54 protein-coding genes (1 of these 54 only partly in view) are annotated in these 54,703 nt (G+C 72.6%); 28 read left to right on the forward strand and 26 right to left on the reverse strand.

Annotated features, from left to right (window positions below; translation table 11 throughout):
- The 3 genes in view from AB0M93_RS33275 to AB0M93_RS33285 are tightly spaced (at most 25 nt apart) and all read left to right on the forward strand, a layout consistent with a single transcriptional unit that may run on beyond the window.
- A protein-coding gene (locus tag AB0M93_RS33275; protein WP_364280899.1) for a hypothetical protein crosses the window boundary here: on the forward strand, positions 1–513 show its 3' portion. It extends 9 nt beyond the left edge of the window; the window shows 513 of its 522 coding nt (coding positions 10–522); its start codon lies beyond the left edge, outside the window; it ends in the stop codon at positions 511–513.
- A gap of 25 nt (positions 514–538) precedes the next feature.
- On the forward strand, positions 539–919 hold the full coding sequence (locus tag AB0M93_RS33280) for a DUF2203 domain-containing protein (RefSeq protein WP_364280901.1): 381 nt from the start codon (positions 539–541) through the stop codon (positions 917–919).
- Positions 920–928: 9 nt separating this feature from the next.
- A complete protein-coding gene (locus AB0M93_RS33285; RefSeq protein WP_364280904.1) occupies positions 929–1,540 on the forward strand; it encodes a class I SAM-dependent methyltransferase in 612 nt (203 codons plus the stop codon).
- A 3-nt stretch (positions 1,541–1,543) separates the two neighbouring features.
- Here AB0M93_RS33285 and AB0M93_RS33290 read toward each other — a convergent pair whose 3' ends face one another.
- A complete protein-coding gene (locus AB0M93_RS33290; RefSeq protein ID WP_364280906.1) occupies positions 1,544–1,957 on the reverse strand; it encodes a DUF2000 domain-containing protein in 414 nt (137 codons plus the stop codon).
- Between the two features lie 50 nt (positions 1,958–2,007).
- Between AB0M93_RS33290 and AB0M93_RS33295 the strand changes: the two genes are divergently transcribed.
- From AB0M93_RS33295 to AB0M93_RS33305, 3 genes are read left to right on the forward strand one after another with little or no spacing between them, the layout of a single operon-like run.
- Complete coding sequence (locus AB0M93_RS33295; RefSeq protein ID WP_364280909.1) at positions 2,008–2,784, forward strand: AraC family transcriptional regulator; 777 nt, start codon at positions 2,008–2,010, stop codon at positions 2,782–2,784.
- Between the two features lie 21 nt (positions 2,785–2,805).
- On the forward strand, positions 2,806–3,300 hold the full coding sequence (locus AB0M93_RS33300; protein WP_364280912.1) for a DUF2165 domain-containing protein: 495 nt from the start codon (positions 2,806–2,808) through the stop codon (positions 3,298–3,300).
- A gap of 30 nt (positions 3,301–3,330) precedes the next feature.
- Complete coding sequence (locus AB0M93_RS33305; protein ID WP_364280914.1) at positions 3,331–3,912, forward strand: HhH-GPD-type base excision DNA repair protein; 582 nt, start codon at positions 3,331–3,333, stop codon at positions 3,910–3,912.
- Here the strand turns inward: AB0M93_RS33305 and AB0M93_RS33310 are convergent.
- Complete coding sequence (locus tag AB0M93_RS33310; protein ID WP_364280916.1) at positions 3,909–4,469, reverse strand: hypothetical protein; 561 nt, start codon at positions 4,467–4,469, stop codon at positions 3,909–3,911. The two genes, AB0M93_RS33305 and AB0M93_RS33310, sit on opposite strands and share 4 nt — an antisense overlap.
- A gap of 83 nt (positions 4,470–4,552) precedes the next feature.
- Between AB0M93_RS33310 and AB0M93_RS33315 the strand changes: the two genes are divergently transcribed.
- Positions 4,553–4,741 carry a DUF1918 domain-containing protein gene (locus AB0M93_RS33315; protein WP_033261422.1) on the forward strand — a complete coding sequence of 63 codons (189 nt, stop codon included), beginning with the start codon at positions 4,553–4,555 and terminating at the stop codon, positions 4,739–4,741.
- On the opposite strand, the gene AB0M93_RS33320 is transcribed toward AB0M93_RS33315, so the two are convergent.
- Positions 4,738–5,916, reverse strand: coding sequence for an MFS transporter (locus AB0M93_RS33320; protein WP_364280919.1), 1,179 nt, complete (start codon positions 5,914–5,916; stop codon positions 4,738–4,740). The two genes, AB0M93_RS33315 and AB0M93_RS33320, sit on opposite strands and share 4 nt — an antisense overlap.
- 106 nt (positions 5,917–6,022) lie before the next feature.
- On the opposite strand from AB0M93_RS33320, the gene AB0M93_RS33325 reads away from it, so the two are divergent.
- Both AB0M93_RS33325 and AB0M93_RS33330 read left to right on the forward strand, forming a co-directional pair.
- Complete coding sequence (locus AB0M93_RS33325; protein WP_364280922.1) at positions 6,023–6,346, forward strand: metalloregulator ArsR/SmtB family transcription factor; 324 nt, start codon at positions 6,023–6,025, stop codon at positions 6,344–6,346.
- Between the two features lie 183 nt (positions 6,347–6,529).
- Positions 6,530–7,714, forward strand: coding sequence for an MFS transporter (locus AB0M93_RS33330; RefSeq protein WP_364280925.1), 1,185 nt, complete (start codon positions 6,530–6,532; stop codon positions 7,712–7,714).
- Here the strand turns inward: AB0M93_RS33330 and AB0M93_RS33335 are convergent.
- Positions 7,711–8,028, reverse strand: a complete 318-nt coding sequence (locus tag AB0M93_RS33335; protein ID WP_364280928.1) for a DUF3017 domain-containing protein — start codon at positions 8,026–8,028, stop codon at positions 7,711–7,713. The genes AB0M93_RS33330 and AB0M93_RS33335 overlap by 4 nt on opposite strands.
- A complete protein-coding gene (locus AB0M93_RS33340; RefSeq protein WP_364280931.1) occupies positions 8,025–8,882 on the reverse strand; it encodes a bifunctional methylenetetrahydrofolate dehydrogenase/methenyltetrahydrofolate cyclohydrolase in 858 nt (285 codons plus the stop codon). The genes AB0M93_RS33335 and AB0M93_RS33340 overlap by 4 nt, the downstream gene beginning before the upstream one ends.
- A gap of 187 nt (positions 8,883–9,069) precedes the next feature.
- Between AB0M93_RS33340 and AB0M93_RS33345 the strand changes: the two genes are divergently transcribed.
- The gene (locus tag AB0M93_RS33345; protein WP_364280934.1) at positions 9,070–12,042 is read left to right on the forward strand and encodes a glycohydrolase toxin TNT-related protein; all 2,973 of its coding nucleotides are present in this window, start codon (positions 9,070–9,072) and stop codon (positions 12,040–12,042) included.
- Positions 12,043–12,090: 48 nt separating this feature from the next.
- On the opposite strand, the gene AB0M93_RS33350 is transcribed toward AB0M93_RS33345, so the two are convergent.
- Positions 12,091–12,678, reverse strand: coding sequence for a pentapeptide repeat-containing protein (locus tag AB0M93_RS33350; protein WP_364280937.1), 588 nt, complete (start codon positions 12,676–12,678; stop codon positions 12,091–12,093).
- Positions 12,679–12,819: 141 nt separating this feature from the next.
- Here AB0M93_RS33350 and AB0M93_RS33355 point away from each other — a divergent pair, with 141 nt between their 5' ends.
- Genes AB0M93_RS33355 through AB0M93_RS33365 form a run of 3 tightly spaced genes read left to right on the forward strand, consistent with a single transcriptional unit; the run spans position 12,820 to position 14,795 of the window.
- Positions 12,820–13,638, forward strand: a complete 819-nt coding sequence (locus AB0M93_RS33355) for a helix-turn-helix domain-containing protein (RefSeq protein ID WP_364280940.1) — start codon at positions 12,820–12,822, stop codon at positions 13,636–13,638.
- Positions 13,607–14,035 (forward strand): acyl-CoA thioesterase, encoded by a 429-nt coding sequence (locus AB0M93_RS33360; protein WP_364280943.1) that lies wholly within the window; start codon positions 13,607–13,609, stop codon positions 14,033–14,035. Before AB0M93_RS33355 ends, AB0M93_RS33360 begins: the two co-directional genes overlap by 32 nt.
- A 31-nt stretch (positions 14,036–14,066) precedes the next feature.
- On the forward strand, positions 14,067–14,795 hold the full coding sequence (locus AB0M93_RS33365; RefSeq protein ID WP_364280946.1) for a methyltransferase domain-containing protein: 729 nt from the start codon (positions 14,067–14,069) through the stop codon (positions 14,793–14,795).
- On the opposite strand, the gene AB0M93_RS33370 is transcribed toward AB0M93_RS33365, so the two are convergent.
- From AB0M93_RS33370 to AB0M93_RS33385, 4 genes are all read right to left on the reverse strand, one after another.
- The gene (locus tag AB0M93_RS33370; protein ID WP_364280949.1) at positions 14,788–18,093 is read right to left on the reverse strand and encodes an error-prone DNA polymerase; all 3,306 of its coding nucleotides are present in this window, start codon (positions 18,091–18,093) and stop codon (positions 14,788–14,790) included. The genes AB0M93_RS33365 and AB0M93_RS33370 overlap by 8 nt on opposite strands.
- Positions 18,094–18,726, reverse strand: coding sequence for a hypothetical protein (locus tag AB0M93_RS33375; protein ID WP_364280952.1), 633 nt, complete (start codon positions 18,724–18,726; stop codon positions 18,094–18,096).
- A 2-nt stretch (positions 18,727–18,728) separates the two neighbouring features.
- Positions 18,729–20,291, reverse strand: a complete 1,563-nt coding sequence (locus AB0M93_RS33380) for a DNA polymerase Y family protein (RefSeq protein WP_364281062.1) — start codon at positions 20,289–20,291, stop codon at positions 18,729–18,731.
- Between the two features lie 409 nt (positions 20,292–20,700).
- Positions 20,701–21,396 (reverse strand): hypothetical protein, encoded by a 696-nt coding sequence (locus AB0M93_RS33385; RefSeq protein WP_364280955.1) that lies wholly within the window; start codon positions 21,394–21,396, stop codon positions 20,701–20,703.
- A 281-nt stretch (positions 21,397–21,677) separates the two neighbouring features.
- Between AB0M93_RS33385 and AB0M93_RS33390 the strand changes: the two genes are divergently transcribed.
- Together AB0M93_RS33390 and AB0M93_RS33395 are read left to right on the forward strand one after the other, a co-directional pair.
- On the forward strand, positions 21,678–22,166 hold the full coding sequence (locus AB0M93_RS33390; RefSeq protein ID WP_364280957.1) for a GNAT family N-acetyltransferase: 489 nt from the start codon (positions 21,678–21,680) through the stop codon (positions 22,164–22,166).
- A gap of 44 nt (positions 22,167–22,210) precedes the next feature.
- Positions 22,211–22,969: a hypothetical protein gene (locus tag AB0M93_RS33395; protein ID WP_364280959.1), complete on the forward strand. Its 759-nt coding sequence runs from the start codon at positions 22,211–22,213 to the stop codon at positions 22,967–22,969.
- Here the strand turns inward: AB0M93_RS33395 and AB0M93_RS33400 are convergent.
- The 9 genes from AB0M93_RS33400 to AB0M93_RS33440 all read right to left on the reverse strand — a co-directional run bounded on the left by AB0M93_RS33400 (position 22,966) and on the right by AB0M93_RS33440 (position 32,994).
- A complete protein-coding gene (locus AB0M93_RS33400) occupies positions 22,966–23,772 on the reverse strand; it encodes a hypothetical protein (protein ID WP_364280961.1) in 807 nt (268 codons plus the stop codon). The two genes, AB0M93_RS33395 and AB0M93_RS33400, sit on opposite strands and share 4 nt — an antisense overlap.
- Before the next feature lie 30 nt (positions 23,773–23,802).
- Entirely contained in the window at positions 23,803–25,371 is a 1,569-nt protein-coding gene (gene purH, locus AB0M93_RS33405; RefSeq protein ID WP_364280964.1) for a bifunctional phosphoribosylaminoimidazolecarboxamide formyltransferase/IMP cyclohydrolase, read from the reverse strand.
- The gene (gene purN, locus AB0M93_RS33410) at positions 25,361–25,978 is read right to left on the reverse strand and encodes a phosphoribosylglycinamide formyltransferase (protein ID WP_364280967.1); all 618 of its coding nucleotides are present in this window, start codon (positions 25,976–25,978) and stop codon (positions 25,361–25,363) included. The genes purH and purN overlap by 11 nt, the downstream gene beginning before the upstream one ends.
- A 77-nt stretch (positions 25,979–26,055) precedes the next feature.
- Positions 26,056–27,495 carry a DUF6350 family protein gene (locus AB0M93_RS33415; protein WP_364280970.1) on the reverse strand — a complete coding sequence of 480 codons (1,440 nt, stop codon included), beginning with the start codon at positions 27,493–27,495 and terminating at the stop codon, positions 26,056–26,058.
- A gap of 142 nt (positions 27,496–27,637) precedes the next feature.
- Positions 27,638–28,408, reverse strand: a complete 771-nt coding sequence (locus tag AB0M93_RS33420) for a DUF5336 domain-containing protein (RefSeq protein ID WP_364280973.1) — start codon at positions 28,406–28,408, stop codon at positions 27,638–27,640.
- A gap of 206 nt (positions 28,409–28,614) precedes the next feature.
- A complete protein-coding gene (gene sucD, locus AB0M93_RS33425) occupies positions 28,615–29,505 on the reverse strand; it encodes a succinate--CoA ligase subunit alpha (RefSeq protein ID WP_364280976.1) in 891 nt (296 codons plus the stop codon).
- A 1-nt stretch (position 29,506) separates the two neighbouring features.
- On the reverse strand, positions 29,507–30,676 hold the full coding sequence (gene sucC, locus AB0M93_RS33430) for an ADP-forming succinate--CoA ligase subunit beta (protein ID WP_364280979.1): 1,170 nt from the start codon (positions 30,674–30,676) through the stop codon (positions 29,507–29,509).
- A gap of 118 nt (positions 30,677–30,794) precedes the next feature.
- Entirely contained in the window at positions 30,795–31,118 is a 324-nt protein-coding gene (locus AB0M93_RS33435; RefSeq protein WP_364280982.1) for a hypothetical protein, read from the reverse strand.
- Positions 31,108–32,994, reverse strand: coding sequence for a hypothetical protein (locus tag AB0M93_RS33440; protein ID WP_364280985.1), 1,887 nt, complete (start codon positions 32,992–32,994; stop codon positions 31,108–31,110). The genes AB0M93_RS33435 and AB0M93_RS33440 overlap by 11 nt, the downstream gene beginning before the upstream one ends.
- Positions 32,995–33,717: 723 nt before the next feature.
- On the opposite strand from AB0M93_RS33440, the gene AB0M93_RS33445 reads away from it, so the two are divergent.
- Positions 33,718–34,398, forward strand: coding sequence for a M23 family metallopeptidase (locus tag AB0M93_RS33445; protein ID WP_364280988.1), 681 nt, complete (start codon positions 33,718–33,720; stop codon positions 34,396–34,398).
- A gap of 848 nt (positions 34,399–35,246) precedes the next feature.
- On the opposite strand, the gene pcrA is transcribed toward AB0M93_RS33445, so the two are convergent.
- Positions 35,247–37,661 carry a DNA helicase PcrA gene (pcrA, locus tag AB0M93_RS33450; RefSeq protein WP_364280991.1) on the reverse strand — a complete coding sequence of 805 codons (2,415 nt, stop codon included), beginning with the start codon at positions 37,659–37,661 and terminating at the stop codon, positions 35,247–35,249.
- Between the two features lie 253 nt (positions 37,662–37,914).
- Between pcrA and AB0M93_RS33455 the strand changes: the two genes are divergently transcribed.
- From AB0M93_RS33455 to AB0M93_RS33485, 7 genes are all read left to right on the forward strand, one after another.
- Entirely contained in the window at positions 37,915–38,340 is a 426-nt protein-coding gene (locus AB0M93_RS33455) for a DUF1707 domain-containing protein (protein WP_364280994.1), read from the forward strand.
- 161 nt (positions 38,341–38,501) lie between these two features.
- The gene (locus AB0M93_RS33460; protein WP_364280997.1) at positions 38,502–38,798 is read left to right on the forward strand and encodes a chorismate mutase; all 297 of its coding nucleotides are present in this window, start codon (positions 38,502–38,504) and stop codon (positions 38,796–38,798) included.
- A 64-nt stretch (positions 38,799–38,862) separates the two neighbouring features.
- Positions 38,863–39,177 (forward strand): hypothetical protein, encoded by a 315-nt coding sequence (locus AB0M93_RS33465; RefSeq protein ID WP_364280999.1) that lies wholly within the window; start codon positions 38,863–38,865, stop codon positions 39,175–39,177.
- A gap of 334 nt (positions 39,178–39,511) precedes the next feature.
- Positions 39,512–41,212: a hypothetical protein gene (locus AB0M93_RS33470; protein ID WP_364281002.1), complete on the forward strand. Its 1,701-nt coding sequence runs from the start codon at positions 39,512–39,514 to the stop codon at positions 41,210–41,212.
- A gap of 258 nt (positions 41,213–41,470) precedes the next feature.
- Entirely contained in the window at positions 41,471–42,331 is an 861-nt protein-coding gene (locus AB0M93_RS33475; protein WP_364281004.1) for a hypothetical protein, read from the forward strand.
- Between the two features lie 215 nt (positions 42,332–42,546).
- Positions 42,547–44,169, forward strand: a complete 1,623-nt coding sequence (locus AB0M93_RS33480) for a protein kinase (RefSeq protein WP_364281007.1) — start codon at positions 42,547–42,549, stop codon at positions 44,167–44,169.
- Between the two features lie 13 nt (positions 44,170–44,182).
- The gene (locus tag AB0M93_RS33485) at positions 44,183–45,277 is read left to right on the forward strand and encodes a serine/threonine-protein kinase (RefSeq protein WP_364281010.1); all 1,095 of its coding nucleotides are present in this window, start codon (positions 44,183–44,185) and stop codon (positions 45,275–45,277) included.
- On the opposite strand, the gene AB0M93_RS33490 is transcribed toward AB0M93_RS33485, so the two are convergent.
- Positions 45,274–46,176 (reverse strand): LysR family transcriptional regulator, encoded by a 903-nt coding sequence (locus AB0M93_RS33490; RefSeq protein ID WP_364281013.1) that lies wholly within the window; start codon positions 46,174–46,176, stop codon positions 45,274–45,276. The two genes, AB0M93_RS33485 and AB0M93_RS33490, sit on opposite strands and share 4 nt — an antisense overlap.
- Positions 46,177–46,278: 102 nt before the next feature.
- On the opposite strand from AB0M93_RS33490, the gene AB0M93_RS33495 reads away from it, so the two are divergent.
- Together AB0M93_RS33495 and AB0M93_RS33500 are read left to right on the forward strand one after the other, a co-directional pair.
- Entirely contained in the window at positions 46,279–47,181 is a 903-nt protein-coding gene (locus tag AB0M93_RS33495; protein WP_364281016.1) for a DMT family transporter, read from the forward strand.
- Positions 47,182–47,494: 313 nt separating this feature from the next.
- A complete protein-coding gene (locus tag AB0M93_RS33500) occupies positions 47,495–48,373 on the forward strand; it encodes a hypothetical protein (protein WP_364281019.1) in 879 nt (292 codons plus the stop codon).
- A 31-nt stretch (positions 48,374–48,404) separates the two neighbouring features.
- Here AB0M93_RS33500 and AB0M93_RS33505 read toward each other — a convergent pair whose 3' ends face one another.
- From AB0M93_RS33505 to AB0M93_RS33520, 4 genes are read right to left on the reverse strand one after another with little or no spacing between them, the layout of a single operon-like run.
- The gene (locus AB0M93_RS33505; protein WP_003073499.1) at positions 48,405–49,085 is read right to left on the reverse strand and encodes a response regulator transcription factor; all 681 of its coding nucleotides are present in this window, start codon (positions 49,083–49,085) and stop codon (positions 48,405–48,407) included.
- A gap of 7 nt (positions 49,086–49,092) precedes the next feature.
- Positions 49,093–50,397, reverse strand: coding sequence for a PspC domain-containing protein (locus tag AB0M93_RS33510; protein ID WP_364281065.1), 1,305 nt, complete (start codon positions 50,395–50,397; stop codon positions 49,093–49,095).
- A 58-nt stretch (positions 50,398–50,455) separates the two neighbouring features.
- On the reverse strand, positions 50,456–50,581 hold the full coding sequence (locus AB0M93_RS33515) for a restriction endonuclease (protein WP_364281022.1): 126 nt from the start codon (positions 50,579–50,581) through the stop codon (positions 50,456–50,458).
- A complete protein-coding gene (locus tag AB0M93_RS33520) occupies positions 50,575–50,781 on the reverse strand; it encodes a hypothetical protein (protein WP_364281025.1) in 207 nt (68 codons plus the stop codon). Before AB0M93_RS33520 ends, AB0M93_RS33515 begins: the two co-directional genes overlap by 7 nt.
- A 100-nt stretch (positions 50,782–50,881) precedes the next feature.
- Between AB0M93_RS33520 and AB0M93_RS33525 the strand changes: the two genes are divergently transcribed.
- Both AB0M93_RS33525 and AB0M93_RS33530 read left to right on the forward strand, forming a co-directional pair.
- Positions 50,882–52,159, forward strand: coding sequence for a PspC domain-containing protein (locus AB0M93_RS33525; RefSeq protein ID WP_364281028.1), 1,278 nt, complete (start codon positions 50,882–50,884; stop codon positions 52,157–52,159).
- Entirely contained in the window at positions 52,152–52,394 is a 243-nt protein-coding gene (locus tag AB0M93_RS33530; protein WP_364281030.1) for a hypothetical protein, read from the forward strand. Before AB0M93_RS33525 ends, AB0M93_RS33530 begins: the two co-directional genes overlap by 8 nt.
- Before the next feature lie 63 nt (positions 52,395–52,457).
- Here the strand turns inward: AB0M93_RS33530 and guaA are convergent, their stop codons facing one another.
- A complete protein-coding gene (guaA, locus tag AB0M93_RS33535) occupies positions 52,458–54,014 on the reverse strand; it encodes a glutamine-hydrolyzing GMP synthase (RefSeq protein WP_364281033.1) in 1,557 nt (518 codons plus the stop codon).
- Between the two features lie 109 nt (positions 54,015–54,123).
- Between guaA and AB0M93_RS33540 the strand changes: the two genes are divergently transcribed.
- A partial coding sequence (locus AB0M93_RS33540; RefSeq protein WP_364281036.1) for a DinB family protein occupies positions 54,124–54,703 on the forward strand: 580 nt, incomplete at its 3' end.

Here is a 54,703-nt window from a genome sequence, read left to right on the forward strand (position 1 = left end):
CATCGGTACGCCGACTACGAAGTCGACTACGAGAACGACTACGAGGAGCCGGACGAACCCGCCGACCTGTTCGACGAGCGGCCCCGCCGGGGCGCCGCGCACGTGGTCAGCGCGCTCGGCGGCCTCGTGCTCACCCCGGTCGCCCTCGGCCTGCTGAGCTGGGGTGGCCTGCGCCAGCAGCAGCTGGTCCAGGCCACCCTGAGCACCAACCGCGACGCCCTCGGCATCGCGCTGCTGGCCGGCGGGGCCATCCTGCTGCTGGTCGTCGCCGCGCTCGGCGCGCTGTCGGCGACCGGCCCGATCCTCGGCGGGCTCATCTACGGCGTGCTGCCCGGCGTCGCCGCGATGGCCGTGCCCGAGTGGGGCTTCCGGCTGGTCAACCTGATGCCGAAGAGCGACATCGCGTACGGCGTCATGGACTTCCTCTTCATCGGCGGCCTGCTCGGCGTGGGCTTCCTGCTGGTCGGCAGCGGACTGGCCAACGCGCTGGTCCGGCGGCGGCGCGAGGGGTGACGCACGCCGGTGGCATCATCGGCGGATGGGACTGTTCACCGTCTCCGAAGCACGCGACGAACTGACGCGCCTGCGGCCGGTCCTCGACGAACTGGTCCGCGTCCGCGCCGACGCGGCCGAGCTCGCGGCGTCGCTGCGCCCGGGCGGCCGGGCCACGGAGCTGGGCGGACTGCCCGAGTGGAAGGCCGCGCAGGCCCGCCTCGACGACCTGATGACGACGGTGCAGCGCACCGGCGCCGAGCTCAAGGGGTTCGCGCCGCTGCTGATCGGCTTCCCGGCCGAACTCGACGGCACCGACGTGCTCCTGTGCTGGCTCGAAGGCGACCACGAGCTGGGCTGGTACCACCGCACCGACCTCGGTTTCGCGGGTCGCCGCCCGCTGAAAACCCCTGGCGCTGCTGGCTAGGTTGGGCTGGTGAGCGACGAATCCCGGGCCGCCTTCTTCGACGGCACAGCCGAGCACTACGACGACGACACGTTCCACGCCTCCGTGGCGGAAGCCCTGGTCGAGCCGCTGCCCGGCACGCCGGAACTCGTTCTCGACGTCGCCACCGGGACGGGCTTCGCGGCGTACGCGGCGCTACGGCTGAAGCCGGCGCGCGTGCTGGCTGTCGACCTGTCGCCGGCCATGGTCGCGCGGGCCGAGGCCAAGGCGCCCGAACAGGACCCGGACGGCCGGATCGAGTGGCGCGTCGGCCCGGCGGTGCCGATGCCGGCCGAGGACCACTCGGCCGACGTCGTCCTGTGCGCGTCTTCGCTGCACTTCCTGGGCGCCGCCGCGTTCACCGACTGGCTGCGCGTGCTGAAGCCGGGCGGCCGGCTGGCGTTCTCCGTGGTGTCCGGGGCGCGCTTCAAGCCGAGCGGGCCGTTCGCCGAGTTCGTGCCGAAGGACCTGACGTTCCCGGTCGACGAAGCCGAGGCGGCGGCGTTGGCGCACGGCTTCGCCGACGTGTCGGCGCGGACGTTCACCGTCCACGGCGGCGACCGGGTCCGGAGCGTCTTCCTGGTGCACGCGACCGCGCCGTGACGCTCAGCGGTGCAGCGACGCGCCCTTGAGGATCTTGTCGACGGCGTTCTTCGGCCCGTGCACCGCCAGCCCGGCCAGGGCCAGCTTCTCCCCCGGCACCGCACGCACCGCCGCCCGGTTGTCGGCGTCGTTGCCGGTGTGGAACAGCTCGTCGGTGAAGATCGAAAACCGCAGCCCGCGGCCGAGCGCGCGTGTGTGGGCCGCGGTCAGGACGTCCGCGGTGCCCGAGAACACCATCACCGGCTGGCCGAACATCGGCAGGTACTGCGTGCCGTCGGCGTCGGCGTAGGGCTCGCCCATCAGCTCGGGGGTCACGTGGGCGATCCCGCTCACCAGGAACGCGGTGACGTTCAGCCGCTGCCAGGACGCCAGGTCGTCGCGGAGCAGGACGGCGATCTTCGTGTCGAAGGAACTCATGCCGGTCACGATCGTCCCGGCCCAGCGTCGGCGTCTTGTACGTTCTTGACATGGCGCACGTCGAAGCCTGGCGGCCGGCGGTCCCCGGGATCGCCGAGGTCTTCCACGCGCGCTTCACCACGCACGCCTACCCGCTCCACACGCACGACACGTGGACGCTGCTGATCGTCGACGACGGCGTCATCCGCTACGACCTCGACCGCCACCACCACGGCGCGCTCGGCCCGGCGGTGACGCTGCTGCCGCCGAACGTCGCCCACGACGGGCGGGCCGCGACCAGCCACGGCTTCCGCAAGCGCGTGCTCTACCTGGACACGTCGGTGCTGGGCGAGGACCTCGTCGGCGCGGCGGTCGACCGGCCCAGCGTCGCCGACGGCATCCTGCGCACCCGGATCCACCAGCTCCACGAGTCGCTCACCGAGCCGGGCGACGCGCTCGAGGCCGAGAGCCGGCTCGTGCTGGTGGCCGACCGCCTGCGCACCCACCTGGGCCGCCCGGCGTCCCACGAGCCGAAGCGCGGCCTCGCCGACGACCTGCGGGACCTCCTCGACGCCCACCTGCCGGAAGCGCTGACGCTCGCCGAAGCGGGCAAGACGCTCGGCGCGCACCCGGCGTACCTGGTCCGCTGCTTCGGAGCACGGTTCGGCCTGCCCCCGCACCGCTACCTGACGGGCCGCCGCGTCGACCGCGCCCGCCGCCTGCTGCTCGACGGCGCCCCGGCCGCCGACGTGGCGGCCGCGGCCGGCTTCACCGACCAGGCCCACCTGACCAGGCACTTCAAGCGGTACCTCGGCACGACGCCGTCGCGCTACCCGAAAACCCGGTGACGGCGTCGTTACGATCCGGATATGGGGTTCTTCGCCAGGATCGGCGGCCTGCGGTTCGCGGTCACCGTCCTCACCGGCATGACGGCGCTCCAGATGGCGCTGATCGCGTTCGGCAACATCACCGACTTCGGCACGAACCAGGCGTTCGTCCAGCACGTGCTGGCGATGGACACGACATTCAGGTCCCCGAACACGATGTGGCGCGCGATCACCAGCACGGGCGTGCAGAACGCGGCGTACGTGGTGATCATCGCGTGGGAGACGCTGACGGCGCTGGTGCTGATCGCGGCGTTCGTGGCATGGCTGCGCGGGAGTCCGTGGGGCGGGCGGCTTTCGACACTCGGCTGGGTGATGTGGGTGCTGCTGTTCGGCGTCGGCTTCATCGCCATCGGCGGCGAGTGGTTCCAGATGTGGCAGTCGGACAAGTGGAACGGGCTCCAGCCGGCGCTGCAGAACTTCCTGATCGCCATGGCGGCCCTGGTCATCGCCCACCTGCCGGCGAAGGAGCGCACGTAGGAAGACGGGCCGTTGTGTCAAGATGACGGCATGCTGCGCGAACTGCACCTCACCGGTGACCCGGCGGCCGACAAGCTGCTGAACGACGACCCGTTCGCCCTGCTCGTCGGCATGCTCCTGGACCAGCAGTACCCGATGGAGCACGCCTTCGCCGGCCCGCGGAAGATCGCGGACCGGATGGACGGCTTCTCGCTGGCGAAGATCGCCGCCACGGACGTCGAGACGTTCGTCGAGATGTGTGTGGTGCCGCCGGCGATCCACCGCTACGGCGGTTCGATGGCCCGCCGCGTCCACGCGCTCGCGCAGCACATCATCGAGAACTACGACGGCCGCACGGAAGGCATCTGGCTCGACGGGCGCCCGAAACCCGACGGCGCCGAAGTCCTGAAGCGGCTGAAGGCGCTGCCCGGATTCGGGGAGCAGAAGGCCAAGATCTTCCTGGCGCTGCTGGGAAAGCAGCGCGGCGTCCAGCCGAAGGGCTGGCGCGAAGTGGCCGGCGCGTACGGCGACCGCAGCTCGCGCCGGTCGATCGCCGACGTCACCAGTGCCGAGACCCTCGCCGAGGTCCGCGCATTCAAGAAGGCCGCCAAGGCCGCCGCGAAAGCGGGCTAACGCACCCACACGCGCAGCGGCCCGAGCGGCTGCGCGCCGTGGTCGAGGGCGACCCGCAGCGCGTCGCCGTGTTCGTAGCCGACCACCGGCAGTCCCGGGAACGCCGACGCCACCGCCGCCACCGCGCCCGGCCAGTGCTCGTCCGGACCCACGAAGTTCGACAGCCCCACGACGTCGTCGCCCCGGTGCGCGACCACCTCCGCCGAGCCGCGGGACAACACCGCCACGGACGGGTCGGCCGGGTAGGCGTGCTCGGTGACGCGCCGCCAGCCCGGTTCCGGGACACCCGGACCGCAGGCGATCCACGTCGCCTCGAACAACACCGAGAACCCCGGCAGGTCCAGCGTCGCGAAGCTGTCCTTCACCGAGCAGCCCGCAGAACCGTCGACGAACGGGAGGACGTCGGCCGCCGTCGCGGCGGGGTCGAGCGTCACCGCGTCCGGGTAGAACGCCGGCGTGCGGGACGCCGAAGTCCACGCGCGCGGGCCCCAGCGGCCGCCGCCGCCGACCAGCGCGCACCACGCCGCGTTCTCCGCCACCGCCGCCCGACCGTCCACTTCGGAAACCTTGCCACGCCACCCGATCGCCGGGCTACCAGCACTCCCGGCCCGCTCCTACCCTGGACACGGAGGTGAAGCCCATGCACGCAGGAGTAGGAGACGAGATCCAGGTGCACGGCCGGACGGTCGGGTCGGCCGAGCAGCGCGGCGAGATCCTCGAAGTCCGCGGACCCGACGGCGCCCCGCCCTATCTGGTGCGGTTCGCCGACGGGCACGAGGGGCTCGTCTACCCCGGGCCCGACTGCGAAGTCCAGACGCACGCCGACTAACCGACGGCGACCGGTTCCCGAGGCTCGCGGACCCGCCCCCACGCCGAGCCCACCAGCAGCAGGGCCACGAGGGTCAGCGCGGCCGCGACCTCGGGCAGCAGCAGCGGCCCGCCCGAAGCGAGCACCGCTCCCCCGACGACGCCGGACAGGCCGACGCCGAGGTAGATCGCCGACGCGTTGAGCGAGAGCACCAGCCCGGCGTGCCCCGGTGACAGCTCGATCAGGCGGTGCTGCACCGGCGGGTTGAACGACCACGTCGCCAGCCCCCACACGAACAGCGAGATCCCGGCCGCGACCGGCGTCACGGTCGTCAGGGGCAGCAGCGCCATCACCGCGGTGATGGCCACGGTGACCACCAGCAGCGGCGCCCGCGAGCCCCAGCGGTCGGTCGCCCGGCCGCCCGCGAAGTTCCCGATCGCACCGCCGACCCCGTAGCAGAAGAGCAGCACCGTGACCGTCGTGCCGTGCACGCCGGCCGTCGCGGCCAGCAGCGGTGACACGAACGTGTAGACCATGAACGCGGCCAGGCAGGCGAGCACCGTCGTGGCCAGCATGACGAGCACCCGCGGGTCGCGGCCGGCTGCGAACCGCTCGGCGAGGCCCACCCGTGGCGGCGCGGCGACGGTGGGCAGCGCGAACCGCACGGCGACCGCGCTCGCCAGCGAGAACGCGGCGACCAGCGCGAACGCCGTCCGGTAGCCGAGGTGCTGCGAGATGAGGCTGCCGAGCGGGACGCCGAAGATGAGCGCGACCGTCAGCCCGCCGAACACCATCGCGACGGCGCGGCCCCGGCGTTCGGGAGCGGTCAGTTCGGCCGCCACGGCGCTCGCCGCGGGCGTGAACACCGCGGCGCCGACCGCGGTCACCACGCGGGCCACCAGGAGCGAGCCGTAGCCGGGCGCGAGCGCGGCGAAGAGGTTGCCGGCGCCGGTGACGGCGAGCGCCGCGACCAGCAGCGTCCGGCGTTCCCAGGTGCCGGTGGCGGCGGCGAACAGCGGCGAGCCGATCGCGTACGCGATGGCGAAGGCGGTCACGAGCTGCGCCGCGGCCGTCGCCGAGACGTGCAGCTCACCGGTCAGCGCGGGCAGCAGCCCGGCGACGATGTAGCCGCTGGTCCCGACGCCGAAGGCGCCGAACGCGAGGACGGAGATCCTCGAAGGAGCAGGTGCGGACATGAGCTGAGCCCCCAGGAAAGCGGGATTGGTTCGACGAACGTCGTAGTTCGACAGTCACCGTACTACGCCGCCGCCATAATTTCGACCGGCGTCGTACAATGGGCCCATGACCAAGACCGACACCCTGCCCCCGATCGCCCACCCGGCCCGGGAGGAGATCACCGTCGAAGGCGTGCTCCGCGCCCTCGCCGACCCGGTGCGGCTGGCCATCGTCCGGCAGCTCGCGGCCACCGGGCAGGAGATCGCGTGCGGCGGGCTCACCGTCCCGGTGACCAAGTCCACACTCACCCACCACCTGGGCATCCTGCGCCAGGCCGGCGTCGTGGCCGGCCGCCAGGAAGGCACGACCAGGTTCAACTCGTTGCGCCGCAACGATCTCGACGCGCTGTTCCCGGGTCTGCTGGACGGCGTTCTGGCCGCTCCGCGCTGATCACCGCGTTACGGTGTGGATCGTCACCCGATATCGGGATGACAACCGGCCCCCTCGCTTGTTGGACTAGGGCGTAGGCAGCTCACGGCGCTGGGGCCGATTGGCTGCCTCTCTTTATGCCCGCCTACTGAACCGATCCAGAGATCGGCTCGGTAATCGTTTACCCACCCTGGAAGGAGTGCCGTGCCCGTCGCGCTGCTCGCGCTCGCCATCGGAGCTTTCGGCATCGGGACCACCGAGTTCGTCATGATGGGCGTGCTGCCCCAGGCGGCCGCCGACTTCGGCGTCGACATCCCGACCGCCGGCCACTTGATCTCCGCCTACGCCCTCGGCGTCGTCGTCGGCGCCCCCTTGCTCACCGCGGTCGCCGTCCGGCTGCCGCGCAAGACCATGCTGCTGGCCATGATGGGCCTGTTCACGCTGGGTAACGCCCTCTTCGCGCTGTCACCCAACCAGGAGTTCGGCATCGCGTTCCGGTTCCTGGCCGGGCTGCCGCACGGCGCGTTCTTCGGCGCCGGCGCCGTGGTCGCCTCCAGCCTCGTCGGCCAGGGCCAGCGCGCCAAGGCCGTGTCGCTGATGTTCCTCGGCCTGACCCTGGCGAACGTCATCGGCGTGCCGCTGGGCACGCTGCTCGGCCAGCAGGTCGGCTGGCGCGCCACCTTCGCCGTCGTCGCCGTGATCGGCCTGGTGGCCATCGCGGCCATCGCGAAGCTCGTCCCGCACCAGGGCAAGCCCGCCGCGGAGGCGTCGCTGCGCAACGAGCTCGGCGCGTTCAAGCGGCCGCAGGTGCACCTGGCGCTGGCGATCGTCACGTTCGGGCTGGGCGGCGTGTTCGCCTGCCTGTCGTACATCACGCCGATGCTGACCGACGTCGCCGGCTACTCGCCGTCGAACGTCACCCTGCTGCTGTCCCTGGCCGGCGTCGGCATGACGATCGGCAACCTGCTCGGCGGCCGGCTGGCCGACCGCGCGCTGATGCCAAGCCTCTACATCGCTCTGCTGGCGCTGGCGTCGGTGCTGGGCATCTTCACGATCACCGCCCAGGGCAAGGTGGGCGCGGCGATCACGATCTTCTTCGTCGGCGTCGCCGGGTTCATGATCGGCCCGATGATGCAGGCGCGGATCATGGAGAAGGCAGGCGGCACGCCGTCCCTGGTGTCGGCCGCAGTCCAGTCCGCGTTCAACATCGCGAACTCGATCGGGGCCTACCTCGGCGGCCTGGTGATCGCGGGCGGCCTCGGCCTGGTCGCCCCCAACTGGGTCGGCGCCCTGCTCGCCGTCTTCGGACTGACGCTCGCCGTCGTGTCCGGCACACTCGACCGGCGGGAAGCGAAAGCCGAACAGCGCGAACTCGTCCTCGCGTCCTAAGAGGAGCTGAACGGGCCGCCGATGATCGTCAGGGCGACGTACAGCACCGCCGCCGCCAGGGCGGTGAACGTCACCACGTCGACGAGCTTGCCGCGGATCGCCAGCAAGCCCGCCCTGGCCGTCGGCAGGGCCGCCCGCAGGACCGCGGCGAGGAGGAGCGCGGCGCCGATCAGCGCCGCGCCCTCCCGCCAGTGGTACTGGAAGATCCGCAGCGCCGCGACGGCCACCACCAGCAGCACCGCCGCGAACGGCAGCTGGGTGAACCGGGACGGCCGGTGACCGGTCACCTCCCGCCGGTCCTCCGTCATCGTCATCGGCCCGCGACCGAGCGCTCCGCCGCTTCGACGACGTTGCTCACCAGCATTGCCCGGGTCATCGGGCCGACCCCGCCCGGGTTCGGCGAAATCCAGCCCGCGACCTCGGCGACTCCCGGGTGGACGTCGCCGGTCAGCTTGCCGTCCACATGGGACACGCCGACGTCGAGCACCGCCGCGCCCGGGGCCACCATGTCCGGCGTGATGATCCCCGGCACCCCCGCCGCGGCGATCACGATGTCCGCGCGGCGGACCTCGCCGGCCAGGTCGCGGGTGCCGGTGTGGCACAGCGTGACGGTGGCGTTCTCGCTGCGGCGGGTCAGCAGCAGGCCCAGCGTCCGGCCGACCGTGATGCCGCGGCCGACCACCGTGACGCGGGCGCCGTTCAGCTCGACGCCGTGGCGCTTGAGCAGCTCGATGATCCCGTACGGCGTGCACGGCAGCGCCCCCCGCTGGCCCAGCACGAGCCGGCCGAGGCTCACCGGCGCGAGGCCGTCGGCGTCCTTCTCCGGGTCGATGCGCTCGAGGACGCGGTTCGCGTCGAGGTGCTTCGGCAGCGGCAGCTGGACGATGTAGCCGTGGCAGGCCGGGTCGGCGTTCAGCTCGTCGATGACGGCTTCGAGCTTCTCCTGGGTGATGTCGGCCGGCAGGTCGCGGCGGATCGAGTTGACCCCGATCTTGCCGCTGTCGGCGTGCTTCATCCGCACGTACGAGTGCGACCCCGGGTCGTCGCCGACCAGGACGGTGCCCAGCCCCGGCGTCACCCCCTTCGCGGCCAGGGCCGCGACGCGCGGCTCGAGCTCCGCGAAAATGGCGTTCTTGGTGGCCTTGCCGTCGAGAATCTTCGCCGTCACGGGCCCCATTCTGGCAAAGCGACCCCCGCGCGTCGCTTCCAGGCGCGGCTGGTCGCAGCCCGTAGACTGATCGCTACCCCACACGGTCCAATCGCGACGGTTCCCGCGATCAAGCTGTGACCTACCGCACGTCGCATCTCCCGAGGTCAGGCCCTGTGCCACCGGGTGAGCGAGCGGCAAAACCCACATGCGGGGTGCACTCGCGCGCGCGAGCAGTCAAAATGTCCCCGTGGCACAACCGACGACGCAGCTGAACGCGACCGAGCAGGACACCCTGGTCAAGCAGATCGGACTTGCCCTGCTCCGTGCTGCCCCGCGCGACTGGCGCAAGGTCACCGCGGAGTACCGAGCCGTCGGGAGGTACCACGAGCTGACCGGCGAGATCGTCACCGAGGACGGCACGGTGCACGAGTGGCTCGCGACGCACGACATCGCGACCCTGTTCGGCAGGCTCCGGGGCGGCATGTACCGCGACGGCCGCGGAACGTGGTTCAACGCGCGCTACCAGCTCGACCACCCGTCCAGCTACAACCTCGAGTACAACCGCGACGAACCGGTGTGGAACCTCGCGCCGCCGCCGCAGGCCTATTCCGACGAGCTGCGGATGTTCCCGCGCACCGAGGAGAACGTCCCCGAATGGCTGATCCGGCGGATGTCCGGGCTCGGCCCGGAGCAGCCGGGGCCGCACTTCCGGATCGCCCGGATCTTCGACACCGTCGGCCCGGCCGGCCGGCCGGTCATCAACCGCCCCGACCTCGAGGTCGAGGAGCAGGACAGGCTGCTGGAGTACCTGGAGCACGCGCCGCTGGTGGTGCCCGAGCGCGGCTACGACATCGACCGGCTGGCCGCGGCGCCGGAGGCCACCGTCCCGGTCGCCTTCCACAGCGACGGCCAGTGGATCTGGCCCGCCGCCGTCAACTTCTACCTGCACAAGTACGGCGTTTCGCCCGAACCCGACCTGGTCGAGCACGTCCGCGCGGTCGGCTTCAAGCTGCCGCCGGTCGACGAGCCGACGCTGCAGGCCGCCGCCGGGTACCTGACCCGGGGCAGCCAGCCCCCGCCGCAGCAGCAGCGCCCCGCCGGACCGCCGCCGCAGGGGCCGCCGCTCCAGCAGGGCCCGCCGCCTCAGGGACCGCCGCCGCAGGGGCCCCCGCCGATGCCGCCGCAGCAGCAGGCGCCCGTGGGGCCGCCGCCCGGCGCCGCGCCCGTCGCGCCGCCGATGCCGCCGCAGCAGCACCAGGAACCGTCCGCGCCGGTCGAACAGCCGCTCGCTGCGCACGCGCCTGCCGAGCCGGAGGCGCCCGCCGAAGAGCACGAGTACGCCGAAGACGGCTACGACCAGGAGTTCGACGACCGCTTCGCCGAGGAAGACGAGCACTACGGCGAAGAGGGCTACGACCAGGCCGAGCACGCACCGGGGTCGAACGGCACGTCACCCGAACCGGGCCGGGTGCCCGACCTCGAGGAGACCGCGGAATACGTCCCCGATCAGCCGATCGGGCACGAGCAGGAGGCACCGCACGACGGCGAGCCCTTCCCGCGCCGCGACGACGAGCACGCCGCGTTCCAGCCGCCGCAGGACGAGCAGTTCCAGTCCGGCCGGCACGACGAGGAGCCGGCCGCCCAGCACGACGACGAACCGGCGCACGCCGCGTTCGACGCCGGCCAGGACGACGAGCCGTCCCACGCCTTCCCGGCCGGCCGTCCGGCGCACGAGGACGACCACGGCTTCGAGCCGCAGCACGAGGACGACCCGGCGCACGCGTTCCAGGCGCCGGGGCTCGACGACGCTCCGCAGGCCTTCCAGCCGCCGCGGCACGACGAAGAGCCGTCCCACGCGTTCCAGCCGCCGCAGCACGAGGACGCGCCTGCGCAGGCGTTCCAGCCGCCGGGGCAGCCGCAGCGGCACGACGACGAGCCGTCGCTCGTCTTCCAGCCGCCCGGCCAGCCGCAGCGGCACGACGAGGCCTTCCAGCCGCCGCGGCGGAGCGAGCAGCCCGCGTTCGACCCCGGGCCGCCGACCATGATCACCCAGCCCGACGTCCCCGGCGTGCTGCCCGTCCCGGAGCCGCCGTCGCCCCAGCCCGCCGCCCAGGCCGAGCCGCCCGCACCGCCGCGTCCGGGCCGCCGGGCGCTGCGCCGCGAGACGCCGGACCACCCGGTGCTCGCCGGCCTGCAGGCCAAGCTGGACGAGCTCGACGTCCCCGAAAGCGGCTACAAGCTGGGCGAACCCGCCGAACACGGGTGGAGCGTCGAAGAGGTCGAGGACGGCTGGCGCGTCGGCTGGTACGACGGCAAGCTCAGCAACCCCGCGGTGTTCGGCGACGCCGAGGACGCGGCCGCGTTCATGCTCGGCAAGCTGCTGCTCAACCCGGAGGGCCACGTGCCCGCCGAGGAGCAGCCCGAGCCCGAACCGGAGCCCGAGCCCGAGCCGGAACCGGCGCCGCAGCGGGTCGTCGCCACGCTCTCGCCCGAGGTCGCGACCGGCTCGTACCCCGTCCGCAAGCCCGAGCCGCCGGTGCCGCCGCAGGAACAGACGGCGTTCACCAGCGCCGAGGAGCTGTTCGGCGACCTCGAGGACGACGAGCCGCCGGCGCCCCCGCGCCCGCCCGCGCCGCCCGCCCCGGTCCCGGCCGGACCGCCGCCGGTGGACCGGCAGCAGGCCGGCCCGCCGCCGCCCGCCGCGCCGGCGCCGCTCCGGCGTGAGCCGCCGCAGCAGGCGCCGACCGTCCTGGCCCCGGCGCCGCCGACGCAGGGAGCCCCGGCCCGCCCGGCCGTCAACGGCGGTGGTGGCGGTGGCCAGCAGCAGTGGCCGATCTCGCCGATGTCAGGTGAGCCGCCGCTGACGCTGTTCCGCGGCAAGGAGCTGCGCGAGCTGCCCGCGGGCAGCGAGCTGGACCGCTTCGGCGGCCCGAACGGCAACCTGACGTACGCGGCGGGCACGCCGTTCGCCGAGCGGTCGCTGGTGCCGGAGTGGGTCAACCGCCCGTACCACGTCTACCGGGTGCAGCGGCCGCTGGAGACGCTGGCCGGCGTCGCGATCCCGTGGTTCAACCAGCCGGGCGGCGGGTCGGCCTACCTGCTGCCGGCGTCGATCGAGGAACTGCTGGCCGAGGGCGACCTGATCGAACTCGACCCGGGTGAACCCCCGATCGACTGAAATTTCCGCGAAAGGCCCCGGCAGCGCGCTGCCGGGGCCTTCGCCGGTTCAGCGGATGACGAGCCCGTGCGCGGCGGCGAAGGCGATGGCCGTCTCGACGTCGACCTCGGCGCCCCGAAGGTCGGCCTGCACCAGGGCGTTCGCGTCGAGGCGTGCGCCGCGCAGGTCGGCGCCTTCGAGCTTCGCGCCCTGCAGGCGGGCGCCGGTCAGGTCGCTGCCCCGCAGGTCGGCGCCGGTGAGGTCGGCCTCGGTCAGGTTGGCCTCGCGCAGCCGGAGTCCGGACAGCCCGAGCCGGCGCAGCCGCGCCTTCGCGAACGACGCCAGGGACAGGTCGCACTCGGTGAGCGCGATCCCGCCGAAGCCGCTGTCGGTGAACGACGTCCCCAGCAGCGAGCACGCGGTCCAGCGGCTCTCGGCGAGCACGGTCCGGTCGAAGGTGCACGAGCGGAACGCCGAGGCGTCGTGCCGCGAGCGCGACAAGTCGGCCCGGCTGAACACGCAGTCGTCGAAGGTGCAGCCCCGGGTCCGCAGCCCGCTCAGGTCCGCCCCGGTGAAGTCGCAGCCGGTGAACCGCCGCTTTTCCCACCACTGCCCGGACAACACCGCTTCGCGGTAGTCCTCCCCCGTCTCCAGCACGGCCCCAGGGTGCCACACCCGCGGCCGGCGCTTCACACCCTGGACGTACTTTCTCCAGCCGCGTCTGGATCCACCGGGTGACCTCGGTGGCGCCGGCTTCGAGCGCCCGCCGAGCGGTCCCGACCGCTGCATACTGGGCGGATGGGAGTTCCGCTGCGGCCGGTGGCGGCGCGGTCGGTGTACCGCGAAGTCGCGCCGCCGCCCGCGCTCACGGACGTCCTCGCCTGCGGCTGGCACGGGAACACCGGCTGGGCGCGGCCGTTGCGGGTCCTCCCCGACGGCTGCGCGGACCTCGTCTGGGACGGCACCGCGCTCACGGTCGTCGTCACCGTCGGCGCGCCCCTGCGGCTCTGGGTTCCCGCGTCCGCGTCGCGGGTCGGCGTGCGGCTGCGCTGCGGTGCCGCGGCCGCCGTGCTCGGCACGTCCATACCGGACTTGCCCGCCGTGACCGGGCTCCGCGACCTCTGGGGCGCCGACGCCCGTCGCGCCGAAGACGTCCTGGCGACCACCCTCGATCCCCAGGCACAGCGCGGAATCCTCGAAATGCTCGTCGCCCGGCGGCGCGCGGCACCGGACCAGCGGGTGCTGGCCGCCGTGCGTGCCCTCCGTGCGGCCACCCGCACCGCCGACGTCGCCGAGGCCGCCGGGATCAGCGAACGCGCGCTGCGGCGGCACTTCCGCCACGCCGTCGGCGCCGGGCCGAAGCAACTGCACCGCGTCCGCCGGTTCCAGCGGTTCCTGCGTCTCCTGGAGCCACTCGCGGCCGGCCGGGCGTCGCTGGCCGGCGTGGCCGCCGGGCTCGGGTACGCCGACCAGTCCCACCTCGGCCGCGAATGCCGCCGGCTGTCCGGCTCCTCCCCCGCCGAGCTGGTGCGGGTGGCCGAAAAGTTCCAGACGTCCGCCCCGCCCGCGCGCCACGATCGGCCGCATGTTCCGAGTCACGATCGCGGTGCGCGCTGACGACATCGACGCCAACGGCCACGTCCGCGGCCCGGCCTACCTCGCCTACGCCGACCACGCGCGCTGGGTGTGCGTGCACGCCGCCGGCGTCGACCCGGCCGAGCTGGCCGCCCGCCGGATCGGCCCGGTGAACCTGGAGACGACCGTGCGGTTCCACCGGGAACTGCGCCCGCACGGCGAAGTCGGCGTCAGCTGCGAATTCCACTGGGGCACCGGCAAGACGTCCCGGGTGACGCAGGAGTTCCACGCGCCGGACGGCATGCTGGTCGCCGAGGTGGCCAGCGTGTCCGGCCTGCTCGACCTCGACCGGCGGCGGCTGCTGCCCGATCCCGGGGCGTACTGGCGGGAACTGGCGGCCCGCCCCGAGCTGCTCGGCCTCGGCCCGAAAACCGCGTGAGTTCCCCGGTACGGCTCTCTACGGTGGCGGGATGCCCGACGAGCACTACACCGATGCCGGCCTCGCCTCGCTGTACGACGTGATGAACCCGCGCGAGAGCGGCGGCGACTTCGCGTTCTACCTGCCGATGATCATGGCCGCGGAGTCCGTGCTGGACGTCGGGTGCGGCACCGGCTCCCTGCTGCACTGGGCGCGCGAGTCCGGCCACGAAGGACGGCTCGTCGGGCTCGATCCCGCGGAGGGCATGCTCGTCCAGGCCCGCCGCCGGGACGACATCGAGTGGGTGCACGGCGATTTGTCGACCGCGTCCTGGGACGGCGAGTTCGAGTTCGCGGTGATGACCGGGCACGCGTTCCAGGTGCTGCTGACCGACGACGAGCTGCGCACGGCGTTCTCGGCGGTCCGGCGGGCCCTGAAGCCCGGCGGCCGGTTCGGTTTCGAGACGCGCAACCCGGCCGCCCGCAGCTGGGAGCGCTGGACCCCTTCGCACGTCTGGGAAGCCGGCGACGTCCGCTCGTGGAACGACGCCGGGCCGTTCGAGAACGGGTACGTCAGCTTCAAGACGACGTACGAAAGCCCGAGCTGGGACGCGCCGCGGTACAGCGAAAGCACCCTGCGTTTCCTCGACGTCCCCTCGCTGAACCGGTTCGTCGAAGAAGCCGGGCTCGTCGTCGACGAGCAGTACGGCTACTGGGACCGCACGCCGGTGACCGACGCGAGTCCCGAGATCGTCACGATCGTGCGGCGCCCCCTCACCTGAAGTCCCGCGACTTCGCCTTGATCCGCATCGGCAGCGCTTCGACGCGGTCGGCGAGGACGCTGACCACGCCGTCGGCCTTCTCCACCACCCCGCGGATCAGCAGCGCCGAGCTGGCGCGGGCGACCCGGTGGTAGCGCTGCCACAGGCCGAGCGTGCAGATCACGTTGACCATCCCCGTTTCGTCCTCGATGTTGAGGAAGGTGACCCCGCCCGCGGTGGCGGGCCGCTGCCGGTGCGTGACCGCGCCGCCGACCAGCACGCGCGCGCCGTCGTCGAGGTCGGCCAGGCCGCTCGCCGGGACGACGCCGAGCTCGTCGAGCCGGTCGCGGATGAACTCCGTCGGGTAGCTGCCCGGCGAGACGCCGGTCGCCCAGACGTCCGCCGCCGCGACGTCGAGACCGTCCATCCCCGGCAGCACCGGCGCCTGCGTACCGACCAGGCCGGGCAGCTTCTCCGGGCGCTCCCCGGCGACCGCCCCCGCCGTCCACAGCGCCTGACGTCGGTCGCCGCCAAAGCCGGCGAACGCGCCGGCCGTGGCCAGCGCCTCGATCTGCGGCGTGGTCAGCCGCACCCGGCGGGCGACGTCGGCCATGTCGGAGTATTCGCCGTTCTCCTGCCGCTCGGCCACGATCCGCTTCGCGAGGTCTTTCCCGATCTTCCGCACGGTGCTCAGCCCGGTGCGCACGTCGTGGAACTTCCCGGTGCCCGCCTCCAGGGTGGCGTGCGGCAGGCTGCGGTTGACGTCGGGGCCGTGCACGGTGACGCCGTGGCGGCGTGCGTCGGCGACCAGGGACTGCGGCGAGTAGAACCCCATCGGCTGCGCGCGCAGCAGGCCCGCCAGGAACGCGTCCGGGTGGTAGAACTTGAAGTGGGCGCTGGAAAAGACCAGGTGCGCGAAGCTCAGCGCGTGGCTCTCCGGGAAGCCGAAGTTCGCGAACGCCTTGAGCTTGCCGAAGATCTTCTGCGCGAGTTCGGCTTCGACGCCGTTCGCGGCGGCGCCCTCGAGGAACCGCTGCCGCAGCCGGTCCATCTTCCGGTCCGACCGCTTCGACCCCATCGCGTGCCGCAGCTGGTCGGCCTCCGCCGCGGTGAAGTTCGCGACGTCCAGCGCGATCTGCATCATCTGCTCCTGGAACAGCGGCACGCCCTTGGTCTTGTGCAGCGCCTTCTCCAGCAGCGGGTGGTCGTAGGTCCACTTCTCGCGGCCCTGCTTGCGGCGGATGTACGGGTGCACCGAGCCGCCCTGGATCGGGCCGGGCCGGATCAGCGCGACCTCGACGGCGAGGTCGTAGAACTCGCGCGGCTGCAGCCGCGGCAGCGTCGCCAGCTGGGCGCGGCTCTCCACCTGGAAGACGCCGATCGCGTCGGCGCGGCACAGCATGTCGTAGATCTTCTCGTCGGCGAGGTCGAGCTCGGCGAGGTCGACCTTTTCGCCCTTGTACTCCTCGACCAGGTCGATCATGTAGTGCAGCGCCGACAGCATGCCCAGGCCGAGCAGGTCGAACTTGACCAGCCCGGCGGCGGCGCAGTCCTCCTTCTCCCACTGGATGACGCTGCGGTCGGCCATCCGCGCCCACTCGACCGGCACGACCTGGCTGACCGGCTCGGCGCACATGACCATTCCGCCGGAGTGGATTCCTAGGTGCCGCGGGAAGTCCTCGAGCGCGAAGGCGAGCTGCACGACTTCGTCCGGGATGTCGTGGTCGTGGTCCTTTTCGGTGCTGCGCAGCGAACCCCAGCGGTCGATCTGCTTGCTCCAGGCGTCCTGCTGCCCGGGCGAGTAGCCCAGCGCCCGCGCGGCGTCGCGGACGGCGGAGCGGGCGCGGTAGGTGATCACGTTCGCGACCTGGGCGGTTCTCAGCCGGCCGTGTTTGCGGAAGACGTACTGTATGGCCTCTTCGCGGCGGTCGGACTCGATGTCGAGGTCGATGTCGGGGTAGCCGTCGCGGTCCGGGGCGAGGAAGCGCTCGAAGAGCAGTTCGTAGGCGACGGAGTCGACCTTCGTGATGCCGAGCGCGTAGCAGACGGCGGAGTTCGCGGCCGAGCCGCGGCCCTGGCAGAGGATGTCGTTCCGGCGGCAGAACGTCACGATGTCCCAGACGATCAGGAAGTAGCCGGGGAACCCGAGTTCCTCGATGATGGCGAGCTCGTGCTCGATCTGCTCGTTCGCCTTTGCTTCGTGGGGCTTGCCCTTGAAGCGCTCCTCGGCGCCTATTTTCGTCAGCTCGCGCAGGTACGTCGTCTCGGTGTAGCCCTCCGGGACGTCGAACGGCGGCAGCTCGGGGGCGATCAGCTTCAGCGGGAACGCGCATTCCATCCCGAGCAGGGCACTGCGCCGGACGGCGCCGGGGTACCGCCGGAACAGGACGTCCATTTCGGCCCCGCTGCGCAGGAACGCCGTCCCGGCGGCGGGCAGCCACCCTTCCAGTTCGTCGATCCCCCGCCGCGCCCGGATCGCGGCGAGCGCGTCGGCCAGCGGCGCGCGTTCGGGCCGGGCGTAGTGGGCGGCGGTGGTGGCGACGGTCGGCAGGCCCAGGTCCCGCGCAATTTCGGTCAGGACGTCGTTGTGGGTGCTGTCCAGCGGCTGGCGGTGGTCGGTGAGTTCGACGTAGACGTTGTCGCGCCCGAAGCGGTCGACCAGTTCGCCGAGCTTCTCGGCGGCGGCCGCCGGGCCGTGCGCGACGAGGGCCGAGCGCACCGCGCCCTTGCGGCAGCCCGTCAGCACCACGCACTGCCCGGCGACCTCCTCGGCGACCGCACCGAGGTCGTAGCTGGGCCGCCCCTTTTCGGCGTCCCGGTGGATCTGGCCGGCGGTGATGGCGCGGCAGAGGGCCCGGTAGCCCTGATCGCCGCGGGCGAGCAGCAGGAGGTGCTCGCCTTCGGGGTCGGGAACGCCGTTCTGCGGGCTCTGCAGCCCGAAGCTGAGTTCGGTGCCGAAGACGGTGTTGACCCCGAGTTCCCGCGCGGCCTCGGCGAACCGCACGACGCCGTACATGCCGTCGTGATCGGTGAGGGCGATGGCGTCGAGCTGGAGACGCGCGGCCTCTTCGACGAGCTCTTCGGGGTGGCTGGCGCCGTCGAGGAAGCTGAAGTTGGAGTGGCAGTGGAGTTCGGCGTAGGGGACGCGGACGGCCTCGCCCCCGTCGTCGTTGCCGCGCGCGGGAAGGTCACCGGGTCTTTGGTAGCCCTCGCGGCGCCGTCCCCAGGCGGGACTGTCGCCGTGGTCGCCGGGCGGGAGGCCGCCGGCGAGGGTGCGGGCGAGGTCCTTCCAGCGGACGGGTGGGTTGTTCCAGCCCATTCAGTGGCTCCTGGGCTCGTCTTGCTGTTGCTGTTGCTGTTGTTGTTGTTGCTGCTGCTGCTGTTCGGCTTCGCGGCGGCGGCGGTGCCAGTTGGTCGGGTGGTTCCAGCGGGACCTCGCTTCGGCTTCGGTCATGGAGGTGGCGTCCGGCGCCTGAGCGCGGCGATCCACGTTCGACGGGTGGTTCCGGCGAGAGCGTGCCTCGGCCTCGCTCATCCGGCACCCGTTCTCGCGTGACGGGCGCGGAACCGGCAGCACGATCACCGGGCAGACCCAGTCGTCGTCCTCGGCGGGCACCTCAGGCAGATAGCCACGGACCGTCCATCGTTCGCCTGGGTCCGGTGCTCCAGCCGCCAGCTCCGGCGCCCCAGCCGCGGGCTCCGGCGCTCCGGACGCCGGGAGCCGATCGCGCGCTTCAGTAGCCGGCGCCGGCGCTTCGGTCGCCGGGAGCCGGTTGTGCGCTTCGGTAACCGGCGCCGGCGCTCCGGCCGCTGGAAGCCGGTCGTGCGCCGCCCGCGCGCCGGGCTCCGGAACCTCCCGCAGCCACTCGCGTTCCTCCGCGGCCCGGCGCGGGGTGGCCCCCGGCTCGGCGCGCAGCCAGTTTCGCAGCCGTTGTGCGTAGTCCTCGTCCATGCTCAGTCGTACACTCCCTCGACCGTCCACAGTGGATTTTCCGTGCCCGCGCAGTGCACCAGCACCGCCTCGGGTGGCTCGTCTCCCTCGCCGGCCAGGACCAGCTGCAGCCGCGCCCGCGGAGGGCCCGGCCGCCGCCGGTCGGCCGCCAGCGGCCACGGGCCCGCCCAGGCCACGACCTCCCGGCCCGCGGCGCCCGCGATGCTGAGCCGCCGCGGGGGCGACGTCACCTGGTCGCGGGCCGTGATCCCGACGGCCCGGCCGCCGTCGTCGAAGACCTGCGCCGGCACCGGGCGGTCGAGGACCGTCGCGGGGGACGGGGACGGCAGCCGTCCCGGCCAGGTCGCGTCCGGCGGGGTCGTCCGCTCGCGCGGGTCGCCCCACGGCACCAGCCGGACCCGGCCGGCGGGATCGCGGCCGCCGTCGAGCACCGGCGTCACCACGCCTTCGGGTCCGAGCAGGCCCTGGACCCGCACGAACGCGCGGGCGGCACGCTCGTCGTCCTCGCCGGAACGGCCGTCGCGCCACAGGTCGAGCTGCAGCGAGCGGCCTTCGACGATCTCCTCCGGCTCCAGCCGCAGCCGCACCACACCCGACGTCGGGCGCTGCCCCGGCGCGGCGCGCAGCCAGCCTTCGAACTGCCAGCGCACGCGATCGGCGACGCCGGCCGGCGTCAACGGTTCAGCGCACCGCCACGCCCGGCCGAGGTGTTCACCGTCCTCGGTGACGGCGTAGATGCCGAGCCGGGTGCAGGCGAGCCCGTGCCCGGCGAGGGCCGCGCAGAACCGCGTCGCCAGGCCCTTGGCGAGGAACGCCGCGACGTCGACCCGTTCGACAACGGGGTCGAACTCCTCACTGAGCCTCAGTTCCGACGGCGGGCGGCGACGCAGCGGCGGCCGTTCGGAGCGGCCGCGAGCCAGCCGGTGGGCGAGCAGACCGGCGGTCCCGAACCGGTTGGCGACATCGCGTTCGGGCAGGTCGGCGAAGGCACCGAGCGTCTTGAGCCCGAGCCGGCGCAGCAGGTCGACGAGTTCGGCGCGATCGGCCCCGGCCTGGTCGAGCTCGGTGACGGGCAGCGGCGCGAGAAACTCGGCAACCCGCCCGGGTTCGACGAAAGTCCCAAGCCGCGCGGCGAGCGTCGCGGCGAAGAGCCCCTCGGCAATGCCGACCTGACACTCGACGCCGGCAGCGGCAGCGACCTCGTCGAGAAGCCGCTCGACGAGCGCGTGTTCCCCGCCGAAGTAGCCGGAGGCACCGGCAACGGGCACGGCAACGAGGCCGGGCCGCACAACCTCGACACCGACAACGAGCCCTTCGACGGCACGGGCGACGCTCTCGAAGAGCCTCGCATCCCGGCCGTCATCAGCGGCGAAAACGGCCAGCTCCGGACAGTTCGACTGCGCCTCCCGCCGCCGCAACCCCCGCCGGACGCCACCCCGCCGCGCGGCAGCGTTGCAGGCAACAACCCGGTTGGCACTGAAGACGGCCAGAGGTTGGGTGACGGCGACGCCGCCAGCGGCCGCGGCGGAGACGGCAGGCCAGTCCGGGCACCACAGGACGAGCATCCGGGCCGGGGTGTCGGGGGTGTGGCGCTGGGTCGGGACGGTCACGCGACCTCCCGCGGCAGAGGCCGCCACGCGTACCGGGACGGTCGGCTCGCGTACCTGGACGGTCGGTTCTCGCACCCTGGCGGTCGGCTCACGTGACTGGAGAGGCCACACGCGTGACCAGAGGGCCAACACACGTGACTGGAGGGGTCACACGCCTGATTGGAGGGGCAACACACGCACGCGACCGATCGGTTCGCGCACCCGAAGGGGCCGTTCGCGCACCCGGACGGTCGGCTTGCGCACCCAGGCCGTCGGCCCGCGCACCCAGACCGTCGGCTCGCGCACCTGGAGAGTCGGCTTGCGTACCTGGACCGTCGGCTGGGGTGGGTGTTGGGTCGGACTGTCCCTTGTGGACTTACTTCGGTCATGCGGTCGCCTCGCGGAGCGACGGGGCTGGGCGGGCCTGGGTGATGTGGCCGTCCGAGTCCGGCAGGGCTAGCGAAGCCGAGACCGGGCGGGCCGCCGCGCCACGGCCGTGGACCCGCACCGAGACCCGGCGCGAGCGCAGGTGGCCGTAGCCGTCCGACGCTCCCGACCACGGCTCGCGGCGGCACGACAGCTCCACGTCCGCGCCCGGCCATGGGCCGGCCGACAGCAGGACCGCGCCTCGATGCCGGGCCCGGGCCGACAGCCGCCGCGCCACCGCCGGCTGGATCGTCTCCGAATGGACCGCCACCAGGTCGACGCCGTCCAGGAGCGCCGCGACCACCGCCGGGAGCTCCGTGCCCGGCCGGGGGACCAGCGCCACCCGGGCGAGGTCCACGCCGTACTCGGCCGCCGCCGCCAGCCCCAGCGACGGCAGACCGACCACGGCCGCCCACGAACCAGCGCTCGTGGGCGAGGCGAGCAGCGCGAGCAGCAACGACGTGCCCCCGTGGACCGCCACCGTGCTCCCGCGCCGGAGCCCGGCACCCGGCAGCAGCCCGGCCAGCGCCGGGACGACCGGGAGCACCCTTCCCGTCGCCCTGGCCCGCTCAGCCTGGGCCGCCACCCGGCTCGCCGTGCTGACCCCGGGCAGGGCCGCCAGCCGGGCCACCGGCGGCTCCACCACAGCAGTCACCGCACGCACCTCCCCACCACGGACTGGGCCGGCGGCCGGGCCTCTCCCAAAACACGACCGACGACTCTGGTTCGCCGCGGGGAAGGCGGCGGCGTTCATGTCGAACACGTGTTCGACATGAACAAGTCAACCGCGAACCGCAGGAGGTGTCAAGTCACCCGATAGCGGGGCGCGGCGGTGCATCGAGCGAATCCAGCAACGCCCGAGCGCACGGCGGAGCGGGGTCACCCCGCCACCGTAATGAAGTTGCCCCGGCCCGGGCCGGTCACTAGACAGACGGCGTGCAGCTCACCGACGCCCGCCCCGAAGACGCCCCGGAACTGCTGGTCCTGCAACGCTGCTGCTGGGTCCAGGAAGCTCTCCTCAACGACACCCTCGACATCCCCGCGCTGCACGAAACCCTCGAAGACGTGCGCGACTGGACGAAGACGTGGTCGGCTTGGGTGCTGCGGCAGGACCACCGGCTGATCGGGGCCGTGCGCGCCCGGCTGGACGGGGACTGCTGGGAGGTCGGCAGGCTGATGGTCGCGCCGGACCTCGCCGGGCGCGGGCTCGGGCGGCGGCTGCTCGCCCACGCCGAAGCGCAGGCGCCCGCCGAAGCCCGCCGGTTCGCGCTGTTCACCGGGGCGCGCAGCGCGCGCAACATCGCGCTGTACCAGCGGGCCGGCTACCGGCTCACCGAGCCGCCCGCGGCCGGCGGCCACATCCGGGGCGCGGTGTACCTGGAAAAGGACGTCACGCTGCGCGAAACATCCGGTCCGGCCGCCTGACGCTGCGGCGTCGGCTAGATTGCCCCGTGGACTTGGGGGTGACGATGACCGAACCGCGGAGACGGCCGATCCTGTGGGTCGCCGGCGCGCTGGTCGCGGCCGGTGCGGTGCTCGCCGTCGTGCTGACCGCCGGCGGCGGGGTGCCCGGCGCCACGGCCGCGGCCCCGGGGCCGACGACCATCGGCGCGGAGTGGCGCTCGTTCCGCGCCGACGTCACCGGAATCCGCCCCGGTCCCGACGAGCACAGCCTGTTCGTGCAGGTCGCGCTGCCCGGCAAGGACCCCGGCTGCGTCCGCGAGCCGCGGATCGAGCAGCTCGTGGAGGCGAAGACCGACATCCGCGCCGACGTCGTCTACTCGACCCGGCCCGCGGCGGGCGGCTGCCAGGACAAGGTCCCCGCGGAACTGCGGCTGACGACGACGGCCCCGGTCGCGGACCGGACGGTGATCCTCAACTCCGACACCGGCAACGCCTGGCACAAGCTCGGCGCCGGCTGGGGCCACTGCGACCGCCAGGGCACCTGCGCCGCACCCGCCGACCACTGTGACCCGGCGTGGATCGGCGCGGCGGTGTCCGCCGCGGGCGCCGAGAGCGCGGGCACCACCCGCGCCTGCGACCCGGGCTGGCTGCTCGTCGACCTCCTGGTGCGCCAGACCGAACCGCCGTCGCGCACCGCGTTCCGCTGGAGCGACACGGGCTGGACGTCGTTCGCGCAGACCCGCTCGGCCGGCTGCGCGGACATCCTGGCGGCCGACCGGAAGTTCCCGGCCGCGCTCTGCAAGGCGCTGCCCGCGCCCGCCTAACCCAGCTTCTTGACGATCTCGGCGCCGACCGCCTGCACGGCGGCATCGGTCTCCTCCTGCGGCATCGGCGAGTTCGAGAAGAACCCCTTGTCCCAGCCGGACACTTCGAGGATCACGACGGTCGTGCCCTTGAGGACGTGCAGTTCGGATCCGCTGAAGGCGCTGTCGGTGGCCAGCCGGACCAGCACCGCCTTGTCGCCGATGCCACGCACGGCCGTCGGCGGGAGCGCCGGCGCCTTCGGCGTGAACATGTCGTTCGCCTGCTCGCGCGCGCTGTTCCCGGAGTACCGCGTGATCTGGACGTGCATGGTGGCGTCGCGGACGTTCTCGTCCGGCCCCGGCTTCCAGCTGCAGCCCTGCTGCTTGATGCCCGGCAGGTCCTGGGTGCCCTGGCCGGCCAGGACGAAGCTCGGGAAGCCCGCCTTCTCCAGCACCGGCGCCGGCACCTGGCACTCGGCGGGCACCGGCGACGACGACGGCACCGCGCCGGTGCTCGCGAAGTAGTCCCCCGCGATGATGCCCAGCGGGATGCCCGCGCCGAGGAGCACGACCACGACACCGACGATGCCGAGGATCAGCCCGGTCCGCTTCTTCTTCGGCGGCGGCACCGGCGCGCCGTACCCGGCGGGCGGGTACCCCGGCGGCGGGTAGCCGGGCGGCGGATATCCGGGCTGCTGCGGATAGCCCTGCTGCTGCGGGTAGCCCGGCTGCGGCGGATACCCGGGCTGCGGCGGATACCCGGGCTGCTGCTGCGGATAGCCCGGGTACCCCTGCTGACCTTGGCCGTACGGCGGTTGCTGCATCGAGCCCTCCCTCTCGAAGCGAAGCGCGGGTCAGTGCGCGAAGTGGCGCGTCCCCGTCAGGTACATCGTGACGCCCGCCTTCTCCGCGGCCGCGATGACCTCGGCGTCACGGACCGAGCCGCCGGGCTGCACGATCGCCCGGACCCCGGCCTCGACCAGCACCTCCAGGCCGTCCGGGAACGGGAAGAACGCGTCCGACGCGCCGACCGAGCCCTTGGCGCGGTCGCCCGCCCTGGCCACCGCGAGCCGCGACGAGTCGACCCGGTTGACCTGGCCCATGCCGACGCCGATGGTCGCGCCGTCGGCGGCCAGCAGGATCGCGTTCGACTTGACCGCGCGCAGCGAGCGCCACGCGAACTCGAGGTCGCGCAGGGTCTGCTCGTCGGCCGGGCTGCCGGTGGCCAGCGTCCACGCGGCCGGGTCGTCGCCCGGGGCGTCGATCGCGTCGGCGGTCTGCAGCAGGACGCCGCCGGAGATCGGGCGGAACTCGATCGGCGACGCCGGGGCCGCGGGCAGCTTCAGCAGGCGGATGTTCTTCTTGCGCTGCAGGATTTCGAGGGCTTCGGGGTCGAAGTCCGGGGCCAGCACGACCTCGGTGAAGACCTCGGCGATCTGCTCGGCGGCCTCGCGGCTGACCGGCCGGTTCGTCGCGATGACGCCGCCGTAGGCCGAAACCGGGTCGCACGCATGGGCTTTGCGGTGCGCCTCGGCGATGTCGGTCCCGATCGCGATGCCGCACGGGTTGGCGTGCTTGATGATCGCGACGGCGGGCTCGGTGAAGTCGAACGCGGCGCGGCGGGCGGCGTCGGTGTCGACGTAGTTGTTGTAGGACATGGCCTTGCCGTGCAGCTGCTCGGCGTGCGCGAGCCCCGGCCGGTCGCTCTTGTACAGCGCGGCCTTCTGGTGCGGGTTCTCGCCGTAGCGCAGGACGTCGGCGCGTTCCCAGGTGGCGCCGAGGAAGTCCGGGAAGCCGGCGTCGGCAGCGTCCTCGTCGGGGGCGTACGCGCTGGCGAACCACGACGCGACGGCCGTGTCGTACGCCGCCGTGTGCGCGTACGCCTGGGCCGCGAGCCGCTTGCGGTCCTCGAACTCGAAGCCGCCCGCGGCGACGCGCTCGAGCACCCAGCCGTAGCGGGCCGGGTCGACGACGACCGCGACGCTGCCGTGGTTCTTCGCCGCCGCGCGGACCATCGCCGGGCCGCCGATGTCGATGTTCTCGACGCAGTCCTCGGGGCTCGCGCCGGACGCGACGGTCTGGGCGAACGGGTACAGGTTCACCACGAGCAGGTCGAACGCCGCGATGTCCAGCTTGCGCAGCTGCTCGACGTGGTCCGGGTTGCCCTGGTCGGCCAGCAGGCCGGCGTGCACGTGCGGATGCAGCGTCTTGACGCGGCCGTCGAGCGACTCGGGGAAGCCGGTGACCTGCTCGACCGGCGTGACCGGGACCCCGGCGTCGGCGATGGCCTTCGCCGTGCCGCCGGTGGAGACGATCTCGACGCCGGCCGCGTGCAGGCCGGTCGCGAGGTCCAGGAGGCCCGCCTTGTCCGAGACGCCGATCAGCGCCCGGCGGACCGGGCGCCGTCCCAGGTCAGTGCTCACGAAATGTCACCTTTCGTCCGTCCACGGTGCAGCCACCGCGGCCGAGTCGCTCGATCGTTTCCACCAGCAGCCTGCGTTCGACGGCCTTGATCCGTTCGTGCAGGACGTTTTCGTCGTCGTCGCTCTCCACGACGACCGCCTCCTGGGCGATGATCGGCCCGGTGTCGACGCCGGCGTCGGCGAAGTGCACGGTCGAGCCGGTCACCTTGACCCCGGCTTCGAGGGCGTCGCGGACCGCGTGCATGCCCGGGAACGACGGCAGCAGCGCGGGGTGCGTGTTGATCACCGTGAAGCGGCCGAGGAACTGCTCGCCGAGGATCTTCATGAACCCGGCGGAGACGACCAGGTCGGGCCGGTACGCCGCGACGGCCTCGGTCAGCGCCTTGTCCCACGCGGCGCGGTCGGGGTGGTCGGCGACGCGGACGGTGAACGCCGGGATGCTCAGCCGCTCGGCGCGGGTGAGGGCTTCGATGCCGGTGCGGTCGGCGCCGACGGCGACGACCTTGGCCGGGAAGCCGGACCGCCCGGTGGCGTCCAGCACCGCCTGCAGGAGGGTGCCGGAGCCCGACGCGAGCACGACGAGCTTCACCGGAGTGGGCAGGTCCAACCGTTGAGACAGAGCGGGCTCCTTGCCGCGGGCGGTGCGCAGCCGGGCGCACGGCGCTTCACCAGGTCAAGTCAACCCTAACGGTCGCCCTCGCCCGGCTCGACGTCGCCGCAGGTCTCGGTGCCTCCGGTCACAGCGTCGCCGGGTTCGAAGACGTCCTCGGCCGGTTCTTCGAGGCCGAGTTCGGCGTCGGCTTCGGCTTCGAACTCGGCGTCCTCGGCGAAAATTTCCTCTTGGGCCGCTTCGAGCTCCTCGACGGCTTCGGACGCTTCTTCGGTGTCGACCTCGTCGGCGTCCTGGAACGCCTCGTTGTCTTCGAGCGCTTCAGGCGGCGGCGCGGGCGGCTCGTGCTCCCCCGCGAAGAACGCGACGAACCCACCCGGGATGACGATCCAGCAGAAGGCGACCACGGAAGCGACGCCGACCGGCACGCTCACCGGGTCGAACGGGCCGTCGCCGAGCCGTCCCCCGGCCAGCGTGCCCAGCACGACGCAGCCGAGCGCGACGACGGCACCGGCGACCGCGACCGCGCGGATGCGCTGCGCGGGCTCGGCGTCGGCCTTGCGCAGCGTCCAACCCGCCAGTGCGCCGGCCGCCGCGGGCAGCACCAGCAGCGCCGGCCACCAGCCGGCGTGGTGCTCGGGCAGGCCGCCGAGCAGCGGGACACCGGGCACGGCGCCACCTCGGTAGCCGAACATGCCGACGTCCAGGTCCCCGATCGAGAACCCGGGCCCGGCGACGAACGACAGCGCCGCGGCGACGGCGTTCGGCAGGTACAGCACCGAAAGCAGGAAGAGCCCGAAGCTGGTGCCGAAGCCGGGCTCGTAGACGTCGGACACCGTCTTCCAGGACACCGCGGTCGCGACGGTGAACACGGCCGCACCGCAGGCCACCAGGACGGCCAGGCCCAGCGCGCCGGTCCGCAGCCCGCGCAGGGCCAGCGGGTCGAGGCGCTCGGCGACGACGTCCGGCAGCCCGCACGACCGGACGACGCCCGCGCCCGACGCCGCCCCGGCGAGCAGGCCGGGCACGACGAAGGCGGCCACCGGGTTCGCGGTCACCGGTGATCCCTGCGCGCAGAGCGCCACGACGAGCCCGGCCACCGCGTGCGCGCCGGCGATCGTGACCAGCACCGGCAGCGCCTCGCGGAACGACCGGCTGCCGAGGCGCCGGGCCGCGCCGGACGCCGTCCGCGCGGCCAGCACGACCGCGCCGAGTGTCGGCAGCAGCGGCAGCATCCCGAGTGGGTGACCCCCGATGGCGATCCGCACCTGGTGCGCGGCGAGCCAGCCGGGTCCGGCGGCCAGCAGCACCCCGGTGTCGGAGAAGACGGCCCGGCCGGCCGTGAGCGTGAGCAGGGCCAGCACGGCCGCGACCGCGGTGTAGCCGGTGATCAGCGGGCCGATGGCCGCGGCGAGCAACACCCGCACCCGCGCGGGCCGGGAGGGTGCGACGCCGGGTCCGGGGTCGCTCACCGGCTCTTCGGGGGCGTCGGTGAGCAGGTCCATGGTGGGCACCCTGACATCCGGGCTGCTCCGTCCGGGTGAGGCACGCCGCCCGCGGGCGGCGTGATCAACCGAACCCCACCCGGACGGGTCACCCCCGGACGCAAAACACCCGCTGTGACACAGAGGGTCACAGCGGGTGTCGGCGGCGAGGTCAGCTGGACTTGCCGAAGCCGCCGGGCGGGGTGCCCGGGTTCTCCGGCGGCGCCTGCTGGAAGAACTGGCCCTGCTGCGGCGCGTACGTCGTGGCCTGCTGCCCCGGCGGCGGCGTGGTCGACGGCGGGTTCGGCGAGCCGTACTGGCCCGGCTGCGAGAACGGCGCCGACGGCTCGCCGGTGGCGGCGACCGGGCCCGGCCCGTGCCCCGGCTGGCCGAACTGCTGACCGGGCTGGCCGTACTGCTGCTGACCCGGCTGGCCGTACTGGCCGCCGTAGGACGGCGCGGCGGGCTTCGGCGACGGCGGCTTGATGACGCCGTGCTCGATCAGCAGCGCGCCGACCGCGACGATCATCTGCAGGATGCCGAGGATCAGGATGACGGTGACGATGCCCGGCGTCGTGGGCAGCGCGACCAGCGCGTCCAGGGCACCGAGCGCGCCGAGGACGCTGAACAGCGCCGCGAACGGCAGCGTCTTCGGGCCCTTCGGCAGCACGTGCAGCCCGGCGAGCAGACCCGCACCCAGCAGGAACGTCGTCGCGAGGCCGACGTCGGCGTTGTCGGAGAAGCCCAGGAAGTACTGCACGAGGCCGAAGACGGCAACGACCAGGGCGAGCAGCATCGGCAGGTTCTGCGGCAGGCCCGCGGCGCCGGAGGGCGCCTGGTGCGAGTGCGGCTGCTGCGCCGGGAAGCCGCTGGACGGCGGTCCGGGGGGCTGCTGGCCGCCACCCTGCTGGGGGTAGCCAGGCCCACCGCTGGGGAAGGTCATCGGATGCACTCCTGTCGGTTCGACCGGCACTCCGGGCGCGCGGGCGCCCGGGGAAAGACGAGGCGGCTTGTGTGCGCAGAACGCTAGCGCACTCGAAGGCCACCAGCCCACCAGACGCGTGAATACCTCGCGCGGTTTCATGTCGAAACGAGGAAAGGCCGGGCACCTCGCGGGTGCCCGGCCTCACCAGGAGCAATGCGTCAACCTCAGCCGAGGTTGTTGTACAGCTCACGCGCGAGGACGGCGGTCTCGCTCGGGGTCTTGCCGACCTTGACGCCGGCGGCCTCGAGGGCCTCCTTCTTCGCGGCGGCCGTGCCGGAGGAGCCCGACACGATGGCGCCCGCGTGGCCCATGGTCTTGCCCTCGGGCGCGGTGAAGCCCGCGACGTAACCGACGACCGGCTTCGTCACGTTCTCCTTGATGTAGGCCGCGGCGCGCTCTTCGGCGTCGCCGCCGATCTCGCCGATCATCACGATGACCTTGGTCTCCGGGTCCGCCTCGAACGCCTCGAGGGCGTCGATGTGCGTGGTGCCGATGATCGGGTCACCGCCGATGCCGACCGCGGTCGAGAAGCCGATGTCCCGCAGCTCGTACATCATCTGGTAGGTCAGCGTGCCGGACTTCGACACGAGGCCGATGTGGCCCGCGCCGGAGATGTCGGCCGGGATGATGCCGGCGTTCGACTTGCCCGGGCTGATCACGCCGGGGCAGTTCGGGCCGATGATCCGGGTCTTGTTCCCCTTGGCGACCGCGTGCGCCCAGAAGTAGGCCGAGTCGTGCACCGGGATGCCCTCGGTGATGACCACGGCGAGCGGGATCTCGGCGTCGATCGCCTCGAGCACCGCGTCCTTGGCGAACTTCGGCGGCACGAAGATGACCGACACGTCGGCGCCGGTCTCCTTCATGGCCTCCTCGACCGTGCCGAACACGGTGAGGTCCTTGCCCTCGATGGTGACGGTCTGGCCGGCCTTGCGGGCGTTGACGCCGCCCACGATGTTCGTGCCGGACTTCAGCATCTTGGTGGCGTGCTTCATGCCCTCGGAGCCGGTGAGCCCCTGGACGATGACCTTGCTGTTCTCGTTGAGGAAGATCGACATCTCACGCACCTGCCGCGGCGAGCTCGGCAGCCTTGTCGGCCGCGTTGTCCATTGTGTCCACCACGGTGACCAGCGGGTGGTTCGCGTCGGCCAGGATCTTGCGACCCTCCACGACGTTGTTGCCGTCCAAGCGGACGACCAGCGGCTTGCTGGCCTCGTCGCCCAGGATCTTCAGGGCCTCGACGATGCCGGTCGCCACCGCGTCGCAGGCGGTGATGCCGCCGAAGACGTTGACGAAGACGCTCTTCACGTCGGTGTCGTTGAGGATGACGTCCAGCCCGGCCGCCATGACCTCGGCCGAAGCGCCGCCGCCGATGTCGAGGAAGTTCGCCGGCTTCACGCCGCCGTGCTTCTCGCCCGCGTACGCCACGACGTCCAAAGTGGACATCACGAGGCCCGCGCCGTTGCCGATGATGCCGACCTGGCCGTCGAGCTTGACGTAGTTGAGGTTCTTGGCCTTGGCCTTCGCCTCGAGCGGGTTCTCCGCTTCCTTGTCCACCAGGGCCTCGTGGCCCGGCTGGCGGAAGTCCGCGTTCTCGTCGAGGGTGACCTTGCCGTCGAGGGCGATGATCTTGTCCTGCGGGTCGCGGACCAGCGGGTTGACCTCGACCAGGGTGGCGTCCTCGGAGACGAAGGTCTCCCAGAGCTTCACCACGACGTCGGCGGCCTCGTCGATGATCTCGGCCGGGAAGTTGCCGGCCTTCAGGATCTCGAGCGCCTTCGCCTTGTCGACCCCGGCGATCGCGTCGACCGGGATCTTCGCGAGCGCGTCGGGACGCTCGACCGCGAGCTGCTCGATCTCCATGCCGCCCTCGGAGGACGCCATCGCCAGGAACGTGCGGTTCGCGCGGTCCAGCAGGAAGGAGAAGTAGTACTCGGACGCGATGTCCGAGGCTTCGGCCACGAGCACGCGACGCGTGATGTGGCCCTTGATGTCGAGGCCGAGGATGGCTTCCGCCTTCTCCTTCGCCTCGTCCGGCGTCTGGGCCAGCTTGACGCCGCCCGCCTTCCCACGGCCGCCGACCTTCACCTGCGCCTTGACGACGACCTGGTTACCGATCTGCTCCGCGGCGGCCTTGGCTTCTTCGGGGGTGCTAGCCACCGAGCCCGGCAGAACCGGTACTCCGTGGGCGGCGAAGAGATCCCTCGCCTGGTACTCGTAGAGGTCCACTACTCCAGTCTCCTGACGACACGCCACTGCAGGTGGTCCGCGACCGGACCGCGCTGTCGGACCAGTCGAGGTTAGCGACCTGCGCAGACGCAGGGCACTCCGCACCTGGTGAAGTCGGTCACCGTACGCGGTCAGACGGTGCTTCAGCGGTGTGAGACCGCCCACCGGAGAGCTCTGCCAGCGTTTCCGCGGCCGTCTCGGCGGTGAAGAGGCGGACGTCGCCGAGGGCGCGCTCGAGGTCTTCGGGCGGCGCGGCGCCGAGCACGCCGACCGCGTCCGGGTCCTCCTGTTCGGCGGTGCGGAGGATCTGTTCGGCGGTGTCCAGCGGGCCGGCGTGGACGACCTCCACGCCGTCGTCGCGCAGCCGCCGGGCCAGCGAAACGGCGGCCGGGTCGGCCCGGGTGAACTCGACGAGCAGCACCCGCGGCCGCTCACGCCCCACGACGTCCTCCGGCGGCCGCCATGCCGGCCGCGACGAGCAACGCGGCCGTGGCGGCGAGGGCGAGCCAGAACCCGGTGGCCGGGCTCGCGCCGCCGAGCGTGCCGCCGACGAGCGGCAGTTCGGCGGCGTGCAGACCGGTCAGCAGGGCAGCGCCGGCGAGGAGGGCGGCGGCCGGCTTCGGCCGGGACCGCGTCGCGAGCGCGGCCGCCCCGACGACGACCACCGCGGCGGTCAGCAGGCCCCACGACGGAGTGTCGAAATTGGACCAGAGGCCGGGGGCGACGTAGCCGGGAAGAGCGAAGACGGGCAACCCGATCGCGGCGACGGCCAGCACGGCACCGGCCACGACGAGGGTGAGGTTCCTGGTGTCGGGCGGGGTGCCGTCCCCGGCGTCCTCCCGTTCGACGACCCCGGTCCCGGCGGCGGCGAGGGCGGCCAGGACGGCGAGCACGAGCGCGGCGAACGTCCAGGCGGCGCCGGCCCCGAGGTCGTAGCCGAAGACGGGAGCGGCGGCGCCCCCGAAGCCGGCGAGGTTGCCGGCCTGGGTGGCGGTGAGCGCGGTGTTGAGGACGGCGGTGCCGGCCAGGACGATCCCGGCCCAGGCAACCCCGAGCACGGGCCGCGCGACGGCGGCGGCCGCCGGGAGCAGCACACCGGCGGCGGGAACGGCGAGCACGAGCGCGGCGACGAGGAGGAACCAGCGCGCGGGGCTGTCGGCGGCGGCACTGACCGGCGCGGCGGCGCCCGGGTTCAGCGCGGTGACGGCGACCTGGGGCGCAAAGGCCCCGATGACGGCGGCGAGCGCGGTGGCCAGGCCGAGCAGGCCGGTGGTGAGCCGCCACCAGAAGAGGCCGGGCAGTTTCGTGCCGCCGGCCAGGTCGTGCTCGGGCTTTTCGGTGCCTTCGGCGCTTTCGGTGAGCCGCGTGCCGGCGAGCCCAGCGACGCTGGCTGTCGCGACGAGAGCGAGCAGGGGCCCCCAGGTGACGTGCAGGTCATCCCGGAGGAGCCCGGCGAGCACGGGCGGCAGGGCAACACCGAAGGCCGCGGCGGCCAGCCCGCCGAGCGCACCGCGGGCGACGAGTTCGGAAGGAGCGGCCAGCGCGACAACGGCGGCCAGCGGCAACGCGGCGGCGAGCAGCAGGTAACCGCCGAGGGCGGGCCACGGCCCTTCGAAGGCGGCCCGGGCGAGCAGGAAGCCGTTGTCGGACTGGACGGGAGCGGTGAGCAGCCCGACGGAGGCGGCGACGGCGAGCAGCGGAGCGAGCAGCCGCCACCGCCGCCGTTCGGGTTCGTCGTGGCTGCGGACGGCCCGCCAGGCGAGCACACCGGCGACGAGGGTGAGCAGGTGCCCGCCGACGAGCAGCCAGAACCCGGCACCGACGGCGGAGCTGCCGAGGAACCGGTCGGGCAGGTAGAGCTCGGGCCGGATGGTGAGCGGGCCGTTGACGGCGAACTGGAGGTCGAGCACGAGCCGGCCGGGGGCGAGGGCGGCGAGGCCGAGGAGGAGGCCCCCGCCGAGGGCGGGTTTCCCTGTGGAAGCGAGCCAGACGGCGACGGCGATGGGCGCGAGGGCAAGGAGGGCGAGCCAGGGCCAGCTGGTGAAGCCGGGGCCGGCGGCCGGGGAGACGGGGACGATCGCGCCGGCAGTGAGGGCGAGGGCGCCTACGACGGCCAGGGTGAGTGCGGGGGTGAGGGGGCGGGTTTCGGTGTCTTCGGCCCAGGTTGCGGTGCCGGCGAGAGGCTCGGGGGCCGGTGCGGTCTGACCAGCGCCGGAGGGGTTCGAGGCGGGCTCACCCGAACTTGCCGCGGAGGCTCGTGCGCTGCGGCGATCGCCGGGGGCAGGCTCGGACCGCTCTCGGGAACCAGCCGCGGACACTCGCGAGGCATCCGCCGTACTGCCGGCGGCCGGCTCGGGGCGGGGCTGGTCCGGGGCGTTCTGCGCGGCCTGACCGGGGCTGGAGCTCGGCGTGGGACTGGCCGCTCCGGCCGGGTCTTCCGCGGGACCGGGGGCGCTTCCGGTGGGGGGCTCTGAGCGTGGGGGCATATTGCCCGCGACGCTAGCAAGTTCGGGCCGTGCCGGAGCCGTCGACGGGGCGCGAGTCGTCGAAACCGCTTCAACCCTCCCCCGCAATCCGTTATTCCCGCCGTGACCGTCGCCGGGGGCGTCTCCGGGCCCTCGGCGGACCTTCACCAGCCCTCGACGCTGTAAGGCAAGTCACACCGAACGCCGTAAACCCCCCCTAACTTTGGGTGATTTACACAGGTGAGCGCGCTGCAGACTCCACCCGATCGGCCGACGCGGAGGGCACGTCTTGCCGACAGCGGTACCCCTTCGTTACTGTCCCGGGGTCCCCATTACAGTCAGGTCACGAAGTAGGACACCGAGCAAACCGCCCCCGAGGTTGGCTCACCGGGTTCCCCCGCCCGCAGTCCTCGACCCGGCTCCCCGACGATGGAAGGCCCTGTCTTGGCTTCACACCGCTCCCCCGGCGGCCAAGCTCCTTCCCCGGCATTGAAGGACGCACTGGAAGGTGCGGTCGTTCGTGTCCGGGGTGCGCACCGCATCGCCCCGCCCTCTTCGGCCCTTCGCGGCCGTGTCGTGGTTGCCGCCGTTGCGGCTGGTGCGTTCGCCGCCGCCGCTGCGGGCTCGACCCTCAAGACGGTCACCGATTCCGACGCCGCCTTCACCCCCCTGGCCAACAGCCAGGACGCCAGCGCTTCGCTGACCGCGGGAGGTGCGGGCTCCGGGGGTGCCCCGGAACTCCTGCCGACCGGCCACACCGTCGACGCCTCCGCCGAAGCCGCGAAGCTCGCTGACAGCGCTTCTGTCACGCAGGCCCGCGAGCAGCGCGAAGCCGACGCCGCCAAGAAGGCCGCCGAAGAAGCCTCTCGCCCCAAGACCTGCCTGCCCGCGCACGGCACCTTCACCTCGGGCTTCGGTGCCCGGTGGGGCACGAGCCACCTCGGCATCGACATCGCCAACGCCATCGGCACCCCGATCTACGCCGCCTCCGACGGCACCGTGATCGAGGCCGGCCCCGCCAGCGGTTTCGGCCTCTGGGTCCGGGTGCAGCTCGACGACGGCACGATCCAGGTCTACGGCCACATGAACAGCTTCTCCGTCAAGGAGGGCCAGAAGGTCAAGTGCGGCCAGCAGATCGCCGAGATCGGCAATCGCGGCCAGAGCACCGGCCCGCACCTGCACTTCGAGGTGTGGCAGAACGGCACCAAGAAGATCGACCCGCGGCCCTGGCTCGCCGCGCGCGGCATCGTCATCTGATCCACCAACCGGCGCCACCAGCGGAAACCCGGCCGTAGCCTCAAGGCCGGCCGGGACGCAGCGGGCAGCCCCCACCGGCGAAGAGCGCTGAACGCACGCGCTCCGCCGAGCCGCTGACGAGCTGGAACCGGTCACAAGATCATGGGTGGCCGCTGCGGGCCAAACACAAACACCCGCATCGGGTGACCTTTCGCTTCCCGGTGAACGCCGCTGGGAAGCGACGGCCGAGCCCGGCAAGCCCGAAGCCGTCCTGAGCCGCAGCAAGAACTGCCGGACACCCAGAACCGTGCCGAGGCCACAAAGAGCCGTCCACAGGCCGCTCAGCGCCCGCAACCGGTTATCGCAGCCCGCCCGGCAACCGCCGGATGAAGTAGGCCACCGCGACCTGCCACACCGTGCACAGCTCCCCGGGCCGGCGCACCGGCAGCCAGCCCCAGGGCGCGCCTCCCCCTGCGCCCCCCGCGGAGCGGACACGCGCGACGCTCCGAGCTCTGGTCGTCCAGCGGCGTCCCCGGCCGCAGGTGACACAACGCCCGTCCGCGCCGAGTTCGTGCTGCCTGAGCAGCGCTCGCCAGGCGGCGGCCAGCCGGCACGCCTCCGCTCCCGCATGCGGAGGAATTCCCGAAGCCCCCGAAGGCTCCCGACCCCGATCCGGAACCGTCGTCTCCAAGACTCCCCGCAGGTAGTTTCGTACCCCTTCGGCCAGCAGGCCAAACAGCACCGCGTCCACACCACTCTACCCCCTCCGTCGAACTTGTGTTCGATTACGGGGTCAGTTCTACCGGGTGGGTACGACGATTCCGGCGGCGATCGCCGGGATCGCCGCCGGATTCACTCGACCGGGTTGCTTAGAGCTTCACCATCGGAACGCTGCCGATGAGCATCAAGCGGACCTTGCCCGCCGCGCCGAAGTCGATCGTGGCCGTCGCGCGCGGGCCGACGCCGTCGCAGGAGATGACCGTGCCGAGGCCGTACTTGTCGTGACTGACGCGGTCGCCGACGTCCAGCTTCAGCGCCACCGTGTCCTTCCAGCCCTTGCCGAACGACGGCGTGCCCGAAGAGGACGGCGACGACGTCCGGCGGCCGCCCCAGGTGGTCGCCGCCCGCGGCGTGCCGCGCGAGCCGGAGCCGAACGAGCCGAAGCCGCTGCTGGACGGCTCCAGCCGCCGCCAGTCGACCAGGTCCGGCGGCAGCTCGTCGAGGAACCGCGAAGCCGGGTTCATCGACGGCTGGCCCCACGCCGAGCGCGTGATCGCGCGCGAGACGTACAGCCGCTTCCTGGCCCGCGTGATCGCGACGTACGCGAGCCGCCGCTCCTCCGCCAGCTCCGTCGGGTCGCCCAGCGCCCGCATGTGCGGGAAGACGCCGTCCTCCCAGCCGGTGCAGAACACCACCGGGTACTCCAGGCCCTTCGCGGTGTGCACGGTCATCAGCGTGACCACGCCCGCGCCGCCGTCGCCTTCCTCACCGCCGTCGGGCGAGGGCACCGAGTCGGCGTCCGCGACCAGCGACACGCGCTCGAGGAACGCCGGCAGCGAACCCGGCGCCGGCACCCCGGGCTCCACGACCAGTTCGGCGTTCTCGTCCGCGACGACCTCGGCGGTGATCTCGGTGAACTCCCGCGCCACCGTGACGAGCTCGTCCAGGTTCTCCACGCGCGTGTGGTCCTGCGGGTCGTCCGACTCCTCGAGCTCGACGCGGTAGCCGGTCTTCTCCAGCACCGCTTCCAGCACGTCGTGGACCTCGGCGCCCTCCGAAATCAGCACGCCCAGCTCGTCGAGCAGCGCCACGAACCCGCCGATCGCCTTGACCGAGCGCGGGTTCAGCAGCGGCACCTTGCCTTCGACGGCGTCCCGCAGCGCCTGCGCGAAGGAGATCCGCTCGCGCTCGGCGTGCGTCGCCACGACGGCTTCCGCGCGGTCGCCGATGCCGCGCTTGGGCACGTTCAGCACGCGCCGCAGGCTGACCGTGTCCTCCGGGTTCGCCAGCACGCGCAGGTACGCGATCATGTCGCGGACTTCGCGCCGCTCGTAGAACCGCACGCCGCCGACGACCTTGTACGGCAGGCCGAGCCGGATGAAGATCTCTTCGAAGACGCGGGACTGGTTGTTGGTGCGGTAGAAGACGGCGACGTCGGAGTAGTCGGCTTCGCCCTTCTCCGCCAGCGCGTCGATTTCGCCCGCGACGAACGCGGCTTCGTCGTGGTCGTTGTCCGCGACGTAGCCGACGATCTTCTCGCCGTCGCCCGAATCCGTCCACAGCCGCTTCGCGCGGCGGTTCGGGTTCCGCTCGATGACGGCGTTGGCCGCGGACAGGATCGTCTGCGTGGACCGGTAGTTCTGCTCCAGCAGGATGGTGTGCGCGTTCGGGAAGTCCCGCTCGAACTCCTCGATGTTGCGGATCGTCGCGCCGCGGAAGGCGTAGATCGACTGGTCCGCGTCACCCACGACAACCAGCTCGGCCGGCTCGACACCCGACTCGTTCGGCGCCGTCCCGGCCAGCTCGCGGACCAGCGTGTACTGCGCGTGGTTCGTGTCCTGGTATTCGTCGACGAGCACGTGGCGGAACCGCCGCCGGTAGTACTCGGCGACGTCCGGGAACGCCTGCAGCAGCGAAACCGTGCGCATGATGAGGTCGTCGAAGTCGAAGGCGTTGGCCTGGTTCAGCCGTCGCTGGTACTCGCCGTAGACCTCGGCGACGCGGCGCTCGAGGTCGTTGCCCGCGTTCGCCGCCGCCGTCTCCGGGTCGGTGAGCTCGTTCTTCAGGTTCGAGATGTGCACGGCGAGCGTGCGCGCGGCGTACCGCTTCGGGTCGATGTCGAGATCCCGCGCAACCAAGGTGATCAGCCGCTTGGTGTCGTCGGAGTCGTAGATGGAGAAGCTCGACGACATGTCCAGCGTTTTGGCTTCGCGGCGCAGGATCCGCACGCACATCGAGTGGAACGTCGACACCCACATCGCGTTCGCGCGGCGCCCGACGAGGGCGGCGACGCGCTCGCGCATCTCGGCGGCGGCCTTGTTGGTGAACGTGATCGCCATGATTTCGCCCGGGTGCACGCGGCGTTGCCCGAGCAGGTAGGCGATCCGGCGGGTCAGCACCCGTGTCTTGCCCGAGCCGGCACCCGCCACCACCAGCAGCGGGCCACCGGCGTGGGTGACGGCTTCGCGCTGGGCGGGGTTGAGGTCGTCGAGCAGCTCGGCCTGCCCGCCGGCGGCGGGCTTGCGCACAGGGGTCGCGGCGGGGAGATCGAAGAGGGTGTCCATCGTGCGTCCACGCTACCCCGGGCGGCCCGGGGTCCGGCACAGTCGTCGCGCGTGTTCGGCCGTGGCCGGGTGCGGTGCGGTGAACGGCTCCCGAGGGCAGGGCCGGGTGGTCACGGGGAACGCGGCCGGCGGCTTGGCTGCCGGGCTTCGGCGCCGGACGCACGCGGCGCCGGGCCTACCGCGGCAGGCGTACCGGCAGGTGTCGCCTCGTGCCCGACGCGCGGCGGTCCCCGCGCGCGGAGCATCGACGGACATGGAAGACATCCACCCCGCCCGCATCCGGGCCGCCGACGCCGATCGTGAACGCGTCGCCACCGCCGTCCAGACCGCCGGTTCCGAAGGCCGGCTCACCCTCGAAGAGGTCGAAGAGCGCCTCACCCACGTCTACGCCGCCCGGTTCACCGACGAACTCACCGTGCTCACCGCCGACCTGCCGCGGCCGGCGCCGCCGGGGCCCGGGTTCCCGCTCGGCCGCGACGCGCTGCGGCGGCATCCCGCGCTGCGGCTGCACCTCGCCGTGGTGGTGGCGATCGCGGCCGTGGCGATCGTCCGGTGGGTCGTGCTCGGCGGCGGGTTATTCTGGCCGGCGTTCCCGATGTTCTGGCTCGCCGTGAGCCTCTTCGTTCATGCTCGGGTGCGCGCGTTCCGGGAGCGGGCCGGTTCCGCTGTGCCATACTGACCGTGTGCGGCACCACGCAGAGCGATTTTTTTACGGGACCCGGACTCCGGCTCCCGTGATCGCGTAGTGCCCGAACCGCCATCACGCCAGCCCCGGAGTCCACGGACCCGGGGCTGTCGCCGTCCCTGGGACCGGGTCCGGGCTTCGAGAAAGAGGTCCCGATGAACGCACACGCGACGAACGCCGACGGCCAGCCCGCCGAAAACACCCCGGCCGGCGACGACATCGCGGCGCTGCGCGAGGAGATCGACTGGCTGGACAAGGAGATCCTGCGGCTGGTGAAACGCCGGGTCGAGGTGTCCAAGACGATCGGCGCCGCGCGGATGGCCGCCGGCGGCACGCGCATCGTCTACAACCGGGAGATGGACGTGCTCGCGCGCTACCGCGAGCTCGGCCCCGAAGGCCGCCAGCTGGCCATGGCGCTGCTGAACCTGGGCCGCGGGCGGCTCGGCCGGTAACGGTTGCCCGAATTCCGGGTCTTCCCCGAGGCAGCCGCGGCCCCGGTGCGGGCAGACTGGGGTCATGGACTGGCTCGTGAACCTCATCGCCGTCATCGTCGCGCTCGCGAGCGTGCTGGCCGCGCTGGGCCATGTGGGGTATCTGGCGCTGCTGAACAACGCCGCGGGTAAGCGTGCCGGCGGCGCTCCGGTCGCGCAGTACGTCCGCAGCCGGTGGGCCGTTGCCGGGGGTACCACCGCGGCTTCGCTGTTCGCCTGGTTGCTCACCGCCGGCGGGCCGGCGCTGGACATCTTCGCGATCCTCGTCGCCGCCGGTAGCGGCGTGGTGGCGACGAAGGCGCTGCAGTCCACGCGGGACCGTTACCGCACGGGAGGCTGAAGAGCCTGATCAGGGCCGATGTCGCTGCGTGAAACTTCGCAGCGTGACCATCGCCCGTTCGGTCGCGCCCGACCGAGTGAAACCTCTGCAACTTGCAGGTTTGGGGGCGACTTTCGCCGCCGGATGCTCCTAGGGTTGACGCCGTGAGGACCCTTGCGTCTGGGTCGGGCAACGCCCGCAGGACGCGCGGGGGCACTGGCCCCGCGCGCCCACTGTTGCGTGCGCGTGCATTTGCGCAGGATTCCGAACGAGATTCCGCGCGTGAGGGTGCTCCGTTCAGGTCGCCCGGCCGCCGGATGGCGTCAGGAGTGCACGGCCGGGTGGTCGAGCCCACATGAGCCACGGCACGGAGTTCCACGGACGCGCCACCGCGCCCGCGCATCCCGGACGGCACCGCCGCGGCGGCGCGGAGAGCTGGACGCCGCCGCTGCCGCAGCACCGCCCCGTGCGCCACCACGCGGCGGGCCGGATGGCCGATCCGGCGGTGGGTGGAGTGCCCCCGCAACAGGCCGTCCAGCGCCACGGTGGTGGTGCGGTGGCTGATCCCGGGGGCTCGCCGGTGCAGGACTACGCCGTGCGCCACGGCGGGGACATGACGGCCGATCCCGCGATGTCCGGGTCACTCCCGCAGCCGTATGCCGCACGCCGCCCCGGCGGCCCGATGCCGGCCGATCCCGCTTACTCCGTGCGCTACGCCGGCGAGGCAGCGGCCGATCCGGTGATGTCCGGGTCGCTCCCACGGCCCTACGCCACGCGACGCCCGGCGCCGGCCGACCCGGTGATGTCCGGATCACTCCCGCAGCCATCTGTCACGCGACGCCCGGCGCCGGCCGACCCGGCGATGTCCGGATCACTCCCGCAGCCGTACGCCACGCGACGCACCGCCGGCCCGATGCCTGCCGACCGCGCGATGTCCGGGTCCCTCCCGCTCGGCCACCCCCTGCAGCCCCGCCCCGCCGGGCCGGCCGCGGCCGACCCGCCGATCTCCGGCTGCCTCCCGCTGCCCCAGCCGTCGCTCCCGCAGCCGCGGGACGGGCGGCCGCTCTTCCCGGCCGCGCACGGCAGCCTCCCCCTCGACGTCTTCGAAGACGACGATGCCTTCGAAGACGACGAGCCCGACTTCACCTCCGCCGACGCGGCGCCCACCGAGTCGCCGGCCGACCGGGCCGCCCGCCGCACCCGCGTATCGCTGGCCTCCCCCGCTCCGCGCGGGGTCGATGTCGACGAAGACGACGCCCGCATCTACTCCGCTCCGCCCATCGACGGGCTCGGCGGCTTCACCATCGGGTCCGTGCCCGCGTCCGTCACCCCGCCGAAGACCTGGCGGAAGGCCGCCTGGTTCGCCACCGGTGCCTCCGGGGCCGTCGTCGTCGGGCTGCTGTGCGCCGGGTCCTTCCTCGTCGGGAAACCGCCCGTCGACCAAGCCGTGCAGGGCTCGTGGCCCGGCTACCAGGGCGTGCCGACCGTCGCCGATCCCACCTCGGGGCAGCGGCCGCCCACCGAGGGCGGTTCCGCGGCCGGGCCGGAAACCGCCGCCCCGCCGGAACACTCCACCGAGAAGACCAGTGGCGGCGGGGCCGGACCGGTCGACGGTGCCGCGCCACCGCCGGCCGAGCGGACCGACGCGCCGTCCACCGTGACGACCGGGCCCGCCACCGTCGACCGGACGCCGCGGAAGCCGCCCGTCACGCCCGCGCAGCGGGAAACCCCGGTGAAACCGCCGTGGTGGTACTCCTTCCCGCCGGACGCCCAGACCATGGGGGACAACTCGGAGAAGTTCTTCAACACCGTCACCACCGACCCCGCCACGGCGTCCTCGGTGACCACCGGCGACCTGCACGACCAGGGCCCGCAGGCCCTCGCCCGGCGGTACGCGGGCATCGCGTACTTCGAAGTCAAGAAGGTCAGCATCGACCAGCAGCGCGGCGTCACCGTCAACACCGTCGAAGTCACCCACACGGACGGGACGAAGACGGTCGAGGAGCGCACACTGACCTTCGGCGACGGCGACAAGATCACGGCTGACGGTCAGTAGCCAAACCTGCACGTGCGGTTCGCCCGTTCCGATGCACGTGCGGTGCGCCGAGCGGTTATGCCTGGTCCGGGTGGGTGACATAAGCTGCCGCTCGTCGTATCGCGACGGCATTCCGGCGACAGAGCCTGGTGATCGCCGCCCGCACAGGGTTACCTGACGACAGCGGATCCGGAACCGGCCACGAACCGGCCAACCGGACCAACGGCACCCGGCCGAACGGCGGGTGGCCGTCCCCGGAAACCCAGAGCGAGGACTTTCGTGCTTGACCGGCAGCGCACCCGGCGTGACTCACCCCACGCCGTCCGCGTCGAGGACATCATCCCGGCCGAGATCCTGGACGGTGTCGCCGACGCCGACCGCGACCACCTGGCGCAGGTCGTCCGCGACCCGCAACGGTTCGTGGCACGGCGCACCGAGCCGGCCCGGGAGCCGGAGCAGACCGACGATGCCGGGGAGCCGGAAAGCCGCCTCGCCCGCCGCGCGAAGCTGACCGGGCTCGTCGCCGCGGGTGCGCTCGTCGCCGGCGCCGTGGTCGCCGCGCCGATGCTGACCAGCTCGCACCGCGCCGTGTCTTCCGGCGGCCAGTCCACGCCCGCCGGGTTCACCGGCGCCGCCGAGCTCGGCGGCCTCGCCGTGCCGCAGCGCCAGGCCGGCGGTGGCGCACCGGAGCAGCACGGGACGACGAACCCGGACACGCAGCCCGCGGACACGCCGGCCACCGATCGGACGGTCAACGGCACCCCGCGGGCCCAGGCGGCGCCCGCACCGGCCACGTCGATCCCGGACACCGCGGCCGACGCGCGCAGCGCGAGCCGCAAGATCCAGGCGGTCAAGGACTTCTACGCCGCCATCGCGCGGAACTCGGCTGGCGCGCTGGCGCTGCTGAGCCCGTCGCTGGCCGGCGGCTCGGCGGGCGAGCTGGTCCGCACCTGGAGCTCGATGGACGCCATCGACGTCCAGGAGGCCGACACGCAGATCAAGCCGGACGGCTCGATCCTCGCGGTCGCCACGCTGCACCGGCCGGACGGCGCCCTGGTGCGCGTCACCCAGCTGTTCCGGGTCGCCGACACCGGCGGGCTGATCACCGAAGCCGAGCTCGTCTCGGCCCAGTACATGTAGCCCTCGGCGATCACTCCTTCACCCGTGGTTCAAGTGCCCGTACCGGATTCGTGTGCGCAGAGTGAGCGCCTAGCCTTGTCACGGGCCGGTCTCCGTGAAGCCGGCACGCAGCCCACGACATGTGCATACGCTCCAGCGAAGCGGCGTACAGGTGGCCGCGTCACCAGGCACCTATCCTCACGCCCTGGTGAAGTCGGAGCCCAAAGGGAGGTCGCGTGAGCGACGAGGGTCGTCTGGTCGCCGATCGATACCGCATCGTCGGCCGGATCGGCACGGGCGCGATGGGGGCCGTCTGGCAGGCGCACGACGAGGTCCTGGGCCGCACCGTGGCCATCAAGCAGCTCCTCCTCCAGCCGCACCTGGACGAGCACGACGCCGAGGACGCCCGGCAGCGGACGATGCGCGAGGGCCGGATCGCGGCCCGGCTGCACCACCCCAACGCGATCTCGGTGTTCGACGTCGTCACCGACGACAACGGGCAGCCGTGCCTGATCATGGAGTACCTCAACTCCACCAGCCTGGCCGCCGTGCTGCAGGAACGCCGCACGCTGCCGCCGACCGAGGTGGCGCGCATCGGCGCCCAGGTCGCCGCGGCGCTGCGCGAGGCGCACGCGGTCGGCATCGTGCACCGCGACATCAAGCCGGGCAACATCCTGCTCGGCGCCAACGGCGTCGTGAAGATCACCGACTTCGGCATCTCCCGCGCCAAGGACGACGTCACGGTCACCAAGACCGGGATGATCGCCGGCACGCCCGCCTACCTGGCCCCCGAGGTCGCCATCGGCGGCGAGCCGGGGCCGGAGTCCGACGTCTTCTCCCTCGGTTCGACGCTGTACGCGGCGTGCGAGGGCCAGCCGCCGTTCGGGCTGTCGGAGAACACGCTGAGCCTGCTGCACGCGGTCGCGGCCGGGCAGATCAACCCGCCGCGCCAGTCCGGGCCGCTGGCCAGCGTGCTGGCCGTGCTGCTGCACCCGGACGTCCAGCACCGGCCGACCGCCGAAGAGTGCGAGGAGCTGCTCGCGGCCGTCGCGCGCGGTGAGACGCCGCTCGGCGGCCCGGCGGACGAGACGATGATGGCGCCGTCCGCCGGCGTTCTCGGGGCGGCCGCCGTCGCCGACCCGAACGCCACCCAGATGTTCGACGAGATCCCCGCGGGCCACTCGGGCACGCTGCTCGGCGGCGGCGCCCCGACGCAGGCGGTGCCGTACTACGACGAGGACGACTACCCGGAGGCCACCGGCTACCCGGAGAACGACTACGACGGGTACGGCCACTACCGCGAGGACGACCACCACGCGGCCGGAGGCGTGCCGCCCGGGCTGGCCGCGACGCGCGCCGTGCCGGTCCCGCCGCACGAGCAGGGCGGGTACGAGGACGACTACGACGATTACGACGACGAGCCCGCCCCGCCGCCCCCGGCGCGGTCGCGCCCGCAGATGAGCCCGGTCGACGAGGACGAGGGCAAGCCCGGCGCGTGGAAGCGCCCGGCGATCATCGGCGGCGTCGTGGTCGTGGGCCTGGTCGCGCTCGTCGTGTGGCTGCTGAGCCCGAACAACCCGGAAGCGCCGGCCACGCAGATCTCCAGCACCAAGCCGTCGCCCGCCGCGACGTCGGAGACGCCGACGCCCACGGAGGACACGTCCTTCAGCACGGCCGACGTGCCGCCGCCGGTGACGGAGGCGACCTCGTCGTCGAAGAAGGCGACGACCTCGCGGAGCTCCGAACCGCCGACGACCTCGTCCCAGAAGACGACGACGCCGACGAAGCCCTCGACTTCTGACACGCCGACGCCCTCCGATACCCCCACATCGCCGCCGCCCACCTCCTCCACGCCGTGACCCGAGGTCAGTCTTGAGTTCTGAAGGAACCATCGTCGGCGGCCGGTTCCGGCTGGACCAGCCGATCGGCCGCGGCCGCGCCGGCATCGTGTGGCTGGCGTTCGACACGCGGCTGTTCCGGACCGTCGCGATGAAGCGGATGTACCTGCCGGTCGGCGCGGGCGAGCGCGCCGAGCAGGCGCGCGCGGCCGCCATGCAGGAGGGCAAGGACGCGGCCCGGATCGAGCACCCGTGCGCGATCAAGGTGTTCGACGTCCTGCCCGACGGCCAGGACGTCTGGCTGGTGATGGAGTACATCCCGTCGCGCAGCATGGCGACGTTCCTCGCCGAACACGGCCGGCTGACCCCCGACCAGGCGGCGCAGCTCGGCATCCAGCTCGGCAACGCCCTGACGGCCATCCACTCGGCCGGGTTCGTGCACCGCACCCTCGAGCCGGGCACCGTGCTCCTGGCCGACGACGGCGGCGTGAAGCTCACCGACATCGGGATCAGCGGCGGCGGGCCCCACGCGGCGTACGTCGCGCCCGAGGTCGCGCGGGGGCTGCCGCCCACGCCGGCCGCGGACGTCTTCTCCCTCGGCGCGACGCTCTACACCTCCGTGGAGGGCGTGCCGCCGTTCGGGGACGACGGCCAGTCGTCCGAACGCCCGCCGCAGAACTCCGGTGTCCTCACCGAGGCGCTGCGCAAGATGCTCCGCACGGACCCGACGACCCGGCCGACGATGGCGGACACCGTCCGGTCCCTGAAGGCGATCACCGAAGGCCGCGAAACGGCGTTCATCCCGCCGACCGCGCCCGGGATCCCGCCGCCCCCGCCGCCGCCCTTCAACCCGGGTCTGGCGGCCGCGGGGCCGCCGATGCCGCCGTCGGGACCGCAGTTCCAGCAGTCGATGCCGGTCGCCGCGCCCGGCTTCTCCGCGGCGGAAGAGACGCAGCGGATGCAGCCGGTGCCGGCGCCGACGCAGTACGTGCCGCGGCCCGCGCCGGGCGCCCAGCCGCAGGCCGCGGCGTGGAACCTGCCGGTGTCGAAGAAGACGCTGGTCACCGTGGCCGCGATCCTCGCGGCCGTGCTGGTCGGCATCCTCGTCACGGAGCTGTTCTTCGTCTAGGCGACCTTGGCGGTCGCCGCGCGCATGGCTTCCAGCAGCGTGCGGACCGCCGGGTGGCCCCACGCCCGGGACGCCACCGCGGCGTGGATCGCGCGGACGGGCTCCGGGTGGCGGATCCGGCGGACGACCACGCCGGGGTGCTGCGCGCCGAGCCCCAGTTCGGGGATGAGGCCGACCCCGATGCCGGCGGCCACGAAGCCCTGCGCCGTCTGGTAGTCCTCGGACTCGACCACGATGTTCGGGGCGAAGCCGGCGGACGCGCAGGCGCCCTGCAGGATGTCGCGGCAGACGCCGGGCAGGCCGTCGACGCCGACCCAGGGCTCCTCGGCGAACTCCGTCAGGTCCAGCACGCGCTTGCGGGCCAGCGGGTGTGCCTTCGGCAGCACGGCCCGGTACGGGTCGTCGAGCAGGTGCACCAGCTCGACGCCCTTGCCCGGCGGGGTCTTGCGCGGGAAGACGGTGATCGCGACGTCGGCGTCGCCCGATTCGACGTCCAGGATCGGGTCGTCGAGTTCGACCAGCTTGAGGTCGAGGTGCACGCCGGGGTGCTCGCGGCGGACCGCGGCGATGGCCGGCGGGACGAGCGACGCGCCCGCCGTCGCGAAGTAGCGGATCGCGACGCGGCCGGTGCGGCCCTCCTTGAGCTCGGTCAACGCGGCCTCGGCCTTGGCGAGTTCGGCGCTGAGCGTCTCGGCGTGCTCGGACAGCAGCGCGCCCGCCGGCGTCGGGCGGACGCCGCGGCCGACGCGTTCGAGCAGCTCGGTGCCGGCTTCGCGTTCGAGCGTGGACAGCTGCTGGCTGATCGCGGACGGCGTGTAGCCGAGGTTGCGGGCCGCGGCGGTGATCGACCCGCTGGTGATCACGGCGCGGAGGACCTGCATGCGGCGGACGTCGAGCATGCCCTGATCGTACAGCTCAGCTTAAGTGTTCCTGCAGTTAATTTCGCTTGTCCTTACGTCTGCTCCGGGCGAAGCTGACGCTGGAATCGAAGGAGGACTGGGGTGGGCGAAACGAAGACCCTGCTCAGGATCGCCGCGCTGGCGCTCATGTGGGGCTCGAGTTTCTTCTGGATCAAGCTGGGGCTGGGGATGTTCTCGCCGGTCCAGCTCGTGCTGGCGCGGCTCGTGCTCGGCGCGGCCATGCTGCTGGTGCTGTGCCGGCTGCAGCGGGCGCGGCTGCCGCGCGAACGCCGGATGTGGGGACACCTGGCCGTCGCGGCGTTCTTCCACAACGCGCTGCCGTTCCTGCTGTTCGCGATCGGCGAGACGACGGTCGATTCGGGGATCACCGGCGTGCTGAACTCGACGACGCCGCTGTGGGTGCTGCTCGCGGCGCCGCTGATGGGGACGTCGGCGCGGATGACCGGGGCACGGCTGGCCGGGCTGGTCGTCGGCCTCGGCGGCATCTTGCTGATCTTCGCGCCGTGGCAGGCGTCGGGGCTGCTGAGCTGGGGCGCGCTGGCGTGCCTCGCGGCCGCGGCCAGCTACGGCTTCGCGTTCGTCTACGAGGGCAAGTACCTGTCGGACTCCTCGTTGTCGCCGTACGCGACTTCGGCGGGTCAGATGCTGCTGGCCAGCGGGATGCTGCTGCTGGCCCTGCCGGTGGGCGGGTTCACCCCGGTGCACGTCTCCGTGGGGCCGCTGCTCGCCATCCTGGTGCTGGGCATCGGGTCGACGGGCATCGCGTTCGCGCTGAACTACCAGCTGCTGGCGAGCGAAGGCGCGGTGGCCGCGTCCGTGGTCGGCTACCTGCTGCCGGTGGTGTCCGTGCTGCTCGGCGCGGTGTTCCTGGGCGAGCAGCTGCACCTGCGGGTGATCGCGGGCATGGTCGTCGTGCTCGGCGGGGTCGCGTTGACGCGGCTGCCGAAGCGCGTGCCGGCGGCGGCGGCGCTCGAACGCGTCTGACACCCGATCGTGTGTTGACACGGAACTCGGGCCGCCCGGACCATGGCCGGGATCGGACTTCGTGGCCTGAGGGGGAACCGTGCGCCATTCGAGAAGCAAGGTCGGCACCTCGGCACGGAACCCACAGGGAACGTCGGCACGCGGCGAACTGCCGAGCTCGACGGTTCCTCCCGCAGCCGCCGCCGCGTTGCGGCTACAAGGGACCGCCGGCAACCAGGTCGTGTCGAGGCTCATTGCGTGCACCCGGCCGACTGACGCGTGTGGGGCCGGCAACCTCCCGGTCCAGCGCACACTGTCATGGCACGGCAGGACGGTGGCGGCCTACGAGGATCTCCCCGAGAACGACCGGAACCAGATCACGAAAGAGACCGGTCGAGAGTACGGCATGTTCGTGCAGCCGGTCATCGAGGCGATGATCGACGACAATGTCCTCCACAAGGTGTCCGTCCCGCTGCTCGCGAAGGAGATCCCCGAGATCGCCCAGCTCTACCTCGCGAACAACCCGTCCAAGCTCACGTCGGACGATCCCAGAACCAGAATCGCCCGTCGGCTCCTGGAAAACGACAAGCAGGTTGCCAAACTGAAATCGAAACTCGGGAAAACGTCACGTGCCGACTTGGTCCCCGGACGCAACCTCCGCGAATTCAACGAGTTTCTGGACGCCAATCCGGCATTCGTCGACTACCTGATCAAGGCCAATATCAGGATCATTTTCAGTTCTTCGCAGGCCAAGGGCATCGGCGGCCTTTACACGCACGCGGACAAGACGGTGCATCTCGAAAGCGAAGTAAAAGACGCGAGTCCGGGCGTCTTCCTCCGTCTGTTGCTGCACGAGATGGGGCACGCCTCGTTCCAGCAGGTGCTGATGACCACCACTCCGGGCGCCCTGAACCAGGACGAGCAGGCGTTCCGCGACGCTTGGGCGGTGCTACGCCGGAACGACGGGCAGTATCTGCTCGGACTCGATCTGGGTCAGAGCAGAGGACCGGTTGCGCGGAAGAAGTACCAGGCGAACGACTTCGTGGAGTTCTGCGCCGAGAACTTCATGCACCGAGTGACCGCACCGGACCTGCTGAACCAGCACCTGATCGCGATCAACAAGCCGGGCAATCACGTCCCTCAGGACGTCAGGGACGCGTGGCGTGACGCGATCGCGATCCTGGACAAGTACGCGCGGCTGCTCCTGCGCTGACCCGCCCGACGCGCTCGGCTCGGGACGGCTCCTAGACGAGGCGGCGGTCGGAGGCCCAGCGGGAGAGCTCGTAGCGGTTCGACAGCTGGGTCTTCCGCAGGACGCTCGACACGTGCGTCTCGACTGTCTTCACCGAGATGAACAGCTCCGACGCGATCTCCTTGTAGGCGTACCCGCGGGCCAGCAGCCGCAGGACGTCGCGCTCGCGCGGGGTCAGCAGGTCGAGCTCGGGGTCGTTGATCGGGGCCGAGCCGGGCCGGTCGGCGAACGCGTCCAGCACGAACCCGGCCAGCCGCGGCGAGAACACCGCGTCGCCGTCGGCGACCCGGACCACCGCGCGGACCAGCTCCTTCGAGGAGATCGTCTTCGTGACGTACCCGCGCGCGCCGGCGCGGATGACCGCGATGACGTCCTCGGCGGCGTCGGATACCGAGAGGGCCAGGAACACGACGTCCGGCAGCTCGGGCCGGACGCGGCGCAGCACCTCGGCGCCGCCGCCGTCGGGCATGTGCACGTCGAGCAGCACGACCTGCGGCTTCGTGCGGGCGATCCCGGCGACCGCCTCGGCGACCGAACCGGCCTCGCCGACGACGCGGACCTCGTCGGTGATCGAGTCGAGCTCGGTGCGGACCCCCGCGCGGAACAGCGCGTGGTCGTCGACGAGGAACACCTTGACCGGTTCACGCTGGCTGTCCGTCACGTCGTCGAGCATAGCCGCCTCACGCCGCTCCCTTGCCCGCTTTCACCGGCATGGCGAGCTGCACCTCGGTGCCCTCCCCCGGCGCGGTCCGGACCTTGCAGGTACCGCCGTGGCGGGTCATCCGGCCGCGGATCGAGTCGGCGAGCCCGTGGCGGTCGTCCGGGACGAGGTCGGGGTCGAAGCCCTTGCCGCGGTCGCGGACGAAGACGGTGACCGACGTCGGCTCGACCTCGGCGTAGACGCTGACCTCGTCGACCCCGGCGTGCTTGGCGGCGTTGACGATGGCCTCGCGGGCGGCCTGGACCAGCGCGGCCAGCGATTCGTCCAGCTCGGCGTCCCCGACGACGACCTGGCCGACCGAGATGGCGAAGGTGTCTTCGACCTCACCGCAGGCCGTGGCGAGCGCTTCGGACAGCCGGCCCAGCGCTTCCACGGGCTTCTCCGAGGGCTTCCCGTAGCCGTTGGGGCCGTAGAGCCAGCCGCGCAGCTCGCGCTCCTGGCTGCGGGCCAGCCGCGCGACCTCGCGGGGCTGCTCGCTCTGCTTCTGGATCAGCGCGAGCGTCTGCAGGACGGAGTCGTGCAGGTGGGCGGCGATCTCGGCGCGTTCGTCGGTGCGGATGCGAGCCTTGCGCTCGTCGGAGAGGTCCCGGACCAGCCGCAGCCAGAACGGCACGGTCAGCACGGCCACCCCGATCAGCGTCGCGAGGACCGCGATCAGCGCGAACTGAACCTGGTCGAGGGTGCCGCTGCGCAGCACGACGACGGTGATGCCGGTGATCACCAGCGCCACGCCGGCGATGATCCGGATGGCGGCCGACCAGCCGCCCCCACCGAGCAGGGCACCCGCGAAGCCGTCCTTCGCCCCGGCCCGCCAGCGGCGGCGCTGCGACTCGTCGGCCTCCCGCCAGACGACCGCGAGACCGATCATGGCGACGGCCAGCGGCACGGCGACCCAGCCGCTGATGAACCCGGTGAGCGTTCCGCTGGCGACGGCGAGCCCCACGCCCAGTGCGATCAGGCCGAACGCCTGCTGGCGTTCCTTCGGCTTCGGCGCCTCCGCGGCTTCTTCGGACTGCTGCTGGACGAACACCCAGAGGAGGCCGTACGCGAGCAGCCCGGCGCCGTTGAGCGCGGCGAGCAGCGCGAACGCCGTCCGCACCCAGAGGACCGGCACGCCGAGGTGATCGGCGAGCCCCCCGGCGACCCCGGCGATGGCCCGCCCGGACCGGCGCCGGAACATCTTGGGCCTGCTCGGGTCCGCGGGGATGATCGCCTGCTCGGCGGTGACGTGGTCGAGGGACTCCTGCACGCCGTCCATGGTCACACGCACGCGGATGCGGTTCCATCCGGGAAATCCCTGATCCAGGGAGCCGGCACCGCGGTCAGTGCCAGGGAGCCGGCCCGGTGCGGCCGGCCCAGGCGGCGAGACCGGCGCCATCGAGCAGCCGGATGCCGTGGTGGGCGGCGTACTGCCGCGCCTGCTTCGTGAACGCGGAAGTGGTCACCACGGCGGCGACGCGTGCGCCGTGCACGTGGTAGCGAGCGATCTCCTGGACCGGGCGACCTCGAGCTGCCACGTCCGCTGGGCTTCGCGGGCTCGCTTCCGCTGCCACAGCACGGACCCGTAGATCGCCGCACCGAGCACCAAGGTCCCCCCGACGAGCGAAGCGACCGGATGTGCCGCGACGAACCGCACGATCAGCACCACCACGCCGACCGTGGCGATCCCCTGTTACGCCGACCCCTCCGGGAAACCTCAGGGACCATCCCGGATGTCCCGCCGACCTCGGTGCCGCATGCTTCTCGGTATGAGTGGTACGAGCGAGAAGCCGGGGGTCCTGAACGGCTTCGAGGAGACCGTCAAGGACTTCTGGGCCAGCCGGCCGCGGCGGCCGCATGCCGGGCGGAAGGTGGCCGGGGTGGCCGCCGCCATCGGGTACCGGTACGGCGTCGATCCCGTTGTCGTGCGGATCGCCCTTGTCGTCACGACGATCTTCGGCGGCTTCGGCGTTCCCTTCTACCTGCTGGGGTGGCTGTTCTTCCCCGGGGAGAGCGACGAGGTGTCCGGCTTCGAGAGCCTCATCGGGCGCGGCCGGTCGTCGGTGTCGCCCGCCTTCGCCGTCGTGCTGCTCGTGCTCACCGTCGTCAGCACCGGGGGGTCGATCACCGGCTCCTGGTTCGACGGCGGGGGCCTCATCAGCTGTGCGCTCATCGCCGCCGCGCTCTACCTGCTGCACCGCAGCCGCGGACACCTGAACCGGCCCGCGCCCGTCGCGGCGCGGACGTCCTACCCGGCCTTCACCGGAAACGGAGCCTTCACCATGACCGAGACCGCCGAGGCGCCGTCGCCGGCCCGGGGCTGGGATCCCCTCGCCGCCGACCCGGCCGGCTGGGACCTGCCCGACGCGCCGCCCGCCCCGGAACCGCCGCCCATGCCGCCACCGCGGCTGTCGCACCACGGGTTGCAGCGTGGTCCGCGGTCGAAGGTCGGCTCGGCCACCTTCGCCCTCGCCGTGGTGACCGCCGGCGGCGCGGTGCTGGCCGGCCTCAACGGTGCCGCCTGGTTCGACGCGCAGCACATCGTCGGCCTGGTGCTCGGCGTGGTCGGGATCGGCCTGGTCGCCGGCGCGTTCGCCGGGGGCGGGCGCGGCCTGATCGGGCTCGCCGTGCCGCTCGCGATCGTCGGCATGGTCCTCACGACGGCACCGTTCCACGACTTCGACGTCCGCGGCGGCGTCGGCGACATCCGGGAGACGCCGCAGGCCTCGACCGAGGTGAAGCCGCTCTACCAGCACGCGGCGGGCGACATCCGGCTCGACCTGACCGAGCTGCCCGAAGGAGCGCCGTACGTGACGAGCGTGTCCAACGGCGCCGGCAACACCACGGTGATCGTGCCGGCGAACGCGGACGTCACCTTCGACTGCCGCACCGGGGCGGGCGAGGCGTCCTGCTTCGGCCACTCGAGCGACGGCGTCAGCCAGCCCTCGCTGAGCGGCACGGACAACGGCCCCGACGGCGTCGGCGGCCAGAAGATCACCCTGCACGTGTCGAACAGTGTGGGCGACGTGGAGGTGCGGCGTGACTGACCAGAACCCTTACGCCTACGACAACCCGGCCGACACCCAGCCCGCCCGGCGCGGCGGTGTGGACGCCTTCACCCTGATCGTCGGCGTCGCGACGCTGCTGGTGTCGGCGTACGTCCTCTCGGACGGCGCGAGCTGGCTGCCCTCGTTCGACTTCCGCTGGGTGATCGCCGGCGGCGCGGTCTTCGTGGGGCTGCTGCTCCTCGGCGCGTCGTTCGGCAACAAGCGCCGCCGCTGACGCACCGGAACTCTCGAGGCCCCGGATCCCACGCCGGGGCCTCGAGACCTGGCTACGGGAAGCTCACTCCCACTCGATCGTGCCCGGCGGCTTGGACGTCACGTCCAGCACCACCCGGTTGACCTCCGCCACCTCGTTGGTGATGCGCGTGGAGATCCGCTCCAGGACCTCATAGGGCAGGCGCGTCCAGTCCGCGGTCATCGCGTCCTCCGACGACACCGGCCGCAGCACCACCGGGTGCCCGTACGTCCGGCCGTCGCCCTGGACGCCGACGCTGCGGACGTCCGCCAGCAGCACCACCGGGCACTGCCAGATGTCGCGGTCCAGCCCGGCCGCCGTCAGCTCCTCGCGGGCGATCAGGTCCGCCGCCCGCAGCGTGTCGAGACGCTGCTGGTCGACCGCGCCGATGATGCGGATGCCCAGGCCGGGGCCGGGGAACGGCTGGCGGTGCACGATCGTCTCGGGCAGCCCCAGCTCCAGGCCGACCCGGCGCACCTCGTCCTTGAACAGCAGCCGCAGCGGCTCGACCAGCTCGAACTGCAGGTCGTCCGGCAGGCCGCCGACGTTGTGGTGGCTCTTGATGTTCGCCGTGCCCTCGCCGCCGCCGGACTCGACGACGTCCGGGTACAGCGTCCCCTGGACCAGGAACTTGTAGTCGCCCTGGGCCTTCAGGTCGCGCTCGGCCTGCTCGAACACGCGGATGAACTCGCGCCCGATGATCTTGCGCTTCTGCTCCGGGTCGGTGACGCCGGCCAGCGCGTCGAGGAAGCGTTCCCGCGCGTCGATGGTGATGAGGTTGACCCCGGTGGCGGAGACGAAGTCCTGCTCGACCTGGGTGCGTTCCCCCGCGCGCAGCAGGCCGTGGTCGACGAACACACACGTCAGCCGGTCGCCGATGGCGCGCTGGACCAGCGCCGCCGCGACGGCGGAGTCGACGCCGCCGGACAGGCCGCAGATCGCGCGGCCGTCGCCGATCTGGTCGCTGATCCGCCGGACCTGTTCCTCCACGATCGACGACGTCGTCCACTGCGGCTCGATCCCGGCGATGTCGCGCAGGAACCGGCGCAGCACCTCCTGGCCGTGCGGCGAGTGCGCGACCTCCGGGTGGTACTGGACGCCGGCGAAGCGGCGTTCGACGTCCTCGAAGCCGGCGACCGCGGCGCCGTCGGAAGACGCCGTGACGACCGAGCCCTCCGGGGCCTTGGTGACGCTGTCGTTGTGGCTCATCCACGCGGGCTGGTGCGCGGGCAGGCCGGCGTGCAGGACGCCGCCGTCGCCGGTGACGCGGACCTCGGTGCGGCCGAACTCGCGCACGCCGGTCGGCTCGACGACCCCGCCGAGCGCGCTGGCCAGCAGCTGGTGGCCGTAGCAGATGCCGAACATCGGCACGCCCGCTTCGGTGAGCTTCGGGTCCATGCCCGGCGCGCCTTCGGCGTACACGCTCGAAGGACCGCCGGAAAGGATGATGGCCGCGGGGTTCTTCGCGAGGATCTCTTCGGTGGACGCGCTGTGCGGGACGACCTCCGAGTAGATCTGTGCCTCGCGGACGCGCCGGGCGATCAGCTGCGCGTACTGCGCCCCGAAGTCCACGACGAGAACCGGACCGGTGGGACTGGGCACCTGGCGACCTCCTGGCAACGGTGGGTTTCGGCCTCCATCGTCCCAGGTGGGCCGGGTCACCCGGGATTCAGGGCCGGTGCTGTCCTGGATCGGGCCTACCGTGCGGAGCATGGCCGTGAACTGGACGAAGGAACTGACCGACCAGCTCGACTTCCACTGGAAGGCGCTGGTCCGCCCGAAGCTCGAGGGGCTCACCGACGAGGAGTACCGGTGGGAGCCGGTGGCGGGCTGCTGGACCGTCCGCCCGCGGAAGTCGGACGACGAACCGGGCTCGGGCCCGTTCACGATCGACTGGGCCTATCCCGAGCCGACGCCACCGCCGGTCACGACGATCGCCTGGCGGCTCGGCCACATCCTGGTCGGCGTGCTGGGCGCGCGGATCGGGTCGCACTTCGGCGGCGAGCCGGTCGGCTACGAGAACTACCCCTACCCGGGGACCGCCGCCAAAGCCCTCGCCGAGCTCGACAAGTTCTACGCGCAGTGGGTCGCCGGGGTGCAGTCACTGGACGAGGCGGGCTTGGCGCGGCCGTGCGGGCCGGCGGAGGGGCCGTACGCGAAGTACCCGATGGCGACCCTGGTGCTGCACATCCACCGGGAGCTGATCCACCACTGCGCCGAGGTCCTCCTGCTGCGCGACCTCTACCGCAGCCGGGGGGTGGGTGGGGGGGTCGCTGGTGAACAACGAAAAA

This window comes from Amycolatopsis sp. NPDC051102 (assembly GCF_040682815.1).
GTDB lineage: Bacteria > Actinomycetota > Actinomycetes > Mycobacteriales > Pseudonocardiaceae > Amycolatopsis.

Coding starts and splice junctions, on each gene's coding strand:
- AB0M93_RS33395 (WP_364280959.1), top strand. CDS start 22,211: ATGACCGAACCGCGGAGACGGCCGATCCTGTGGGTCGCCGGCGCGCTG.
- AB0M93_RS33335 (WP_364280928.1), bottom strand. CDS start 8,028: ATGACGATGACGGAGGACCGGCGGGAGGTGACCGGTCACCGGCCGTCC.
- AB0M93_RS33465 (WP_364280999.1), top strand. CDS start 38,863: ATGGACTGGCTCGTGAACCTCATCGCCGTCATCGTCGCGCTCGCGAGC.
- AB0M93_RS33295 (WP_364280909.1), top strand. CDS start 2,008: ATGGCGCACGTCGAAGCCTGGCGGCCGGCGGTCCCCGGGATCGCCGAG.
- AB0M93_RS33315 (WP_033261422.1), top strand. CDS start 4,553: ATGCACGCAGGAGTAGGAGACGAGATCCAGGTGCACGGCCGGACGGTC.
- sucD (WP_364280976.1), bottom strand. CDS start 29,505: ATGTCGATCTTCCTCAACGAGAACAGCAAGGTCATCGTCCAGGGGCTC.
- AB0M93_RS33325 (WP_364280922.1), top strand. CDS start 6,023: ATGACCAAGACCGACACCCTGCCCCCGATCGCCCACCCGGCCCGGGAG.
- AB0M93_RS33400 (WP_364280961.1), bottom strand. CDS start 23,772: ATGCAGCAACCGCCGTACGGCCAAGGTCAGCAGGGGTACCCGGGCTAT.
- AB0M93_RS33290 (WP_364280906.1), bottom strand. CDS start 1,957: ATGAGTTCCTTCGACACGAAGATCGCCGTCCTGCTCCGCGACGACCTG.
- AB0M93_RS33360 (WP_364280943.1), top strand. CDS start 13,607: ATGTTCCGAGTCACGATCGCGGTGCGCGCTGACGACATCGACGCCAAC.
- AB0M93_RS33505 (WP_003073499.1), bottom strand. CDS start 49,085: ATGCTCGACGACGTGACGGACAGCCAGCGTGAACCGGTCAAGGTGTTC.
- AB0M93_RS33280 (WP_364280901.1), top strand. CDS start 539: ATGGGACTGTTCACCGTCTCCGAAGCACGCGACGAACTGACGCGCCTG.
- AB0M93_RS33370 (WP_364280949.1), bottom strand. CDS start 18,093: ATGGGCTGGAACAACCCACCCGTCCGCTGGAAGGACCTCGCCCGCACC.
- AB0M93_RS33300 (WP_364280912.1), top strand. CDS start 2,806: ATGGGGTTCTTCGCCAGGATCGGCGGCCTGCGGTTCGCGGTCACCGTC.
- pcrA (WP_364280991.1), bottom strand. CDS start 37,661: ATGGACACCCTCTTCGATCTCCCCGCCGCGACCCCTGTGCGCAAGCCC.
- AB0M93_RS33355 (WP_364280940.1), top strand. CDS start 12,820: ATGGGAGTTCCGCTGCGGCCGGTGGCGGCGCGGTCGGTGTACCGCGAA.
- AB0M93_RS33375 (WP_364280952.1), bottom strand. CDS start 18,726: ATGGACGAGGACTACGCACAACGGCTGCGAAACTGGCTGCGCGCCGAG.
- AB0M93_RS33365 (WP_364280946.1), top strand. CDS start 14,067: ATGCCCGACGAGCACTACACCGATGCCGGCCTCGCCTCGCTGTACGAC.
- AB0M93_RS33455 (WP_364280994.1), top strand. CDS start 37,915: ATGGAAGACATCCACCCCGCCCGCATCCGGGCCGCCGACGCCGATCGT.
- AB0M93_RS33420 (WP_364280973.1), bottom strand. CDS start 28,408: ATGACCTTCCCCAGCGGTGGGCCTGGCTACCCCCAGCAGGGTGGCGGC.
- AB0M93_RS33345 (WP_364280934.1), top strand. CDS start 9,070: ATGCGGGGTGCACTCGCGCGCGCGAGCAGTCAAAATGTCCCCGTGGCA.
- AB0M93_RS33525 (WP_364281028.1), top strand. CDS start 50,882: ATGAGTGGTACGAGCGAGAAGCCGGGGGTCCTGAACGGCTTCGAGGAG.
- AB0M93_RS33380 (WP_364281062.1), bottom strand. CDS start 20,291: ATGCTCGTCCTGTGGTGCCCGGACTGGCCTGCCGTCTCCGCCGCGGCC.
- AB0M93_RS33320 (WP_364280919.1), bottom strand. CDS start 5,916: ATGTCCGCACCTGCTCCTTCGAGGATCTCCGTCCTCGCGTTCGGCGCC.
- AB0M93_RS33460 (WP_364280997.1), top strand. CDS start 38,502: ATGAACGCACACGCGACGAACGCCGACGGCCAGCCCGCCGAAAACACC.
- AB0M93_RS33305 (WP_364280914.1), top strand. CDS start 3,331: ATGCTGCGCGAACTGCACCTCACCGGTGACCCGGCGGCCGACAAGCTG.
- AB0M93_RS33490 (WP_364281013.1), bottom strand. CDS start 46,176: ATGCTCGACGTCCGCCGCATGCAGGTCCTCCGCGCCGTGATCACCAGC.
- AB0M93_RS33470 (WP_364281002.1), top strand. CDS start 39,512: ATGAGCCACGGCACGGAGTTCCACGGACGCGCCACCGCGCCCGCGCAT.